The following is a 57,671-nucleotide window of genomic DNA, read 5'->3' as shown; positions in this document are numbered from 1 at the left end:
CCTCTGTATTCCGGCTTGATAAACAGATCGATGCCATATAGCACATCCCCTTTAGGATTGTGTGTGTTGAAGGTATATTTACCAGTAATCTCCTCGTATGTATGCGCATCACCAAAGTGGTCGTAGGTGACGATAAGTGATAGGGCGCATCCGGCAAGTTCATCGTCAACGAATATGGCTATTTGGCCCTTTGGGAATATTCTGAGAAGGGTCTCAATATGCTTTTCACCCCAAAACGCACCTGGCCAATTGGGGTAGGCAGCAATCATGGAGTCTTTCAGACCCTGATAGTCAGATGATTTTAAAGCACGAAGTTCTACTTTTCCTATGTCTTCCATAAATAGACGAGCCTTGATGGCTACTAATGTTAATTATTGTTTTGATGATTACAACACCCGGGCTAGGCGTCTTTGATAGCGCCCAATATTATGTCGCAGGCTTCCCCGATCTCCCTGGTGTCTATGGTAAGTGGTGGAGCAATTCGCATGGCACTGTTGTTGAACAGGAACCAGTCTGAAAGCACACCTCGTTCAAGGCAAAGATCGAGAATTGGTTTAAGTATATCAAAACTTTCAAACTGAACCGCCATCATTAGCCCATTGTTTCTAATTTCCCGAATAAAAGGATGCTTCAGGAGCTTTTTAAAAAGCATTGCTTTGTTCTCAGCCTGAGCAAATAGTTTTTGTTCCTGAATTACTTCAAGGGTGGCCAGCGAAGCCGCTGCAGAAACGGGATGCCCCCCAAAGGTGGTGATGTGCCCAAGCACAGGGTTGTCGGTAAGCACATGCATGACTTTTTTCGAAGACATAAAGGCGCCTATGGGCATGCCGCCGCCCATACCCTTAGCCGCTACCACAATGTCCGGCACAATGTCATACTGCTCAAATGCCCAGAAGCTGCCAGTCCTGCCAAAGCCGCATTGAATTTCGTCTAATATGAGTAAGGCACCCGCTTCGGTGCATCGCTGCCTTAAGGCTTTGAAATACTCCCGGCCAGCGGATTTTACGCCAGCTTCACCTTGCACCGTTTCGATGATGACCGCAGCAGTGTACTCATCGATCACATTCAGGTCGGGGATGTGACCAAAAGTGATATGCCTGACGCCTGGCAATAGTGGCCTGAACTTTTGTTTGAAGCCTTCGTCGCCGGTTACCGATAATGCGCCGTGGCTACTGCCGTGGTAAGATGAGAAGCAGGAAACCAGATTGGGCTTGCCTGTGAAGCGCTTGGCGAGTTTGAGAGCGCCTTCCACTGCCTCGCTACCTGAGTTGACCAGAAAGACATTATTGAGAGGGGCTGGAAGGGTGTCTGATAAAGCTTTGGCCAGCTTCACCTGCGGGCTTTCGACAAACTCTCCGTAAACCATCACATGCAGATATTTGTCTACCTGCGCTTTGATGGCGGCCACCACTTTGGGGTGGCGGTGCCCGATATTGCTGACGCCAATGCCCGAGATCAGGTCGATGATTCTTTTACCCTCCGGGGTGTAGAGGTAAATGCCTTCGGCTTTTTCTACTTCGGTCATTAAAGGAAACTCGGAAGTTTGGGCGAGATGCTGCTGAAAGAGTTGTCTATTGGAAAGCATGGGGCAAAGGTAGGGAGAAATGAGGCAATTCAACAGGCCTCCTCTCCGGCCAGGCGTCGGTACGGTCAGAAGGCTATTGCATTGGAGCCGTCGGTTGCCGGGTTGCTGGTGCTAAATCCATTAGGTAGGAGCATTCGCAGAAAGGTAATCCAACTGTGCCTGACCGCTGGAACGGTACCGACACTGCTGATGATCGGGCCGCTGCTATGGCCAGGCGTCGGTACGGCCAGAGGGATAAAGCGCTGGAGCCGTCAGCCGCCGGGTTGTTGGCACCAAGCCTTTGGTAAGAGCGTTTTCAGAAGGGTAATCCAACTGCGCCTGACCGCTAAGGGCGGTACGGACACTGCTGATGATCGGGCCGCTGCTATGGCCAGGCGTCGGTACGGCCAGAGGGATAAAGCGCTGGAGCCGTCAGCCGCCGGGTTGCTGGCACCAAGCCATTGCTATGAACGTTTTCAGGGTGGTAATCCAACTGTGCCTGACCGCTGGGGGCGGCGTCGACACTGCTACACTGTATACAAAAAAAGAACCCCGACACTGCCGGGGTCCTTTCTAGTAAACTACTCTCTTTCCATCACTGGATCTTTAATACTTTAATTTCTACTCGTCGGTTAAGCTGTCTCGATTCTTCGGTGGCGTTGCTTGCCACTGGCTGGCTGCCTCCGTAACCTTTTGCCTGCAATCTTTTGGCGTCAATGCCTCTCATAGCCAGGTAGTTTTTCACCACTTCTACACGCTCCTGAGACAGTTTGAAATTTTTACTAACGTCGCCCCAGCTGTCGGTGTGTCCTGCCAGCTCAACTACCATATTAGGATTCTCTCTTAGAAGTGTTTCCAGCATGGCCAGGTCTGTGCCAGACTCAGGTAGTAGTTCAGGGGTTGATTTATTGAAAAGGATGTTGTTGAATGTGATCAGGTCGCCAAGCGCTATCGGGTCCAGGTAGATGTCCTTGTAAAGCTCAGTGTAAGTATCGAATGCCTGCACGTCGATAGCAATGTCGAGTGGCATGTAACCTTCTGCGTAAGCCAGGATTCTGTATTTGTTACCACGGCTTAGAATAGCCTTGTATTCCATTGTCTTGCTGTTGGGGCTTGCCATTCCCTCTTTTACACCTTCAAAGTAGGTTTCGAAGACGATGTCGGCCATGATAGGCTCGTTGGTTTCGCTGTTGAATACTTTGCCTCTTACCAGCATGACAGGTTCTGGCTTCAACTCGTTTTCTAAAGAAATAGAGTAGATGTCTCTTGCTCCAATGCTATTCTCGTCGCTCGAAGTAAAGAATGCCTTGCTGCCATCGGCTGAAATTGAGTAGTAAGCATCCCATTCGGCTGTGTTGATGTTCGAGCCCATGTTTACTGGTGTGCTCCAGTTAGTCCAGGTGTCGTCAAGTCTCTTTGTGTAGAATATGTCGCTGCCACCCATACCACCGTGACCGTTGCTGGCGAAGTATAAAGTCTTGTTGTCAGGGGCAAGAAAAGGACTGAACTCAGCTTTGTTAGTGTTAAGTATTTTACCAAGATTTCTTGGCTTCGCATAAGTGTTGTTGCCTTGCTTTATGCTCACATAAAGATCCTGATCACCGTACCCTCCGTTTTTCGACTGGTAGGCCATGATCAAAGCCTCCTCGCTGGCGCTCATAAAGAAGTCGAGGTATTTCCCTTTTGGTTCAAAGTTGTTGATGGCTACTGGTGATGGAGCCTCCCATCCGTAAGGTGTTTTTCTTGAGATAGACACACCCCGCTCGGTAGCACCCGCCGTGCTGTAGGAATTCATCAGCAGGAGGGTATTACCATCTGGGCTAACACTGCACACACCATTCGCAAACCTGTCGTTCAAAGGTTCACCAATATTTTCTGCTTCAGTCCATGCTCCGTTTTCGAAGTAAGACACGTAGATGTCCTGGTCGTCCGACTGACCACCAACATTTCCTTCACTATTTTGTCTGGCAAAGTAAAGTGTCTTTCCATCAGCAGAGATGATCGGTTTGGCTTCGGGGAAAAGTGAGTTGACAGTCTCGCCGAGGTTTTCTTTGGCTGTAGTGAAAAAGATTTCGTCTTTGAAATTAAGCCTTCCGTATTTTTCCTGAAGTGATTTTTTTATGTCTGATGCCGAAGCCGTGTTTGATATTCCTACGGCATCTATTTGCGCCCATCCTTCGATAGTTTCTGTGTCTACTACTATTTCAACACGCTTTACTGCATAATGGGTAACTGGGATGCTGATAAGCAGCGTGCGAAATTTCTCGTCAATATCAGCGGCCTCTTTATTGTAGATAGGATATTTGTTACCAACCTCGTCTAGAAGAGCAATTTTGGTAACCCTGCCTGGCATGTAGCTCTCCACGATGGCAAGCTGCTGAACAGTCTGTGGCTTCTCAAACTCAAGCATTAATGAGCCGAAAGCTTTTTCATCTTTTAGTCTGAATGCCCGTGGATTTAAAAATCCAAGAGGGAAAGCATCTGGTTCGCCTGTGGCCGTGTTGCCTGAGTAATCGGCATCGGCAAATTGGTTGTACTGATAGTCGACTGTTGAAGCCCACTGTATTTGCTGAGAGATCGTTGTGCCGGCCGTTAGAAGAAGTAGAGCAAGTGATGTAAGTATGCGATTCATATCGTTGAGAGTTTTGATATCTCAAAGGTATGGCGCTTGATACCCCCAAAAGTTGACTTTAGGGTACCCTACTTACCTGTGTCGGATGACCTTGTTCTTTGTCCGGACATTGCTCAGTTCTTACGTAAGAAATTAAGCTGAATTGGAAGAAAAAGTTTAATGTGGAAGCAAAAGTTCCCTTTCAGTTTGTTTCAGGTGGAGACGGCTGATGTAAGATTAAGCCTGTCGTGAAACGAAAAAGGCTCCGGTTGGAGCCCTTTTTTGTTTTAAATTGTGAACGTAAATTTCAAAAAAGTTGATTTTTCAATCTATTTCTTACGCTTTCTGTCAATTGCCTTCAGCGCTGCTTCCACAATATGAGCGGCATTTAACCCATATTTTTCCATCAATTGTTCAGGTACACCACTTTCTCCAAAGCTATCTTTCACAGCAACATATTCCTGTGGAAGCGGATTGTGTGTTGCAAGGGTTTGGGCGATGCTGTCACCAAGGCCGCCGTTCATCTGATGCTCTTCAGCAGACACTGCGCAGCCTGTTTTAGCTACCGAATCAAGAATGGCCTTCTCGTCCAGTGGCTTGATGGTATGGATGTTAATGATCTCGGCGCTAATACCCTTCTCTCTTAGTATTTCTTCTGCAAGAACAGCTTCCCAAACAAGGTGACCAGTGGCAAAAATACTGACGTCGCTTCCTTCAACCAGCTTCAGCGCCTTCCCAATCACGAAAGGCATGTCCTCTTTTATAAAGATTGGGACTTTGGGTCTTCCAAAGCGGAGGTATACAGGCCCTTCATACTTGGCAATAGCCACGGTAGCCTGCCTGGTTTGGTTGTAGTCACAAGGATTGATAACTGTCATGCCTGGCAGCATCTTCATCATACCAATGTCTTCGAGGATCTGGTGCGTAGCGCCGTCTTCTCCGAGGGTTACGCCAGCATGCGAGGCGCATATCTTCACGTTTTTTCCTGAATAGGCAATTGACTGACGAATCTGATCATAGACCCTTCCTGTAGAAAAGTTGGCGAAAGTACCGGTGAAAGGAATCTTGCCTCCAATAGTAAGGCCAGCAGCAATGCCCATCATATTGGCTTCGGCAATACCTACCTGAAAAAATCGTTCTGGAAACTCCTTAATAAAGGCATCCATTTTTAATGAACCAATAAGGTCGGCGCAAAGGGCAACCACATTGGGATTTTGCTGGCCAGCCTCTAGCAGGCCTACTCCAAAGCCGGAGCGGGTGTCGTTTTTTCCGAGTATTTCAAATTTCGTCATCTACCGTATAGTTTGATGGTTTCTGTGGAACCAGTTCTTATGCTGAATTTCTTTATTTCTGTAAACTTACTGCCGTTGGCGCTTTGTGCACGAAACACAAATTTATACTCTCCGGGCTGAATAGCGCTAACAAATGAAGTGATATTTCCGGGAAAGTTACAAACCCACTCCTGCGACCCATCGGGGTTGATTTTATAGAGGCTCCCAATGCCCCGCACGCCCATAGTCAGGTTGAGAACTCCCGGCCCGGGAAGGGTAATGGAATTGTCCTGAGATGGCTTTATAGTGTAGCCCCTTATAAAAGTGCGGGGGAAGGTTTGCACTTCGATGTCGTAGGTGCCAGCCAGGTAAAGAAAGGGCTCAGTCAGCTTTTGGATGTTGAGACTTTGTGTTTGACCCGGCAGGCGTACCGATGCCTGCACCGGATTACTGTACTCTGAGGCGCCTGGCATTTGAAAAGCTAAATTGCCCTGCGGAGTACGGATGTCGATGATATTGTGGATGCCCCCTATAAGCGCCACGTTTCTTTTCACCACAGGGGGCACTGTATTGGCCACCACGTCATAAGTGAGCACTGCATCAAGGATTACAGAGTCGGGGCGTCCCAGTTTATCCCTGTAGTGCACAAAGTCGTAAACGGACTGCCGTGTGACTGTATTGATAAAACTGACGTTCACGTCCGTGACAATTGGGGCATTGTTTTCATTGAGTAGCTCCACACTGGCCGTGGTCTCCATCAGGGTTTGCCTTAGCACTTCGTTGAGCGACTTTTTGAACCTGGGTACGTCGGTAGCGTCGAAGTACTTACCCAGGCATTCGAAGTTTTTCTCATATTCCAACCCCAGGCCCAGGCCAATTACAAAGGGCTTCAGAAAGATGTTCTTCGACTGCAATGCTTTGGAAACAGCGCATGGGTCGCCATCACAGCTTTCTATGCCATCAGTGATAATGATGACCACATTTCTATAGCCGTCCACTTTCGGAAAGTCGTTGGCAGTTTGTTCCAGCGAATACGCAATGGGCGTGTTGCCCTGCGGTGTGAGTTGATATAGCTTAGCCCGTATGTCCCGGTGGTTTTTTGCTGAAAAGCCCACTTCAAGTTTGGTATCTGTGCAGTTGTTGTAAGCCCTGGCATACTGGTGACCATACACTCTCAGCGCCAGCTCCACATTGGGGTTGACACTCAACGAGTCGACAAGGTCTGACAGGAGTTTTGTAGCCACATCAATTCGCCGCACACTTCCCAGCTTGGCCAGCATGCTGCCGGATGCGTCAAGCAAAAACAGGATACGTGTTTTTTCCGGCGGCTTTTGCTTGTACACCTGAGCAAACACAGGAAAGCTGAAAAGACTGAGCAGTCCCGCAATAACGGTAGCTTTCCTGAGTAAGTTTTTCAAAATGATTTGGGTTTAGTAATCCCCTAAGGTCTCTTCGAGCTGCCCTAAAGCTTCTGCCAGTTGTTCGTCGTTGGGGGCAACACCATGCCATTTGTGGCTGCCCATCATGAAGTCAACACCAGCACCCATTTCGGTTTTCATCAGGTTCATGATGGGCTTTCCTTTGCCAGCCAGGCTTTTTGCTTTCTGAAGAGCAGCTAAAATGCCTGCCATGTCGTTGCCGTTCGACTCTATTACTTCCCATCCAAACGCCTCATATTTAGCACGAAGGTCACGGAGGTCGTTGATTTTGGCAGTGGGGCCGTCGATCTGCTGGCCATTCCAGTCGATAGTAGCGATCAGGTGATCCAGCTTGTGGTTGGGGGCATACATGGCTGCTTCCCATACCTGGCCTTCCTGTTGCTCGCCATCACCCATTAGCACATATACATAGCTGTCGTCCTTATTGAGCCTCTTTGCCTCAGCCGCACCAATTGCTACAGAAAGTCCCTGACCCAGTGAGCCGGAAGCAATTCTGATACCTGGCAGGTGCTCGTGTGTGGCAGGGTGCCCTTGAAGACGAGAGTTGATCTTACGGAAAGTAGCCAGTTCCTTCACAGGAAAATAACCGCTGTGGGCAAGTACGCTGTAGAAAACAGGAGAAATATGACCATTTGAAAGGAAAAACAAGTCTTCGCCTTTCGCATCCATGTTGAATTTCGGATCGTGGTTCATCTCATGGAAGTAGAGTGCTACAAAGAAATCGGTGCAGCCAAGAGAACCACCAGGGTGGCCTGACTGACATGAGTGTACCATACGAACAATGTCACGACGCACCTGCGACGCTATAGCTTTCAACTCTGCAACTGATTTCTTCTCTGCCATGGATGTTTGGTCTTAAAAATGATTACGGATTCAAAGGTAATGAATGTCGGAAAATATGGAGGGATAAAGTGGGGGAAAGTTGCGAGGGACTTCAGCTTTGCCTTAATAATTATTAGCATATCCTCATACAAATACTTAGGGTGACTTTGCGACAAAGAATCAACATTAAACAGGATTAGCAATGCGAAACTCATTGAAGGAATTGTTTGTGAAAGTTTTTTGAGTACTAGTAGCTAACAATGGTGCTACAACAATACCGAAATTATTGAATGCAAAAATGCTAAGAAGTGAGAATGGTTTTTCGGGATTGCAGTTGTCTTTCATTTCCTGAAAAACTTGTTGTAGCGCCGCATTTAGGTGAGGTTCAGATTGATCTATCATAAAGTATACACTAAAGGCATCATTTATTCTAACAACGATTCTATCAACTATGCTTTGCCTTCGATACTTCAAGTTATCTCGATTCAAGTTACAAATTGATATCGTTTTTGATCCTCTTTCGGTTAGATCAATACCTTTTATTTTCCCCTTATTGTCAAATGAAAAGCAATTTTCTGGAGTATCTATATCAGGGTGCAGTAAATATGGCCGTTCGCCAAGAAGGTATTGTGAGTCGGCTCTGCACGACGCTTTTTCAAGAGAGCCCCTGTCGAAGATTGGCAAATTAACCCGGTGCCCCATAACAGGAAATTTATTTCCTTTGCCGCCTTCAGTGTTACAGTATCTGCATGATGGCATCAAATTAGTCCATTCGTAACACAACCAGTAATAGCCAGGGTGGGTATTTACGCCAGTGACGCTTTTCTTCGGTCGGTAATGTTCAATTTCGGGTTTAAATTCAATGGACTCACAATACACACATTTGTTGTGGTAGATTTGCTTTAGCAAATCCCTTACTACGTAAGTCTTTTTTCCATTTACTATTTGCGTAGCATTATAAATACTAGCGGAAATTTTTTCTGAATTGCCAGTTCTAGCAATTTCTTCCCACTCATTATTGGCGTTTGTTAGTGGAAGAGGAGGTTGGTATAAAAACCTTCTTCGATTACCTATCATTTATTCTTTTCAGATAACGATTTAAGTAAATCTTCCTCCAGAGAAGAGCCTTTGAATTTTTTGAGTCTTTTTTGAAGCTCTTTGTTAACAACAATTTCATTGAAGGAGTCTTCCGTTCGTATTCTTGATTTTCCAGTATGGGAGGTTGGAAATATATCCTGGAGACCAAAAATTGGGGATGTCAGGATAGCGTTGGGCAAAAAGTCTTTCATCTGGCTTTCAAACTCTTCTAGTCTTTCAAGCGTAATTCCGTCGGTGGTGTTTCTATTAACTTTCAAGAAAACACTTCCAACTGGCGCCCCCAAGAGCGGAATCGGACTGTGTGTGGATGATATAAATTGTATGCCTGGAAATATCTTAGTTAAAAGGCCAGGAAGTTTTTTTTGCCATTTAGGGTGGAAATGAAGGTCAAGCTCATCGATTATCACGATTCCCTTAAGCTCTGATGGTGTGTGTATTTCAGGCTGCCGTTTGAATAGCTTTAATACCATATCTCCAACCATGGAAATAATACTCCGGTAGCCAGAGGCCAATTCCTGTAGGGCCATTTTCTCGTAAGGATTTCCTTCACTGTCCTGTTCAATATATAAGACCTTGTCAGTTTTGAAATCAACCTCAATGTCTTTCAGCCCCAACAGATCAATAAGTAGTTTTTTGACAGAAGTATATTTTGCCTTGAATTCAGAATCTTCTTGTTTGGAATACCACCTAGTGAATTGGTATTCAATATTTTCTAAAAGTGACTGTGAAGAATAAAGGCTAATTGTGGGTGATGATTTTACGTGAGAGCTTTCGATATATGTGTCAAGCCGTGAAGATCCATAACATGCTAGATATCTGAAATCGGCAGACGACCACCTTTCTTTAGAAAGAAATAACTTTCCAGATATATTTTCGTTCGCAATCCCCCACTTCTCCGAGGATCCAAAAAGCTCGGATTCAATAGAGAACTCAATTTGATTGATCTTAAAAGAGGAAATATGCTCTTCCCATCCCGCAAGTGAAGAAGCAATTGCTTGTAAAATGGAAGTTTTCCCAAAACCGTTTTCTCCAGTAAGGAAAATCCAAGGTGCACCTTCCGGAAGGCCCTCAAGACTAATTTCCTTAATTCCCTTGAAGTTTTGGAAGTGGATTTTCTTAAGTGAATATTTCCTTTGCGTTTCTATCATACCTATTGCTAAGATAACACAAGATTTGTTAACTGTGATGATGTTGATTACAGAGAACAGCCTTTATTGCTCAATTATATTCTTTTTAAAACCATTTTCTATTTTATCAAATACCAACTATACCCATTCGCCGGGACATCCACTTCCAACCTGATGCCATACTCCCTGTCGAGATCATAAGTCTTGGCCACTCCATCCCTGTCGCTGACAACTGCCCTTTGTGACAAGCCTGTATAATACAAAGGCACATAAATCTCTTTCTTAATGGGCACATCCAATGGATTGTAAACCGACAGTAGCCCTTTTTCCTCTCCACCCGGGTTCACATTTAGCCAGTAGTCGATGTCCCGCCCATCGGGCCGCCGCAGGTGAATAATGTCTCCTTCCAGTACACTGCGATGCGATTTGTACCAATTTACCCAACCTTTCACCATGGCTTTGGTTTCCTCCGTGTCATAGAGCCTGGGCCCACGGTAGCAGGCTTGTACGCCACCGCCAAGGTTGCTGGTGATCATGCCCTCGTAGTGATCGAGGTGCTCATTCAGCGGCTCGATGGTGGCAGCGGCACCACCGCCATGGTATTCCGTCAGCGGCACAAACATCCAGCCCATCGACGACCGCTTGACCCACGAGCCGTCGTAAATGTTTTGCCGGGTGTGGACGAGCTGCTGAGCACGGGGGAGGCTCCAGTTGACCTCCCGGTAGCCCATGCCTGATTTGTTAGACCCGGCGAGGTAATAATAGTCGGGCACATTGAGGTAAATACCCTGGCTGCGGCACCATTGATAGAAGTCGGAAATTACCTGGTACTGGTTCCATTGCGAGTCTTCATAGCCACGATGGCCTGGGTGATCATGAGAAGTGCAAACATCGCCAGGGTAGGAGCCGTCGTGTTCCAGTAATGTGAATCCGGTTTGCTGGTAGAAGTTGTAGAGTTTTTGGAAGTAGGCTTCTCCCCATTCGCTGCCAATACAAGGGGAGTTGCCAAAGGTGGGTGTCATGCCTTCAGGCATTACCACATCCTGCCCGTTGCCGATTTTTCTGGAAGCAAGCAGAGAATAGCCGCCAATTTCGACTCCTTTACTTTTGGCATAGTCGGCATACTTTTTCATTTCGGCCAGGTATTCCGGGCTGTTGTTTTCAATGTCAAAGCCGCTGCCAAAGGTCAGGATCACCATTTCAAATCCTACCTCGGCCGCCTGATCAATCGCTACTTTCACCCGGTCCCAGTCAGCAAAGCGGGCGTGCATCATCAGTGGGTTTTCTGTTGTCCACGGTGCCAGTGTCCGGTACATCTTTCGTTGGGCGAGGCCGTTGCGTTCTCTGTCGTAGCCATCGAACGGCATAACGAAGGTGCGGAAAGAAGTGAAGCTCTTGCCCGGTGCGATCAACTGACCTGGCCCGACTTCCGGACTCACTTTCAACAGGCAAGGCGTCAGCTTGAGATAGTTCACCTGTGTGTTGTACTCCGGATCTGGTCCCCAATGCACCACATGATGGTTGGCATCGTCGGCATCGAAGCTGGCGAATGCCATGTCTGTTTCTACGTGAATATTAGGAGTGTGTGGAAGGTATTTCCTGGCCTCAACAGCAGAGCCATCCTCTACGGCAGCAATGATTTCGCTGGTGAACCGATCCAGCGTGACTGCGGATTTGGATTGATTGTCAATGGTGATCCATTTCGCCATCACGGGAATGCCGTCGTACAATTCGTAGTGCACCGATACTTTGACAGCCCGGTTGGCGTCTTTTGCGGCAGCGTTAGTGGCCGCCTGGTTGTAGTCGCCATAGGCAGCAAAATGGGTGACATGCAGTCTCACCAGCTCTCCTAAGTCATCTTTATTGTCTGTTGCCTGCCCTTTGGCATCCATCTTTCCAATTCGGACGCTTGTTGGTTTTCCCTTTTGCGGTGCCAGCTTTTCTACCAGGCGCCAGGTTTCGTTGGGAATTTTGGCTTCACAATAGATGCCGGTATCATCCCATCGGATGCGCAAGCTGACCGCCCCGTTAAACTCAGGGTTCACTCTTTCGCCAGCTATCTTAGTTTCTTTCTCTCCATCCCAAACAGAGAATAGTGACCTTCCCTGGTCGTTGACATGGCCGCCAGGTGTCAGGGAAAATTTGATGGTGCGGTCAGGGTAAACCAGGGCCAGACCTGGTGCCCAGTCGCCGCTTCGATCCGTACCGGGGTCGATTGTTGCTTCCACCAGATGCACATCTCCTGTTAGGCTACGTTCTGCAAAGATGCTGGTGTTCTGTGGTGTGTAAATCTCACCGACTTTTCCTTCGTTGATAAAAGAGCTTCTGGGGTGAGCCTTCGAAACAGTTGTCTTCCATGCTGCATCCAGGGCTTTGAAATCAGTTGCCATCAATTGCTTTCTGCCATAGTCGCTGGGCAACGACTTTCCCGATTGAACCAGCTCATCAGGTAAGGGCATGCGGTAGTCCATTCGGAGATGCACACCTTTTGGAGGCCAGTCGAGGTTTGCCGTATGATGCCTGACCTGCTTCCACTCAAAAGGAGCTTTGGGCTGGCTTACTTCGTAGCCGGTAAACTGCAGCGAGGCTTGATCGTTGGTCAACTGGTCGATCCATTCCCTGCGCAGGTAAGCATAGTTAGGCTGCCCTTTGAGGCCACCTACTGCGTAGGTGATACCGTCGATGGTGATTTCAGCCTCGGGTTTTACACCTCGCAGAAGACTTTCTCCTGTTATCAGGTTATCGAGGCCTACCGTGGCTGCGTTGGGCGCTAAACGGAAGGTGCGCCGGATGAGACCGTTCGAAATAGCAATTTCTTTCGGCGACTGCCCCTGATATACATCTGCTTTAAAAGCTGAATTGTCCAGCAGCCAGTCGGTGAGTGGCTTGGGTGGTCTGGCAGGTTCGGCTCCCATCGCCGTTTGAGCTTCTGCCAAAAAGAAGTGTAGCGCTAATATGAAAGTTAGTACAATGCCTTTATAGAAATAGGTGCTTTTAAACATGCCAAGTGTAGTTTTTCCGTCGGGAATCTACACTTTTTTCTTTTTACAAAAGATCTTCCAGGTTGGGTATGAAAACGATTCGCTCTTGTCCACCCATTCCCCCACCCAATTGTATCCTTCGTTGCAGATGTCAGAAAAAGTCAGTCTATAGAAGCCGGGATTCCCCTGGGGCGATGGCTGCTCCCTATACAAAATGATTTTATCTCCTTTTCTATTACCGTACCAGGCACGCAATGAGGGAGTGGCGACGGTGGAGTAGTAATGAACGTTCCATCTGGCACTGTCGGTGCTATACTGCCTGATGCTACCGGAATGAAGTCCGTCTGCTTTAGTAGTTTCGTCCTGCACAGCCATCCCATTCATGATATATTTAAACACCCAGGTCATCTGAACCGTGGCGGCCCAGGTATTTGGATCGATCCGGCTGACAGATTTGCAATCGCAGGAGCCAATCAATTCCTGGTAGTCCCGGATTTCCTTTGGAGCGTTGGGGTTCGGTAACCCTTAAGGATTTGCGGCTGTTGGCAGATAGTCAAATTGCTGCGCCTGCAATTGAAAGCCGCCAACCGATAAAGCAATGAGTAAGAGTTTTTTCATGCCCCAAACAAGGCAGAATTGTGGTAACCACGATGTTTAATGCAGTTAAGGGCTGGGATTTTGCAGTAAGCCAAGCCAGTCTCCCTTCGTCATCGACTGAAGGAAACCATTGCCTTCCTTCACCAGATCACCTGCCAGATTTGCCTTGTTTTGCTGCAACTGTTGAATTTTCTCCTCTACCGTGTTCCGGCAGATGAGGCGAATGGCAATCACCTTTTTGTCCTGACCGATCCGGTAGCTGCGGTCGATGGCCTGGTCTTCGACGGCTGGATTCCACCATGGGTCGACGAGAAACACATAGTCGGCTTCGGTGAGGTTGAGACCTGTGCCTCCCGCTTTCAGGCTGATCAGGAATACCCTCGTGTGGACGTCCTTTTGAAACTGGCTGACTACTTCTTCCCGGTTGGTGGTGCTGCCGGTGAGCATAGTGTAGCCAATGTGCTCATTGGTAAGCTCTTTCTCGATCAGGTTCAGCATCGAAACGAACTGCGAGAACACCAGCACCTTATGATCGCCTGTGATATTGCGAAGCTGTTCCATCAGTGTGTCAATTTTCGCTGAGCTGTCTCCATACTCTTTTTCCTCCCCAAGCAGCAGGGGCGAGTTGCAAATCTGACGAAGCTGGGTGATGCCCTTGAGGGCATACATGGGTTTCTTTAGCAGTTGTTCGTTGTTGGTTGATTCAATCAGATCCCGAAGTTCTTTCTCACGGGCATCGTAGGTTTTTCGTTGCTCGGCTTCCATGTCGCAGTAGAGTACCATTTCTGTTTTTTCAGGTAGCTCTGTTGCCACTTCTTTCTTAGTCCGGCGGAGTATGAAAGGACTGATGCGCTGCTGCAAGTCCAGCATGCTATGCTTGTGCTGGAACTTGTCGATGGCCATGGCATAGGTGTTGCGAAAGTAGGTGCGGGAGCCAAGCAGGCCGGGGCAGGCAAACGATAATTGGGCGTACAAATCGAAGCTGTGATTTTCCAGTGGGGTGCCTGTAAGAATGACCCTGTTTTTAGACTTCAGCATGCGGGCGGCCTTATTGCGCTGCGAAGCCAGGTTCTTAATGTTGTGCGACTCGTCGAGAAAGGCGTAGTGAAACTGGTACTTTCTCAGGTAGGTAATGTCATTGACGAGCGTATGGTAAGTGGTGATGACGAGGTCATGCTCTTTGAATTTGGGAATTATCCGAAGCCTGTGAGGGCCATGGAACGAGACGGCTTTCAGGGTGGGGGCAAAGCGCTCGATTTCATTGTGCCAGTTGTGGATCACCGAAGTGGGCGCCACCAAAATGTGGGTGGAGGAGCCATGCTTTTCTTTCAAAGCCAGGATAAAGGCAATGATCTGGATGGTTTTTCCCAGCCCCATGTCGTCGGCCAGGCAACCGCCGAAGTTGAATTCATCGAGGACATTGAGCCACGTCAAACCTTGAAGCTGATAGGGTCTTAATGTGGCTTTGAGAGCAGTTGAAGGCTTTGCCGGCGTAACCTTGCCAATGCTTGAGAGCTTCTGCCGGTAGCCGCTTACTTCCTGCTGGGTTTCTTCGTCCAGCATAAACCTTTCAAAAAGCTGATTAACAGATTCGAAGTTGATTTTTGGCACCTGCACCACGTCGTCGACAATGGTGCCTGCCGCAAAGTAGCTTTCGAACTTTTGCAACCACTCTTCAGGCAGCACCCCCAGCGTCCCGTCGTCCAGCGTTACGTATCGGTTCTGGTTCTTTACAGCCTTGTGGATTTGTTTGAGCGAAGCTTTCTTTCTGCCAAACTTTGCCTCTATCCGGGTATTGAACCAATTGAGTCCGCTGCTGACCTGAATTGAAATGTTAACTGGTTCGGGGTTTACGTCGATCCCTTTTAGCTGGCTGAAACCAAGCACTTCCAGCCCTTCCGCCTTCCATTCTTCGTAGGCCTTCAGAAACCAGCCGTCTTGTACAAACCTGGTTTTGTGCAGGTAAAAGTAAAGCAGTGGATTGTCGACCTGCTCCTTGAAAAGCGGATGCTGCCGGATGAGGCGGGAAACAAAGGCTTCCTCCATGGCGGTGTCCCTCTCCAGTATCACGGGGTTTCCCTCCACGTCCTCCACGTAGATTTGCTTAGTGGTCAGCACAGGGATCTCGGTTTTTCCGTACCTCACTACCGGATCAATCACGATATAGTCGCCGAAGTCGGACAGGTAAATAAGGCGGCTTGCCTGACTTTTTTCATCTACCACCGCCCTGGCCGTTTCCATGTACTCATGTATTACTTCTACATGGTTTTCCATTTGCGACAGCACGTCTTTTTGAAACCGAACAAACGCTGCATGAGGCAGGCGCAGACCGTCTTCGTATTTCCTGAAGTACGACAGCACTTTTAAGGCATCGGCATTTTCCGCCATCAACCATTGCTGATCAGTTGTGACGAACCTGTCGAACCTGACGGCTAGCCTGCTTGTGGGAGTGAAAGCTCCTTCGACAAACACCTCGGGTCTTACATGATAGACATCATTTTCCATCGAAATCCTGACCAGCACCCGGACATCGGCTTCTCTCAGAGTGATTTTGGAGACCGACCTGGCACTTACCTTTTCAGAAACAGAAGCATCGTGCTGATAAAAGGAGTAGTGCAGCGGATTGTTGACGATGGCCCTGATGGCCTCCAGGTCCGTGAGGGTGGGCTCATAAAATGCCTGAAAGCGGGCAATGGCTGCATAAAACCTGAGCACCTCCGGATTTTGCGATTGCCACATGCTGTCAAGTGGATTGAGCACAGTGAGCGGATTTTTCAGCTCTCTGCTTTGAGTAAGGCCGCCACGTACCAGCTGTGCACTGAACAGGTTGTAGTACCTGTGAGAGCCCAGCACAACGATAGTTTTAGAGCCGCCAGTTTCCCAGGTGCCCGACTGCTCCGCCGACAGGTACTTGTCGAGAGCAACCCCGCCGGGCCTGCTTTCCCCCTTGAAGTCTTCAAAGGGTTTGCTGCTTGTTGCAATCTTATTTTCGTCAGGCTTTTTTTCCATGTGCTCTTGGGCACACAATATGCCACATCAAGTTGAAAGATGATTAACCCTTTAGTAAAAGTTTTACCTGACCTCATTCACCTCCAGCACCACGCTTGTTCGGTTCAGGTTCACCAGGGGATTGAAGCCCAAAGTATTCCTTTTCTGGACGATAACGTCATCGTCCTCGTTTGCAACGTGGACGCAAAAGACCTGCGATTTCTTTGCAGACCAATAATGCCCTACCTCACCTCATTCACCTCCAGTACCACGCTTGTTCGGTTCAGATTCACCAGCGGATTGAAGCCCACTTTCATCAAAAAGTCTCCCGAATACACCTTTTCCGGGTTGAGCCAGGATCTGGCGCCCGGATACAGGTTGATCTCTTTCACCTGATACTTTTTGCTTGGATCCAGGCCGTTGAGCTTAATTGGCTCCACACTGGTTTGGAGCCGCTGGCGGTAGTTGACCAAATAGTTGAAAATGATCGCCCTGGTTTTGTCAGGCTTCACATACATGATGGAGGCCATGTCATTGTCATGTGGGTTCATCAGGCGATACTGGTCGCCGTGCCACACCATGTCTTTGAAACCGTGGTAGTTGGCCACAGCCTCCTTGGCAAACTGCATGTCTTTTTCGTTTAGCTCACCTGCCACGATGTCGAAGCCTAGTTTGCCCATACTGGCTACGTCGGTTCTAAACTTGAGCGGCTGCTTGCCCCAGTCTGTCACGTGGTTGTCGACGGCGATAGCAGGGAAAAAGTAGGAGTAGTCCCACTGCATAAAGATTCTTTCCAACGGATCAGTGTCGTCGCTAGGCCAGAATTCAGTGAAGTATTTAAGCAGTTCGTAGTCGCCCCGACCGCCACCGCCCGAGCAAAGCATCATAGGCACTTTGGGATATTTAGCCCTGATGCGCTCCAGTACCTTGTAGAGGCCATGTACATACTCCACATAAAGATGCGACTGAGGCAGCCCTTTTTTGTCGAGATAGGCTGAGTAAGCGTTGTAGATCACAGCATTGCAATCCCATTTGATAAAGGCCAGGTCAGGGTTTTTCGTAAAGAGCCCATCTACTACACCATACACAAAGTCTTGCACTTCTGGGTTCGACAGGTCCAGCACCAACTGATTCCGATAGGATACCTCAGGTCTGTCTGGCTGACGGATCACCCAGTCGAGGTGGTTTTCGTATAGCTCACTTTTCGGACTTACCATTTCTGGCTCTATCCAGATACCGAATTTGATTCCTTCTTTGGCGGCTTCCTGCACTAAATGGCCGATGCCGTGAGGCAGCTTCTTCACGTTCTCCTGCCAGTCACCCAGGCCAGTTTTGTCATCATTCCGGGGGTATTTGTTGGCAAACCAACCGTCGTCGAGTAGGAACAGGTCAACGCCCAGGTTCCTGGCGTCTTTGAAGAGAGAAGTGATCTTGTCTTCATCGAAATCAAAGTAAGTAGCCTCCCAGTTGTTCAGCAGGGTCAAGCGCTCTCCTTCGCCGTCTAGCACCCGGTATTTTCTTGCCCAGCTGTGCAGGTTGCGGCTAGCTTCACCAGTGCCGTTGTTGGAAACGGCATAGATGAGAGAGGCTGTTTTGAATGTCTGATTGGGAACCAGCGAATACTCAGATGCATAGGGATTGATGCCGGAAATGAACCGCAGGTTTTCGTAAGGATCTACTTCAAACTCCATCTTGAAGTTGCCACTCCAGGCCAGCTGACCCAGCATCACGAGCCCGTCATTCTCCGAAGCTGGTTGTCCAAACGATAAAATGAAATTGGGTGACTGCAAGAGCATTGCCCTTGCGCCCAGTTTAGTCTCTATCGACCGCATGCCTCGTTCCAATTTGGTTTCGGTGGGTTGCATTTCTTTGGCCCATTGACCCTGATAAGTGGTGAGGTAGAAGTCCTTGTTAGAGAAATAGAGATCGGCAGAGGCATACTTTTCATGTAGCACCGGTTTTTTCTCCGTGTGTTTGATCTCTGTCCATTGCTCAATCACATTTTCCTTTTTCCAGACTTTGTAGAACAGCGTTACGTTGAACGGGTACTTCGGATCTCTTAGTTGAATGCTTGTGAGGGAAGTGTTGTCGTCAATCCGCTCCCTTTTGTGGGTTACATATTTCAACTCCAGCGAGGCATTTCCATCACTATGTTTCACCTGAATGGCAGGCTCCACCAGGTTCCAGGTGCCTGCGGGGGTGTAAGCTGCATTGTGGATGCCAATATTGTCGTCATCCAGCCGGGTCAGGCTGGAGATAGCCGAATAGTCGCTTTCGTTGGTCAGAGGTTCGCCGAAGTAAACGGTTCTTAACCTGCTCTCGCTATCCGTTTGTAGCACGATAACGTTGCTGCCGGTTTCTATGGGAATGGTGACAGTTTGTGCCGAAAGGCTGACGACCGCCAGCATCGAACCAATGGTCAGGAATGTCTTGTGAATGGCAGGTAGGTGATGTGTTTTTCTCATTTCTTCAACTTTCTGGAATAAAGGATAAGATTAGAAAATAGTTGGAGGTAAGTCAAAGCAAAGTGTGATTTAGTGGACATGGAGGTTATGCAATGCAGCACTCACGGGCTTGGATATCAAGTGATATTCGATTATATTTACATGTTACTACTTAGTAACATAATATTCAACTACTTTTGGAAGCTCAAGCAACTGATAAAGAAACCGAAATCTGGAAAGCCCTGGCCGACCCGGCTCGCAGGCGCCTGATGGATTTGGTAAGGGAGTCGCCAAAGACGACGGGCGAACTCGTGGAAGAGTTTGAATCCATTGGAAGGTGTGCTGTCATGAAACACCTTTCGGTTTTGCAAGACGCCAAACTTATCTTACCGAAGAAGCAGGGGAAGTTTCGCTGGAACTATATCAACGCAATTCCGCTACATGAAGTATATGAACGTTGGGTGAAAAAGTACGAAGCGCAGTGGGCTACTAATTTGCTTCAGCTGCGTGAGCTGGCTGAGTACAAAGAGGATATTGATGATTTAACTAACGACTTGCTTATGAACGAGCCAACCAAACCTGTCAATATCAGACTAGAGGTGCCGATTGATGCCAGCATTAACAGCGTGTGGGAATGCCTGATCAAAGACATTGGACTCTGGTGGAGAAAGGACTTCTACACCAGTCCGAAAACAAAGGCGTTTATCCTTGAACCCAAAGTGGGAGGGAGGATGTACGAAGACTATGGTAATGATGAAGGGCTACTTTGGTACACGGTGATTGTGCTCAATGCCCCCCATCACCTCGAATTGCAGGGGCACCTCACTCCGGATTATGGGGGGCCAGCCATCACGTTTCTCAAGATCACGCTGAAAGAGGACGGCAGCAAGACCATGCTGACCTTGTCGGATACACTAATGGGAGACGTATCAGCGAAAGCAAAGGGACAAATTACCGAGGGCTGGAAGCTGCTTTTCGAGGAGGGATTCAAAAACTATGTAGACAACAAATCATGAAAAGCATTCTATTAAGCATAGCCTTATTTGCATGCGTGTCGGCCACAAATGCACAAAATGAAGAACTTTTGAGGGTTTTCAAAGACCAGGTGGCGGCCTTCAACGAGGGTGACGTTGATCGGCTGACCGCAAATGTCACTGACGATTTTAAGTGGTTTTCACTCACAGCTGATACGCTTTTGCTCGAAGTGGAGGGAAAAGAGAATTTCAGGCAAAGTATGAAGTATTACTTTTCTGCAGGGCAAAAATCAGTCTCGACCATTGAACAATATGCGGTCGACGGCGAGCGGATCAGCTTCAGAGAAGTGGTCAGCCATCAAAACAAAGCGGGCGAAACAGTCTCCTCTTCTGCCATGGGCATCTACCAGATTCAAAACGGCAAGATTAGCCGGGCGTGGTATTTTATTGACTAGTCAATCCCCAGGTTTTGTTAGGCTTGTTGGATAATGTTAACCTAAGCTCTCCACCGCTTGCGAAGAGTTCATGTGGAAAGTTGAACTTTGTCCAGTCTTTGTCGTTCAGGGAAGCTCTTTGAATGTAGATGTTGTCCGGCGAGTTGTTTTCTGTACTGATCGTGAAAGTTTTGCCGGCATAGTATTTCGGATATGATATTGTTCCGTGACCTTCTCGTTTAAAGAAGGCTAACCTCGAGTAAACACAAGCACCTCATGCCTCACACACGTTTTGCATGATGCGCTTGTGTTGTTGTGTTTTTTTACTTAGTTTTGGAAGGATATAAAAAAAGAAAGCCGCTACCAGTCGTGAGAAACTTTTGTAGCGGCCTTCAAGCCTTAAAAGGACTATTGGAACTCTGAATTTTCGGAGTTTCCAGCCCCTTTTATTGTTTAAAAATAAGGATTGTATGCGATAAATACAATATTATGGATGAAAATGAGATTAAGAACCTAATATCTGCTTTAGAAGCAGAGGAAGCAGATTTGGAAAGCCAACTTGCAGAAGTTGCTAGTATTCTGAAGAGGCAGCGTGAGAAACTAATACTTATTAAGGAGAGAAATAGGACTAGTGCCGTTTCTCCTGATGAATTACAGCGAAAGACTTTTACCAACCTTTTAACAAAAGTTACACATCCGAACTTTCCATCCCAAGAGCATTTACACGATCAAATAGAGTTCGTTATGCGGGAATTAGGGAGATCGGTAAGGAAGAATGATGTGGTTAAAAAATATGAAGAGCTTTCACCTGAAGCTAACAGTATTGAATGGACTCTTCGTAAAATGAGAAAAGATGAGAAAATAATTGCAGTGAAATTCAATGGTAATCAAATATTCTATCTACTGCCTGAATGGGTAACGATGGTTGACGGAAAAAAGGCTATCAAAGAGCAGTACAGACCTTCTAAAAAAGATCTTCCTACGGGATACAACACATTAGAATGGATATAAGAAAAAAGGAGCCATTTCAAGGCTCCTATGAGATGTCAAGCAAGGGGTCAATTCAGGTTTCATTTGCCTGTTTGCGATGGAGTGTAGTAAACTCTAACCCTTGTTTTTCCCTCTTAGCTGCTGCCAGTTAATACAGTAGCTAGGCTGAAAGTCCCGCTGCAACGGGCTAAACAGGGTTGGTCAACTTCATTGTTAGCCAGCCTTGTTTTATTTACAAAGCTAAAAAGATTAATTATATCTTTTGCCAAGAACCCATCCTTTATTAAAGTAACTAACTGAATATCTGTCAGATGTGTAAAAACTGCCCTTGTTTTTATCCGTGACAAAATAGCTAAAAGCGGAGTTAACACTTATTCCTTCCCCCAGCCTTTATTAGGCTCTTTTGATAGCGTGAGCCTAAGTTCGCCTCCTTGCGAAAACACTTCATGCGGGAAGCTGAATTTTGTCCAGTCTTTGTCGTTCAGGGTAGCTTTTTGAATGTAGAAGTTGTCATCTGAGTTGTTTTCTGTACTGATCGTGAAAGTTTTGCCGGCATAGTATTTCGGATCAAGCTGAATTTCAACTTTATCGAATATTGGTGTGGTGATGTCGTAAGAAGAATTGACCGATGCACCGCCATCCATTTGGAACAACCCGATGGCCATGAGTACACCCAGGGCACCCATTTGTCCCTGGTCTTCGTCACCGTTGTAGCCGCCATAAGGGCTGATATCTGAGAAGGTAATTTCCTTTACTTCACGCACCCACTTTTGAGAAAGCCAGGGCGCTCCCGCATGATTGAACAGGTGGGCCATTTGGCAGGAAGGCTGATTTTCGTAGTCTACCCAGCTTTCGGCGTGCTTGCCATGGTCGGTGATAAACTTGTTGGGCTTCGCTTTAATGAAACAACTGTCTACATATTGAGCATACTTGTCTGCGCCGCCAAATAACGCCGCCAGCCCTTTCAGGTCGTGGGGCACGTAGTTGGTGTAGATAGCCGAGTTGCTTTCCACAAAACCTAAGGTGTTGAATCCTTCGCCGATGGGCGTAAAGTTGTCAATCCAGGTTCCGTCTATGTTTTTAGGGTGAATAAAATGCGTCTCGGGGTTCCAAAGGTTTTTGTAATTCTGAGAACGCTTGTCAAAGAACTCGTAGTCTTTTGTTTTCCCCAAAGCGGTGGCCAGCAGGGCCAGGCACCAGTCCTGATAGGCATATTCCAGTGTCATGGCAGCGCCGTCTTTATGGCCACCCGGCCCAGGTATGCCTTCAGGCACATAGCCTCGCTGTACGTAATAATTCATACCGCCGCCCTGCGGATTGTCACGATGCTCGTAGCCTGCCCGGTCTCTGATGCCTCCCGGGAAAGCGTTTTTGCGTAGGCCTTCGTAGGCTTTCGCCACGTCATAGTTTCGGATGCCTTTATTGTAGGCAGTAGCAAAAAAAGAAACGGCCGGGTCGCCAATCATTACATAAGTATAGTTGCCGCCGGAAGGCCCCCGTGGGATGAGCCCACCGTAACGGTACATCTCCACCATGCTGGCGCAGAACTCATTCATGATTTCAGGGTAGGCCATCGACCAGAGCACATTCAGTGTCCAGTGGCTGCCCCACCAGGCGTCGAAATTGTACTGGTTGTGTTTCGGCTTTTTGTTTTCATCCAGCGCCACCTGCCGAACGACCGGCTTTGGCCCGGTCATGTCGCAGTATCTGCCGTCTACGTCGCTCACAATGCGGCGGCCGAGCAGTGAGTGCCACAGGTCGGTGTAGAATTTGATTTTCTGCTTTTCGGTGCCACCATCTATTTTGATTTTGCTCAGGTAGCCATTCCATTCACTTCTGGATGCTGACACCACTTGTTCAAAATTCCAGTGAGGTAGCTCGGTATCCATATTGAGCCGGGCCTGCGCTGTGCTGGTGTAGGAAATGGCCACTTTCATTTGTACCGTTTTCGATTGCTTCCTTTCAAACCTAACGTACGCCCCCACTTCCTTTCCATGTATTTGGTCTACTTTTCCGGTCCTGAGTTTTCCTTTTTCCCATGCCCCAAATGAGGAGATCGGCTGCTCAAAACGAGCAATAAAGTAGACGTAGGTAGGCTTTGGGCGTCGGTTGGTAGGCGCCATGATGCTGTAACCTTCAATTTCATAGTCGCTTATTTTCACCACTTTGGCCGAGTCCATGGCACCGTGACCCAGGAATGCACCCACATCGAAAATAATGTCCTTGTTGACATGGGCCGGATAGGTGTATTTGTGAAAGCCCACCCGGGTAGTGGAGGTGAGCTCTGCTTTGATGCCGTAGTCCTTCAAAAAGACGCTGTGATAGCCGGGTATAGCTTTTTCATCATCATGGCTAAAGGCCGACTTGTAAGCTTCCATACCCAAATGCCCTTTGAACTCACCAACCGTTGGCATTACCGGTATGCCCGACATTTGCCAGGCGTGGATGTGGGAGAAGCACCGGACATACAGACTATCATATAGGTAGCCAGAATTCCAGCTTCCTTTTACCCAGGTGTCGGGGCTCAGGTTCACCATGCCAAAGGGCCGGGAGGCAGAAGAGAAGAAGAACCAGCGGGACTTGTGGGTGTCCACGAATGGGTTAACGTAGTCGACCGGCTCTTTTGTGGACTGAGAAAAGGCTGGTGCAGCACAGGTGAAGAGCAGAGCGATCAGGGAGATTCTGAAGACGAGTTTAAGCACGCTGGGTAGGTTTTGAATTTTAAAAAATCCCAATATCGGAAGTTCTGATGAATCGGAGCAATCAATATTCTATGTTGATCACCGTATTAGGCTACAAAAGTTTAGGAAACAGTAGAAAGCTGGTAGGCCTTTCGAACGTCCGTAAAAGGTCATAGACTCGCTATGCGGCGCAACTTTTGTAGTCTTTGCTCTGCCGTCTCAATTCTGATCCGCCCGATTCCACCACCAATGACTCGCTACGTAGCCCAACACCGCTACCAGGCCAACCAAACCAAAGCTGACGGCGGTCAGCGAGGCCCTCATCTCAGCGCTTATGCCGCTGTATAATCCGGGAACAGACCAGGGAAAATACTGCCCCAGGCCCACGGCGCCGACAATCTGTGAAACGATGAGCATCAGCACCACCAACCCGATAGGAGCGAGGTAGCCTTTTCCCCAGATGCCCATGAAGGAGACTGGCGTGCCAAGCAACATCACCAATAGGGTCGTGGCAAAATAGGTGTTCAGGCCGGAGGTGATCACACGGATATCGAAGTTGTCAAGGCCTAGCAAGGCGCCAACCACCAGCCCCACCAAAAGGTTAGCGACCACAAGTGCCAGGCACCACATGGCATACACGACGATTTTAGCATTGATAATGCTGCTGCGGGAAGCAGGCAACGCCAGCAGGTCTTTGGCTGTTTTGTCGGAATACTCCCTGCCAAATAGCCAGCTGGCAACGAAGCCAAACACAACCACGCCGCCTACGCCCACCACCTGGGTAAGCAGCCCGACATACGAGGGCCAATCGGCAGAAAAGTTCATCAGCTTTGCTTTTTCACTCAACGGAGAAGTTCCCATATCGCCTGCATGACCAAGGAGGAAAAGTGAAAGTCCACCCATGACCGGGCCGAGGGCAAAGGCTGCAAAGGTTACCCACACGATGGTGGAATGCCTGAGTTTTAAAAATTCGGGAGCAATAGCTCTCAATGAAGTTGTCATTTTGGTTACTGTTGAATCGTTCTTAAAAAATAGCTTTCCAGGTCTTCTTCGAAAGTAAAAAGCTTTGTAAGCCCTGCATGTCCTGCTACCACCATTTCGGCAATGCGCTCAGGCTCGCTCATCCACTGGCGATCCATGATCTCTATCTCGCTGGCAGCGTTTGTCCTGAACGGAATTCCATTTTTATGGAGCAGGTCAGCTACCCGGACATTATCGTGTGAATTCAAAATCAGCTTTCTGTCTATTTCCTCATGCAGCTGATTGGCTTCCAGCTCCTTAATCAGCGCACCGTGATGGATAATGCCGATGGTGTCGGCCACCTTGGCAATTTCGCTTAGCAGGTGACTCGAGATCAGCACGGTGGTGCCCAGTGCGCTCAGCTCCCGAAGCAGGTGGCGGATTTCGACAATACCGGCCGGGTCGAGCCCATTTACAGGCTCGTCGAGGATGAGCAGTTCGGGACTGTGCATAAGTGCCCTGGCCAGGCCGAGGCGTTGCAGGTTACCCAGGGAAAGGTGACTGGCCTGAATGTCTCTGTACCGGTCGAGCTTCAGTCGGGCAATGACTTTGTCGATTACTTCTTTGTCCTTCAGGCCATGGTACCTGTAAAAAATGTTGAGATTCTCCGCCACCGACAAGTCCGGGTAGGCACAGGTCGACTCAATCATGTAGCCCACTTTGTCCCACACCGATGCGTTGCCAGGCACTTTCTGGCCAAAGAGAGCAACACTGCCCTCCGTTGGATTGATCATGCCAAGCAGCATGCGCATGGTGGTGGTTTTTCCGGCCCCATTAAGGCCAAGGAATCCGTAGATTTTCCCCTGCGGAATCTGTAGTGACACCTGGTCGACCACAGTGGCACGTCCGTACCGCTTGGTCAGGTTGTTTGTTTCAACGATCATCATTTGTTCTTAAAACCGTTTTTTTGGATCTCCACAAACTGCCGTGCAATAGCGACCAGCTCCTCTTCGGGCAGGTTGTAGAGCTGTTTGTTGTTTTGAATGTTTTGACGGAAGTCCTGCTGATAGTGCAACTCCATGAACTCAAAAATCGAAAGCTGCGTCTGAAGCACGTGCCAGGCCAGTATTTTGCGATCAATGTCGTTTCGCAGCTGCCCGTTTTCCACATACTGATCCACCAGCTGATACATAATATCCAGGGCTTTCTGCTTCCTGATAGCCTGAATATTGCCCAGCTCCTCGGTGTTTTTCTCCCGCAGCACATTGTACAGGAAAGCGCTGACCACTCCCTGCGTTTTGTCGAAGTGCACCTTCGCCCGGAAGTGCAGAATGATCAAGTCGAAAAAGTCTTCGGGCGGTTGTTTAATAAACCCCTTGTCGTTTACCAACCGTTGCTGAACGGCGTAGTCAAGCAGGTAGAAATATAGAGACTGCTTGCTTTCAAAGTAGCGATAGAAGCTGCCTTTGGCCAGGTTCAGTTTTTTGATGATGGTGGAAAGGGAGGCCGACTGGTAATCGTTGAAGGCAAATTCTTCGAGGCAAACCCCGATGATTTCCTGCTGCCTTTCCTGTGGTAAGTTATTGAATGTTTTTAAAGCGACCATATAGTAGCGACTATATGGTCACTAACGTACCGGAACTGTTTTGGTTGCGGAAGTAAAGAAGAAAATGGCAAGACGTTAGGAGAGGTAATTCAATGTCGTTTAGTTAAGAGCACTTTACCCCTAAGGCCTAAAGGGGCCTATTAATGGTCATTGTATCGCCCTTTAGGGGCAGGGGTAAAAATGGAGTTGTGCGACGGAACCTCTTAACTAAACGACATTGGGGAGGGGTTTAGAAAATGCTCACGGCAATTTGCAGCACCAATCCAATAAAAAGCAGAATTGCCCAGGCGAGCAACTCGCCTTTCAGAATCATGAGATAGCCTCTGAAGAATCGTTTGATCATAACTAAAGATAGCTAAAACGGAGCAAAGTTCAAAAGATCAGGCTTGCGAAGGAGGTGTTTGTTAATGACTACACGGACATTTGCAGACGTTTGCGCCTGTGAGGGACTCTGATAGCATTGGCTATATGCTTTTTCATTTAACGGCTTGGATGTTGAGTTAGAAATACTTAACATTGTTAGAAATAAATAACATTATTATGAAAGCAAAAAACTTGGCCATAACAAAGTTTTCGGTGGCAGCCATTATTCTGAGTTTAATGGGCTTTTGGATATTTAAAACAACAAAACCACTTAATGAATTCGGCTATGGCATTATTGGAGTCATGCTACTAATAGTCGGATTTGTTATCTATTCGGGTATTCAGGCACTCAAGGATGCAAAATTAGGGCTGACCCCTGAGGACGAGCTTTCAAAAACGATTACTCAAAAAGCCGCTGCTACTGCTTTTCGAATTTCAATTTTTATGTGGCTTTTTGTTCTGTTTGCGTTGGATTTGTTCCCCGTTGATTCTGTAAACAAAGCCAAATTTGTCATTGCTATCGGCATGGTCGGCATGACTCTCATTTTCCTTTTTAGTCGCTTGTATCTTTCAAAAGTTGGGGTAGATGACAACCAAGATTAAAGAACTTCGTGCCAGAGATAATCTTACTCAGGTTGATCTTGCTCAAAAGGTTGGCGTGCGGAGGGAGACCATCGTCTTTCTTGAAAAGGGAAAATACAATCCGTCTCTTAAGTTGGCGTACGATATTTCGAAGGTATTTAATCTGAAAATTGAACAGGTTTTTATTATGGAATAATTGGTAAACAATCTGGGGCTTCAATTGGATAGACCGCTCGGTTAAATGAATGCGGGAGTTTTATGCATCTCGGCTCTCGCTAGCACTTAGCCACACCGGTTTAAAATTTATACATTGTGGCGAACAATCCAAGCTGAAGCTGCTACATTTGACTGGACATTAAGCTTACCCTTTAGTCTTTATTGTCCCGTTTCTATAAAGATCCAATGCGCTGTTCAGCAACTCTTCGATAGTTTCCATAGGCAGGTCTTCGTTGGGATTCACTTTGAAAATCTTCATACGGGAGCGCTCTCCGGCTTCTAATTCTGGATGGTCGAGGTGCTTTCCCTCAACAAAGAGGATATAGGGCTCTTCCGTTTTTTTATCTGTCCACAGGTAGCAAAACATCTTTTTCCTGAAACAGAAGCAGGGCATGCCCCACTTCTGCGTTTCAGTTACGTTGGTGTCCCGAGCAAGGATGATGCTGCGCAGTGCCAGCAGACAGCTCTTGTTGGGCTCTTCCTTGTTCAGGTAGTAGTTGTCAATTTCTCGCATGTTACGTCGGGTTACTTCACAGCCACTAAAAAGCCAACTTCTGCACTCGCCGGGTTTTGTGCTTTTTCGCCGAACACCTCAAGGCCTGCTAAAAATGCTCTTGTCATAGCTGATTAGCTGCCTGTAATAGGGCTCATTGTTGTGAGAAGATGGACAAAAAGAAAATAAGATGCCCGGCTAAGAAGAGCCGGGCATCGCAAAAATACATTGTATGGTTAAATTTGTTTTGCCGGGTATCAGGAAGCTATTTTCACGTCCTTTTCTAGCAATTCCACATCTATAATTTCCTTGCTGATCATAAATGTCAACATGCCTCTTACCGTTTCTTCAAGTGTAGGGTCGAGTACTCCGTGAGGCGATCTGACTTTGGCTTCACAATAAGACTCGTTGCTATAACGCTTGAACTCCATGGAAGAGATATTATTGACAGACCTCACCAGGAAGTCGAGCAGCGGAAACAGCAGGTCTTCCTTTCCGCATTTGCCCACAATTTCAGGTACAAACTTTGGCAGCTCAAACCCTTTGAACTCCCTGCCTGTCAGCTTGGTGATGATGTCGGTAATGTCTTTCATGCGTGCGTACTCATCACGTGTCACATGGAAGGTTTTGTTGACCGAATCGGGGAGGCCGGAGATGGCTACGACGTTGTTGGCCACGATGTCCACCGGGGTAAAGCTAACCTGGTTGAACGAGTTGACCGTGATGCCGTGGTTGATCATGAAGGCAATTAGCCGGATGGAAATGTCGAAGTTGTTTCCACCGCCATACACCGAAGGGGTGATGAGCGCAGGCCTGAACACCCTTGCCTGTAGCCCCTGCTTCATGGCGTCGAACACGATTTGCTCCGACACCCATTTCGTCTGGCTGTAGCCAAAGTCAAGCAGGTCCAGCGAATTGCAGGTATCAGTTTCAAAAAGCGTGTCTTTCACAGCCCAGCCAAAAATGAAGGTGGTGGACACGTGATTGAGGATCTTGGGGTTGCCATCCAGCGCCAGCTTGATTATTTCGTTGGTGCCATACACGTTGGTGTCCCACATTTTGTCATAGTTGAACAGGTAGTTCACGAGGGCACCATTGTTGTAAATGGTATGCGTGTTGGTCGCCAGATAGTCCCAGGTTTTCTTATCCAGCCCCAGCTGAGGTTTGCCCAGGTCGCCGCATACGGCCACCACCCTTTTCTCGAACTCCGCCAGGTATTCGCATTCCGGAACATTGGAAAGATCGAAGGCCTCTTTCAGTCTGGCTAGTCCTTTCTTTTCGTCATCGGCTCGTACAAGCACGTATATGGTGTCGGTGGTTTGCTGTAGCAAGCTTTTCAGAATAAAGGGCCCCAGGAAGCCTGTTCCACCTGTTAGCAGAATCTTACCACTTTTCAGGTGGGCAGGATCGTACTGAGGGGTTTTTGGCTTAAACGACAGCTTGGTGTCCTGCAGCATTCGCTTTTGTTCAAAGGCATTGTGCTCTTTCTGAAGCTTGAGAATGGTCTTCTTGAGGCGGTTGATAGCAAGAATGGATGACGTGCTGAATTGTTCCATCAAATCGAAAAATTCAGACACGCTTATCTCCTGCAGCAGGCGGGCATCGATTTCTGAGGCCAGCTGAGCCGCTCCACTGTCTTTAATAAGCTCCTTCACGTCGTGAATGAGCACCACCAGATCGAGAGAGTCGAGCACATGCACCAAAGAGTAGGTTTCGGTGCCGGTGAACCCATACTTTTTCAAAATCTCGTCAAATTGTGTGTTCGTCAACCGGGCTCTTGGAGCATCTGTGTTTTGCTCTACCAGGCTATGGTTTTCAATTACCTCCAGCTCACCATTGGCCCAAAGCTGCTTGGTCTTCTGGCGCATGATTTTGCCTGAGGTGGTCTTCGGAATGCTTTTGGTATTGGTAAAGGTAATTTGCGAAGGGATAATGTTTAACCTTTCACGGATCTGGTCGGCAATTTTCTTGTGGTCGGGAATTTCGTTTTTGCGCTTAAGCCCAGCCACAATCACGAGCTTTTCCTCACCGTTTTCTTCGTTGGCAAATGCCGCCACATAACCCTCTCTAATATTGCTGCTCGATTCTTCAACGATTTGCTCAATGTCCTGCGGGTAGTAATTGGCTCCTCGGATAATGATCATGTCCTTGGCTCTGCCACAGATGTATAGCTCCTGCTCATGCAAAAAGCCCAGGTCGCCGGTTCGCAAAAAAGTGTGCGTAGCGCTGCCGCTCTCACCTGCAATTTTTGCCTCAAAGCATTCTTTGTTCAGTTCAGGTTTTCCCCAGTATCCAAGCCCCTTGCTGGGGCCTGCCAGCCACACTTCGCCCACCTTGTTTTCGCCAAGGTCAATATGTGAATTTGGATCTACTATCCTCACAATCTGATCTCTGAGGGGCTTGCCGCAACTCATGATTTGCGTGACCTCACCTGCCTGTCCGTTCTCGAATTTCAGCTCATGATTAATGAGTGAGTTGGTGAGTACCGACACTGACTTGCCACCCCACTGCGAAACTGCCAGTGTGTTTTCGGCCAGGCCATAGGCTGCGCCAAGTGCCGTTTCCTTAAGCCCACATGCGCTGAATTTTTCAAGAAACTTATAGAAAGTGCCTGCTCTGACTGGTTCTGCTGCCGTCATCAGGTTTGTCAGTGAGCTTAGGTCCAGCGAGGCGAATACTTCATCCGACACTCTGCCCGGCTGAAGCAGGTAGTCGTAGGCAAAGTTGGGTGCAGATGAGTGTGTAGCCTTGTATTTTGAAATGGTTTCGAGCCAGAGCACCGGCTTTCTGATGAAATCAAGCGTTGAGAACCCTATAGAGGTGCCCCCTTTCATGATGATGAACAGGTGATAGCCAATCAGCCCCATGTCGTGGTATTGTGGCAGCCAGGTAACAGTTACCGGGGGCTCCGACAATACGTTCTCGGCGTTGTTCTCAAGGTTTTCGTGCGAAATCATCACACCTTTTGGATCGGTGGTGGAGCCGGAGGTGTACTGAAGAAAGAGAAACGACGACTCCCGTTCGTAGTTGGTCGCACTGGTTTCGTGTGTAAATTCAGAGGTGTTGATCCAGGGCAGCTTGGTCAGCATGGTTTTCTCCACAATGTTGTTTCGATCCATGTTCAACTTGAGCGACCAATAGTATTCTCCATTGGTGAGGACTGCCACGGCGCCACAATCTTTGGCGATGTGCTCCATTTTGTAGTAGGCAGACTGGAAACCCGATGAAGTAGGAGGGTAGGTAGGTACGGGAACCAATCCCAGGCGAACGCACGCAACAAACGAGACAATCATTTCAATGCCAGCAGGATAGGTAATCAATATCCTGTCGTCTTTTTTGAATTTGTAATTCTCGGCAAGATTGGATGCCACAATTCTTACGGCTTTTTCAAACTCTTCGTAGGTGTATTTTTCAACTGATTTTCCATTGATATCCAGAAACTCAAAAAGCAGTTTATCGGGCGTTTTCTGGACCCAATGGTTCAACTTATCGGAAAGGGTAGGCATAGATCAAGCGGTTTTTGGGATGATTATATGTTAGATAGAAATAGGTTGTTGGGTATGAATATAAAAAATTGGCTTAATAATGAGCTTCCGGTCGAAAAAAAGATGGATGATGTCTCGCCTCAAACTTTGCTATTTTGTAGACAAGCTAAGGTTTTGCAGGTGCCCATAGTGCTCCCTGATGGCATCAAATATCGTTTTATTCTGTTTGTAAAATACACCGTGTTTTTCTGCTATCGGTTGAATCAGCTTTGTAAGCTCACGGTAGTGCGTGTGGCATACACGGGGAGCCAAATGATGAGCCACGTGCATGTGCAGTCCGCCATAAAACCAATTGCCAACCGTGCTGTTCAGCGAATGGTCGGAGGTGGTGGCAAACACATGATAGATGAAATGGTCGTACTCATCTCTGTCCAGGGGAAATTCGTTCAACCGCAATGGGTGTTCTACCTGAATGATGGTGGCACCAATCAAACCAATCACCAATTGCCAGGCCACAAAAGAGACAATGATCAGCCCTGCCGGCACACCTATGAAATAGATTGGCAGCAGTAGCACATAGCCGATATAGGCCAGCTTAAAAACAAAGAGCTTGACATATTCGATGCGGGGATGCTTCTTTCCTTTCAGGCCATTGAGGAAAGGGAAGAAAAAGCATTCGAAATCTTTAATGAAAATGTAATCAAGGGAGAAGAAACTGTAGACCACAAACAGGTAAAAATGCTGAAACCTGTGGATGAGTTTATGCTCATGATGTGGCGTGTACCGCAGTAGCCCACGAGCGACAAGCCCGTCATCTTCGCCTTTAATATTGATGAAATTGTGGTGCTGTTGGTTGTGAAGTTGCCGCCACATGTATGAGTTTATGCCACAGAGGTCGAAGGTGTAGCGAAGAAGTTTTCTTACCCGTTCGTTTTCAAAAATAGACAAATGATTGGCATCGTGGGCAATATTCAGTAAGATGAACAAGTGCGAGAACAGATGAAAACCATAGAGCAGCACAAACATGGAAGGCGAGGTGCTAAACGAATAAAGCAGCACTAAGCTTCCCACCCACCAAACGCAGGCGATCGCCAGCTTGGCTTTCATTTGACCATTGGCATACCTTGAAATGCCATTTTTCTCAAAATACTGGTCAATGGCTTCGTACAATTCCTTTTTAAAGGCGGTTGAAATCATGGTAGCATAAAAAGTGAAACACCGGGCGTTAAAAAATTGCCTGGCACAATATAGGCTAACAGTTAGAGTTTTTCAACTGCGGATTTAAATGGCTTGTGCACAATAATTTCCATAGGTAAAAGGTATGCCCGATATTTCAGTGACGAGAATCTTTTCAGAGGAGATGCCCTGCTGTAAGCCCAAAGCGATTTTGCATACTATTCCGTATTGTATTGACATACTATGGAGCTGGCAAACCCAATTAGTATGAACAAAGAAGCCCCGCCTTCCAGCCAGGGCTTCTTTTTTTAGCATGAGAAGAAACTAGGCAGCGACAGCCACTTTAGTTTCAGCCATTTTGCCGAGATAGATTCTCGATACCACTAGAAGAGCTAAAAATATCACCGGGCCAGCCACTACTGAACCCGGGTCACCACTTGCAGTGTGGGCAATAGCCGCTGAAATGAAGGTAATCCCAAAACCGGCGTAGGCCCATTCTTTCATCCTCTGAGGAAATTGTGGAACCAGCAGCACGGTGGCACCCACTAGTTTAGCCACGCCTAACTCCATGCGGAAGTAGCCTGGAAAGCCCAGATGAGTAAAACCTTCCGCCACTTCCGGGTTCATGAAATACATCAGGCCACTCATGACCATCATCACACCTACAATGCCAGTGGCAATCCAGTATATCACTTTGTCTTTTTTCATTTTGATTGTTTTAAATGTGTACTATTTGTTTTATGATACAAACTTAGATACATTTGCTATACAATTTATAGTACTATACTATTGTATAGCACTAACCTTTTGTATAGTTATGAACAAAGCCATGAAGACAGTAGACTTGATAAGTAAACCTAAGGAAGAGATTAGTCATGCGAAATGCATGGGTTTGCTGTTACCAGTGCGAGATGCGCTTGAAGTGCTTAGCGGAAAGTGGAAGCTGCAGATCATTGTGGCGCTTACGTTTGATACGAAGCGGTTCAGGGAAATAGCCAGGGAAGTGTCTGGCATTACTGACAAAATGCTGTCAAAGGAGTTAAAAGACCTGGAAGAGAACCAGTTGGTAAAGCGCACTGTAAAAGATTCTTTCCCACCCTCTGTGGAATACAATTTGACGGAGCATGGTAAGACTTTGCAAAAAGTAATTGGTGAACTGCGGGAGTGGGGAGTGATGCACAGGGAAAAGATCATGGGGGAATAGAAATAACCCTATCCCTACAAGTGGTGAAACTTGCAACTTCCATATTTCGGCAGGTGCCATCGATAACTCCTATTGCCCTACCTTGTATACCTCCGAATACTTTACAAAATGATTTTTTGAAGTAGCTTCAATCTTTTGTCAAACTGTGGTTGAGTGAGCTCTACTCCGAGTTTTAAAATGTGAGGGTCGGCTGTTTTGGGATGTCCTGAGTCGAAAGGCGGCTCCGGGGTGTATTCCAATAAAAGCTGGATGGTTTTGGCCATTTCTTCACCTCCAACAATTGCCGTGAGCACTAACCCGAAATCAATGCCGGCTGTGATGCCCCCTCCGGTTATCCTGTTTCTGTCCGTCACTACCCGTTCCTCAACCACCTCAACGCCCAGTAGTTTTAGCAGCTCAAGAGAGCGCCAGTGGGTGGTTGCTTTGTAGCCGACCAAAAGGCCGCAGGCGGCCAGTAATAGGGATCCGGTGCACACGGCTGTGATGTATTGGGCGGTTTTGGCTTGCTCCACAAGAAAGCGCTTGTAGGTTTCGTTTGTCAAAAGCGCAGTAACCCCCCTGCCACCTGGCACAAACACAATATCCACCGGCGGACAATTGTCAAATGAGTAATCGGGTTGAAGGAGCAGGCCGCCCTCACCTTTGATCGGCACCTCGTGCTCGCTCACTACGAAGACTTCGAAGCAGGCTGCCCTTACAAATACATCGTAAGGCCCGATGAAGTCGAGAAGAGTGAGATCGGGAAACAGCAGCATTCCAATTTTTAACTTTTTCATGTCGGTGTTCATAAGGACTTCGATTATTGAGGTTAGTCACGGATATTATTTCTTTTTGTTTGGAGTTCCCGCCAGGTCGTTAAGATGAACCCCTGCTGTTGCACGTAGCGCTTCAATTCAGGATCCGTCATGGAAAGTAAATCGCCTCTTCGTGTGTTTCCTGAATCGGTAATATCTGAAAATCCTTTGTCGGCGTCGGCGCAGTGAATGAGAATGACAGTTATTCCTGGCGCCACTGAGTCCAGCAGTTCTTTGTATTTTTGCGTCTTGAACTTTCGTAGGTTTTCGTCAGTGGCCTCTATGTCAGCCGGGAATTCCCAGTCGTAACTGAGCAGGTACAAATCATCGACCACCGCCAGCCCGGCGTCCCAAATCTCTTCCCCTTTTTGGCGGATGGCATTGAGTACTTCAGCAGCATCATAGCTACCTGATCTTTTGTTAGCAAGCATATTGAGTCCGGCAAGTGGCCCCTGTGCCAGGGCTTGCTGCATAAGTGTGTTATTTCCTGCGGAAAAAAGGATGGGGATGTGCTCTTCAATGCCCACCTTGATATACCTGTCGAGATAGTCTGGTGTAGCCCACAACGTACCCATGTGCGTGTCAAGATGGGTGGGTGAGAAACCCATCGTTCTTGCTTTTGCCAACTGAGCCCTTATTTCAGTTTCTATTTCATCAGCTGATGCGTGAGCAACCACGTCGGCTACATTGCTCCACAAGGCGCCTTCCCTGTCCGACAACCCCGGTGAGGCTTTTATGCCCGAGACTGAACCCCACCTGTATCCTGTCCATTCGGCTGTATGCGTTAAATGAAGGCCTGCATCTACGTTTTTATTTTGCGCCAGGTATTGCCCCATTTCCGGCACCCACGGGCATGGCATCATTACGCTCACAGATGTTGCTATTCCGTTTGTCACGGCCTGAATAGCTCCTTCATTTGATGCATGTGACATACCGGCATCATCTACATGGAACATGATCACTTTGTCGCCTTTTTTCCACCCAAGTTTTTCTGCGTAGGTTTGGGCAAAGGCATGATTGATGGCAGGATTTACAAGCATACTTAGTAAGAGTATATGGTGGTGGACTTTTAGAAAAGTGCTTTTTGACTCTGTGGACATCGCTATTTATTTTACTTTGCATCAAAGTAATGTCCGTTCTTTTTACCACACAATAAGTCAAATTTTTATGACTACTAAAGAAAACGAGGTTGGTCTCTACTGTCCCAAGGAGTTTTTACTGAAGATGCTCACCGGCAAATGGAAGCCATGCATATTTCGCTATGCCACCCAGGGCCCGGTGCGGTTTAGTCAAATAATCAAACTGTTGCCAGAAGCTACCCGGCAATCTTTGACCAATGCTTTGCGTGAGTTGGAAGAATGCAATATTCTGGAAAGAAGGGTAATAAAATTGAAGCCGTTGCATGTTGAGTACACACTTAGCGAGCTGGGGGAAGAATTCATTCCCATTTTTAAGGCTGTCGATGAGCTTAATCTTTTGCCAGTAATGCAGAGGAAGTAATCGCTGACCCATTTTTCATTTGCTAATTTTTTCTAGTTCTTCCAATGTCCAGGGAGTGTCCTTTGTTTTGGTGGATTCCCTGACCCGCTTCACTTCTTCGGGAGTGACGGCGGGGGAAGGGCTGGTCTTGACCGTAAAGCCTGCCACACTGTCTCTGGCAGATGCCGCCATGCCAGGAATATCATCAGGGTTGCGTGGAGGCCTGCCTCCAAACTCATAACGGATATAGCTGACCACAGAAGCAACCCACTCATCGCTGTTGGCTCCCATTGGAGGCATCACACTGCTGTATTCTTTCCCCTCTATCGGCCCGGTGAGGCCGTGGAGTAAAATTCTTATGATCTCTTCTTTTTTAACAAAGGCGAGCTGTTTTGAGCCTTTGAGGGGCGGTGCCGGCATGCTTCCTCCGCCTATCGCCAAACCTGCCCCGTCTTCACCGTGGCAACTGGCACACAGCGATTTGAATATACTGGCACCTTCCAGGATCAGGCTGCGGTCAGCTGCTATCATATTGCCTAATTTACTTCCAAATGCCTTCACATCTTCATTCCTGTCTAATGCCCCCTTTGTAGCGACCAGCATTTCCTTGTCAGGGTACAGATCAAGCATGTCGTCAATAGCCTGTTTTGCTTGCTCGTCTTTGCTTTGATAGAGCGATAGCAGCACCTGAACTTTTACATCATCATTTTTATCTTCTTTCATCCTGGCCACGCTGCCGATCATCGTTTTGTCATTCGCTTTTATATAAGATTCACTGATCCATATTGCCGTTCTCCTTACCTGGGGATCATCGTCCTGAAGGGCCGACTGTAAAACCTCTTTATTGAGGGCACCCAAGCCTTCCAGAGTCCACAGTGCATGAATCCTGCCCAGAGGTGAGTCAACTTTCTGTCGCCCGGTCGCCATCTTCACCAGGGCTGGGGCTACCGACCTGTCTCCACGGACGATGATCTCCTTTTGTGCGTTGTCTCGCCACCACCCGTTAGAATGATCCAGGTAGCCAAGCAGTTCCTGGGTCGTTTCGTTCAGCATTTTTGGTTGGGGGCCAGGTTCAAAATCATCATTCACTACCCGATAAATACGCCCGTGACCAACGTTTTTATCGAGACCCAGGCTATCAATTTTGTTTCTCAGGAAGGAGTTCGGCTTGGTCCAGTTTCCTTGCTGAATGATGCCTCGGTGCATGTCTACAATATACAGATTGCCATCGGGGCCAGTGGCGGTATTCACCGGACGAAAGTTCATATCAGTAGAGGAAATGAACTCCTGATGGTCATAGATATTTTTAAGCCTCGTTTTGCCCTCGTCATTTACGAGCTTAGCACGACGGATGGTTCTCGCCACGGGCTCACAAACTACATAGTCTCCCACAAAGTCTTCAGGCAATCGATCACCCCGAAAAATACTTTGTCCGCAGGGTGCCGTAAAATGGTTCAGCGTATTGTTGGGACGTAACCGCTTGCTTCCTCCCTGCACGTCAGGCGTGGCAATAATAGGCCACACTTCAGAAAAAGCGGCATTGAATTGATCAGGAAAATCGAGACTGCCGTAACTGGGGTTGATTTGAAAACCCAAAGCAGGGATTTCTCCACCGGCACGACTATAAAAAATGCGGCCGTAGTTATCGTGAGTTACTCCCCACTGGCCATTGGAGCCACTCGCCATGGTGTCTACCTGCATGAGCCCGTTGGTGTAGCGAAAGCGAACCGGATCATAGGTCACATACATCCAGTTATCCAGGTTCCAGTCCAGCCCGCTTCTTTGATGCTCCATATTGGCATCATTTACTTTATAAGCATCGTTTTTGTAAACCTGTTTTTTCACATCAGCAATCCCGTCTCCATCTGTATCCTTATAGCTGTAAATATTGATGGTATTGGTTTCGTTCACCAGCAGTTCATCGCCAACACATTGTATCATACGAGGAAGTAGCAGGCTGTCAATAAAGGTGGTTCGCTTGTCCATCTTCCCATCATTATTAGTGTCTTCTAACAATGATATTCTGCTGGCGGGCTGCTGCTCACCACTGGCGTCGGCGTCCTGCATGTATGTCATCATTTCTGCTACATACATCCTTGCGTTGCCATCCCATGCAATGGCCACCGGCTCTTTGATCATCGGCTCACTTGCTACCAATTCTATGTGATAACCATCTGGTAAATAGATAGTTTTAAGGCTTTCTTGCGGCGACAAATACTCGGGCGAAGGAGCAGGATTAAAAGCTGAAACACTGTGAAATGGATGGCTGTCCTGTTCTGCCACCTTCTCTGGTGTGCAGGCTAGCTCGACAACAGACATGGAAATGAGCAACAAAAAATAAGCGATGTCTTTTGGGTGAACTTGCATGCTTTGCGTTGGGTGTTTGTTAATTTTTGATGGGAATGAAATAAAGGGAATTGCTTTTGTCCTTGCCTTTTCGTACCAATGTTAAGCTTATAGCCCTTCAAGGCTCGGAACAAAGGAATAATTTAGACATTATTAGGAATATCTCAAGAAGAAGTGACCTCATGACTGCGCAATTTACTGCTTAGGGGAGGGGTTTAGAGGATGGCATGTCTTCCGCCGCTTCGTCATGTGAGAGGCTCTGGACAGTGCAAATGCTCAGGGCCGATGGTTGGCGTGAAGAAGGAAAACCAGCGCTCTTTTGGTCTTCCTTCCCCAACTTCCTCATCCCTTATCGTTGCAATTAAACATCCAGTTGATACCATACCTGTCGGTGCAGCTACCATAGTATGCGCCCCAAAACATGTCCTGCAGTTCCATGGTTACTTCTCCACCGGCCGACAAAGCGTCGTACAGCCGTTTGGTTTCCGCTCTGGTGTTCGGCTCCAGATTAATATGCATGTTGTTACCTGGCTTCACCTTCATGCCCATCGACTCCGGTGCATCGGTGGCCATCAGGATATGGCCGCCCAGTATCTCCAGTTCGATATGTAAAATCAGCTTTTTGTCGGCCTCAGTCATTGGGGGAGTGCCTTCCATCGGAGGTATCTCGCCGAAACGTTGGATACCCCCTTTGAATTCGGTGCCGAATACAGATCTGTAAAAAAGGAATGCCTCTTCGGTATTTCCTGCAAAATTGAGATAAGTACTTACTCTTGACATATTTGTGTTTTTTAGTTGAGTCATCAAATTGATCCTAGTTTCGAGGTATGCCGCCATCCGATCCATGTTTTGTCGTGCCCCCTCGAACGCCCCGTGTTTATCAATCACGTAATCCAGGTCAGCTTTGGACTGGAATATGCTGCGCATGGTCAGGAGTGTTTTGCCTTCCTTTTCCTCGAAAGTCACGGTGACGTGAAAGTTGCCGGGTGCATCATCGCTCCCGTTGCCGTGTACATACACCAGCTTTTCAGGAACGACTACCTCTTTGAAAACAATAAGATTGGGGTAGTCCGTCCCGTCTGGGCCGTGCATGGTGAGCCGAAACTTGCCACCGGGTTTGACTTCCATTTCATGAACAGTGTTGGTGAAGCCCGTAGGCCCCCACCATTGGGTGATGTGCTCGGGTTCTGTCCAAACCTTGAAAACCAGCTCACGGGGAGCGTCTATCAGCCTGCTGGCGATTATTTCCCGATCCGTTCTTTCTACATGTGTGCTGTTCATGTGATATTGTTTAGATGTGAAGATGTCGTTTGATGGGTTGCCTGGGATGCACGTGTCAATCAGCCTCGTTATTAAATTCCCGCTCTTCGGAGTCGCCGCTATTGTTTATCCACTATATAATTCAGTTCTGTGACCCCGGAAGTAAATTGCCTGGTAGTCAGTAATTTTAACGTTGTTTTATCTTTGATCCCCTCAAACAGGGGAATGCCCTGGCCTAGAATAATGGGGTTCACAAAGAGCCAGTAGCCGTCAATTAAGTTCAGTTGCATAAGGGAATGTGTGGCTGTCGGGCTACCAAAAAGCAGGATATCTTCGCCAACACCCTGGCGGGATTGCTTTATTTCATTTATACTCTCCGAAAGGTCGTCGCTGATAATTGTTGTGTTGGTCAAATCCGCACCTTTCATTGTTTTTGACAGAACAACTTTGTGAACCTGGCTATACCACTTAGCATGTTCAATATCGTGTTTGGTTGCCGTTGGCTTGTCTGCTGCGGTGGGCCAGTAGCTTTCCATCATCTCATAAGTTGCCCTACCGTACAATGCAGCGTCACCTTTGCTTATCCGTTTACCGACGTGGTCAAAAATTTCCTGATCAATTTTAATCCAGTTCATTTCCCCGTTCGGCCCAGCTACAAAACCGTCAAGCGATACGTGCATAAATGAAATTATTTTTCTCATATGGTTTTACTTTTAATTATTCTTACTTACTGGTAGTAAAGTGCAACTATACTTTTGAGTTGAAATGGCTGGACAGCAAGGCCTCCAGCCGATCAAAATTTTCCTCGTTGGAAGGTTCAATTACTTCCCGGGATCTTTCACATTCTTCTGCAGATTTGAAAACCATTCGGAAAGTGATCAGGGTGCCTTCGCTCTGACTATCAAAAGTGGTAATCACCTGGAAGGCGTGCACAGGCTCCACATGGTCAAACACAAGCCGTTTGTTGGGCACGATTTCCACAAAGACACACATATTGTCAAAATTTGCCCCCTGTGGGCTGTGCATAGTGAATCGCCACGTGCCGCCAGGGATTAAGTCGAAGGCGTGGAAGGTGTTCGTAAACCCTTTTGGCCCCCACCATTGTGCCAGCAGGTCAGGATTACTCCATGCCTGGTACACCTCAGCCTGAGAGTAGTTCACCGTTCTGGAGGAAGTAATTTCACGATCTTTGCTCATCGCCTTTGTCTTTTGCCTATAATTCTTTGATATATTTTTCCATCGCATCCAGCCTTTCTTCCCATTCCTTTTTGTAGCGGCTCACCCAATCCGATACTTCATGCAGCGGTTTTAGCTGCGCTTTGCAATAGCGCTCCCGTCCTTGCTGCTCCATCATCACCAGACCACATTCTTCCAGTATTTTCATGTGCTTCGAAATAGCCGGTCTGCTCATTGCAAAGTTCTCAGCCACGGCATTCACGTTCATCCGCTTATGGGCAATCAGGTTAATGATCTCCCTGCGGGTGGGATCGGCAATGGCCTGGAATACGTCTCGTCTCATCATGCTCCTCTTTTAGTAACCGTTCAGTTACAAATATAAATAGTAACCGATCAGTTACGCAATAAGATCTACGAATTTTTTTATGTGCTTCGCTGGTTTTGAAATAGGCAAGCTCCGGGATGCTTACAGCACCACAGAAACGTGTTTTTATCGCTATGCTGTTGGGGTTGATATTTCAAGTGAACCGGATTTATGACAAAATCCTATTGGATTTTGGGTTACCTTTTATAAGTTTGCCGTATTGATTTAGTACAAAATTTTATTCAATTAATTATAAATTAATCTCGCCAGCTATGAGAGCATTAAAAAGTAGAACCATTTTCTTATTCAGTCTTTTATCGATTTTTATGATCACATCACTGGGGGCATGTACAGCCAGTCGCCCCAGTAGTGCCTGGCAGGACGTAGGCCATGCCCGTGACCTCGGTAAAAAGAAAGGTACCCATTCAAAACGAATGCAGAGAAGGCCGGCAAATCACCGGTAAGAAAACGGAGGAGTGTTGTTATCCGAAATCGAGGATATAACACTTCTCTTCTCAGATTTGCCTGTTATTTGTTTTGCTCAAAGCTTTCTTTCAGCACCTCTTTCAATAGATTAATCGCCATGGCGATGGACTGTAATGAGGCAGTTTCTTCAGACGTATGGTAGCCTGTGGTGGGAATCTGAATTGTGGCCCCGCTGATGAGTCCGTCGGTGCCTTCAATGATGCGGCCCAGCTCGGTTCGTCCAAGCGACAGCGGCTTTTTACCATCAACCAACCTCTGCTCATTGTGGTGCTCAATGAAAATGTCTTTATACACTGTTTTTATGCCCAGCTTTTCGCTGGCTGCTGCTATTTCAGCGACCATTTTTTCGTCGAAGTCCGCAGTGGCGTCCTTGTGCCGGAGGATGATTTCGCTGTCAGAGGCTTCTTTTTCGTCTTCTCCGAAGGGGCTGGTGTCGAGCACAATGAGCTTTTTAGTGGCTTGTTCCACTCTGTAAAACCAATCGGCCAGGTAACGCCAGCTGCGGCCTGCTTCTTCCTGGGCTGTGAAAAAGGCCGTGCCCTGGTAGCCTTGTGAAAATAGGTATACGACCACAGCCACCATCAGTACATTGTCGAGTTGTGCAGAGACTCTGCCTTCGTGGATGGAGATGCGATCGGAGTAGGCTATTGGTACGCCGGGGGTTACATGCTCCAACCCGTTGATTTCGATGATCAGGTTTTTTCGCTTCTCACTAATATAGGAGTGGCGGGTAGTGCCCTGCCCGAGGTAGGTGCCCGACCATGGCTCGTAGGCATGCACTTGTTGACCTTCAAAACGGTCGGCAATTTTTTCCAGCGTTTGCTCCGACACAGAGTTGCCATTGAGCTCACTTCGGTTCTGGGTGACAAAGGCTGCATACTGAAACTCATTGGGGCCGGTGCAGATCAGGCCATGTCGGTCGACATGCGCAGAGAGGTAGTTGCTTGTCGGCTTGCTGCCCTCTGCCACCAGCAAACCCTGATAAAGGCTGATTTTAATCCCCATTTCTTCCAGTTCCCTGCGGATCAAGCGAAAGAAGGGTTCTTCATAGCCTACTACCGAGGGTTGGCGAACCAACAACTTAAGGTAGTCGAGAAAAGTGGTGAGAGAGGCGGTTGATGGCTCCACGGTATTATGGTCGAGAATAAGTGAGAACTGGCAACGAAACTAAGGAAAAGCCAGGGAAACTGGAAGGGCATCATATTCGTCAAAGTCGTTACTGGTTGGTAAGTGAGGCATTTGGTGCGTCGATTCCCTTTTTCGGGTTCTCTGAAGTTGTAGAACGGGCCTTTTTTTGAGTCTTGTTACCTCGAAGTTAAAGGCCATCTCATCTTGCTAAAAGCACTGTCAGTTGGGATCGTCAGCGAATCTATTTACGCCGACGGCATCATAGACTTTTATTCATAAAAGTTATTATGAGCTGTTTATTTAGTGTATTAGTTCGGCTATTGAGAAGAATAGTTTATAAAACACAGATAATCAATGATATATGTGCATTTTATTAATGTAACCAATGTAGTAATATACCCTTGTGTTGAACTGTTCACAACGCAGCAGACCCTAAATTCAGATGTAACTTTTCAGGCTAATTTCAATTAAAAATGAAGTTTTTCAATTATTCGGAGCCGATCTTTACTCTCAATTTCAGCAACTCCCCTTCTTCTTTTCAGGCTTTGATAATTTCATCTTCGATGAGTAATAATGTGGCTCAGATAACTTTCAGGGCGATTATTGCTGCATTTCGTTCAGCATTAAGATCTCTTTATCAGGGAGGGATTATCCGGTATTTTGTTGCATATAGTGGATAAAATAGTGTTTGTATGTCATGTGTAATGACTTACGCAAAATCGACCTTTTGTAAGGCGTTACAATCTGTAGTTTTATTTGACAGTAAAATTATAACCAAGAGCACAATAACTTAAAATTTATCACCATGAGAGCATATAAGAGCAGATCCAAGAGCAGAGTAGTTTTTTTACTCAGTATTTTAGCGATTTTTGTTATTAGTTCACTTTCTTCCTGTATGGCTCACAGGGGGAGTGGTTCATGGGATGACATAGGGCATGCCCGGTCGTTTAGCCACAAAAAGGCTCATCATAGCCATCACAGCTCAAGCAAGCCGGACACTAAAAATAATAAGAGTTAATATAAGACATTTAGTATGCCGCCCATGTGCACAACATGGGCTTTTTTTTGCTCCATTTGCCAGGTGTCTGCCCACATATCGGTCATCCACCGACTATCTGCAGCCATTCTTTAATGATCCGTACCAGTTCAGCCTTCTTTGACGAAGCTTCTTCAGCATTTTTGATGTATACAATTCTCCGATCTTTCCAGTCACCTTCGAGGATGTCGGACGTGATGGTGACAATGGCCGGATGATGAAAAATAAGCCTGATAGTTTTTTTGTCGTGCAGGTTAAAAGTGACGAAATCTTCTTTGTGGTAGTAGCTGGGCGCATTCCACTTAATTCGCTCGGAAAGAGGGCCAGCATTCTTGATAATTGTGCGAAGGGTTTCCACTTCAGCTTTCAATGGATGGTCCAGCGCCTCCATGTAGGCAGCTACCTGTTCAGCTTCAGAAAGTTTGGCCACGGTTTATTGAGGGTTTGTTTCAAAGCCAATCATCCACTGAATACCAAACTTGTCTGTCACCATTCCGAAATAACTTCCCCAGAAGGTGGTGGCCATTGGCATGGATACTTTGCCTCCGGCTGACAGCGCAGCAAATAGTTTATTGGCCTCAGTGTTGCTTTCTGTGTCGAGATAGATGTGGAAATTATTGCTGGACATTTCACCGAAATTCTCCGGTATGTCGCACCCCATCAGACGGCTGGTTTTGCTTATCGGCAGTGCAACATGCATCAGCCTTTTGCTTTGTTCGGCTCCTTTTGGGGCTTCTGACGGCATGTCGCTGTATTTCATTTGGCTGGTAAAGTCGCCCCCAAAAACGCTTCTGTAAAATTCGAAGGCATCAGCACAGTTGCCGTTAAAGTTGAGGTAGGTGTCTGCTGATTTCATAAAGTGGTAGTTTTAGTACAGAGGGTGTTGTAATGATTGGTTGACAGATTTCTTATGCCTTTTGAAGGCTGGGGTTCACCTCAACTGGTTGTAACTCATCGTTCAAAATCTCAGCGAAGCAGCCCTGACTTATTATCAGATGAATAACGGCGCAGGTGTTTAGCTTACTGGTGTGACTCACCACTCTGAGAATGCGGTCGCAGTCGTCAAGGTCAAAATTTGCACTATAGTCAGGGAACGCACGGTGGATCGCTTCCAGCAGCCTGAAGGCCTGAACGTGATTATCGACAGTGGTTTTGAACACTTCTACCATCTACATTTCTTCAAGAATAGACAAAATATTACCGGCCGGATCCTTGAACCAGGCGATGGCAGGGCCACGATCATTTCTGCAAATACCTTTTTTTGTCAGTCTTGATAGGGGCATCATACTGCTCAAAGGCAATTCCTTTGCCTGTCAGCCAGTCAACTGTAGCCTCTACGTCCTTCACCGGAAAGTTGAGCACGGTGAAGGTGGCAGGTTCATGGTTGGGTTTTGGGTAAATAATTACTTTGCTGCCACCATTAAATTCAAGCTGGAGCAAACCCATTGATAGCTCTTCTACTTGCAGCCCAAGCTTTTCTGAGTAAAAGTCCTTTGCCTTCGAAAGGTCGCTTACCGAAAAACCAGTGAATGCTTTTGTATCTTTTAACATATCATAGTGGGTTAGAAATACGCCAAATGACTTTTCTATTAATAAGTTAGCAAACTCTCGCCCGGATTACAGCTGTGGCTGCTTTTTATATTAGCCAGGTAAGTCGTCTTTCATTCTCAGCATGCACACTAATTCATCGTCGTCTTTGTACCATTCTACAGCCCAATGCTCGGGGTCAAGCCCTTCTACTTTCATTAACTCACTAAAAAGGCCAGGCAGAGAACTCAGCTTCGAATGCCAGTCGGTGACTGTTATAGCAGCGTAGTTGCCTTTCCGAACGATATGCTCCTGATAACCGAGCTGCCTTCCCTCACCAGGTAGCTTCTCAAACGCCGTGGCCAGATAGATCACGCTATTTCCCTCCATCTTGAAAAGTCCGTAAAAAGGCCGGCTAAATCCACCCTCCACTCTGTCCACAATGGCATCGAATGCATCGCCAACGCCGTTGGGAAAGGCGTGCACCTGATGTCCAAAAACCTTTATATCATGGGGGATGCGAATAATCTCCATGGCGTTTTTTGCTTTACTTCACGACAAATGTAGCAAAGGTGCCATACAGGCTCAGGGTGTAAAAGCGGCATTGTGAAGGGTGAAATGCGTCAGACGAAAGGGCAATTTAGCCTACGTATTGCGCTTATTAGCTAACTGCTTTCATCATCTCTTTCTGCACGATCTTCACATCTTCTTCGGTCGTGCGCCAGTTCACCAGAGCAGCCCTGATTCCTTTTCGGCCATTGAAAAAAGTAGGCGTCATGAACACCTTGCCGCTGTCATTGAGCCTGTCAAGGAAAGTTTGCACAGCAATTGAGTCACTGTTTTTTAGAGTGAAACAAACTGTGTTGAGCCTCACTGGCGCCAGGAGCTCAAAATAATCACTTTGACTAATGAATTCTCCTAGCTGCATGGCCTGGGAGATGTTGCGTTCCACTATTTCACGATAGCCTTCTTTGCCGTAGGCCTTTAGCGTAAACCATGCTGGCAGTGCTTTGAATCGCCTGGAATTTTCTGGCAGAAAGTTGAGGAAGTTGAAGTTTTCCAACGGGTCGCCAAGGTAGGGTGCATTGGAGTTTTGGTAAGTTTCTACCTGAAGCAGCTTGTGTTTTTCTTTCACAAAAAAGAAAGCACTTTCGTAAGGCACGTTTAACCATTTGTGGCCATCAACAGTGATGCTGTTGGCTTTTTCCCAACCTGCAAGCAGATGAGCGTAAGCAGGTGAAATGGCCGCAAAGCCGCCAAAAGCGGCATCGACATGCCACCAGAAGTTATACTTTTCTTTAAGCCCGGCGATGGCCTGAGCGTCATCGTAGTCGACCGTATTGACTGTGCCGCCGCTGGAGATCAGGATAAATGGTTCGCCGTTGAGCGATTTGATTTTCTCTTCCAGTGCTGCTATGTCAATTGCTTCCCTCGTAGGATCAATCGTCTTCACGATTTGGATATTGCTGCTTCCAAGGCCAAGCATCGACAGCGCTTTGATGGAGGAAGAGTGGGGTACTGCTGACAAAATGGGGAAGATAGAAGGAACGCCTTTTTTGGCAATATCTACTCCTTTTTGCTTGCCGACCCACTGGCGTGCCACGCCCAGGCAGGTGAAATTCGACATGGTGGCGCCGGTAACAAATCCCCCAAGGAAATCGTTAGGAAGGCTGAAGAGCTCTTTCAGCATGTCGATGGTTTCGAATTCGATGATGCCGGAGAGGTCGCCATGGCCTTTGACGGTTTGGGTATTTTGATCGAAAATGGTAGCCAGCATGTCGCCCATAATCGCAGCAGGTGTGGTGCCACCTGTTACAAAGCCCCAGTAACGTGGGCCAGCAGAGGCCACCATCAGGTTTTTGAAGCGTTTCCTGAACTCGCTTAGAGCGTCACTTCCGCCAGCTCCGTCGGTTGGCAGGGGAGCAAAGTCGGTAGTTACTTTGGCTGCTGATGTGGGAGCGGCGTTGATGTTTTTAAGGTATGAGAGTCCTTCTTCCAGGGCCTGTGTGAGCAATTGTCTGGTATTGTTCAGGTCGTACTGTAGCTGTTTGTTCATGGATCTGTGTCGGTTTAAAAAATGGACTTAACCGGGATTAAAAATGTAGTGAAACGACAATCTTTCCCATCAGGTTGCTGCCTGAGAAGGATTTTTCGTCATCAAACAGAAAAAAGCAAGCGGTTTCAGGCCGAAGCACGGACGACAGTATGTTGCTCATGACCGGGTAATACCCTTTTGAACTGTTGGCCCAACCAAAAAAATCTACGACTATCTGTCGTAAGACAGCACCTGAGTGGTTTTCTGAATCGTCTTAATGATGATATACCACGCCACGCTGGCAGCGAAGCCATACATCCAGTATACATTTCCCATTGAAAGCGCCTTGTTGGCCACCGATGCTCCGATCACTTCGAAGGCGAAGACAACGAGGAACATATTTAAAATGCCGGCCTTTTCCTGCCGGATTATTTTCCTCCAGCTAAAGGTGTATTTGGGTTTGATCCACTTGCTAAAGGCAGGGATGAAGGCAGGTGTTTTTGCAGCCCAGTCGACGTATTCTTTCCCGTATTTATCGATCAAAAACATCTCCTCTGCGTACATGATTCTTTCATAATACACCCAGTACATAAAGACGAAGGCGACAATGAACCAGGGCTCCTGCGTGAAGCCTGCAATGCCCAGCCACATGAAAAAATTACCTACATACAATGGGTGGCGTACTGTGGCGTACAGTCCGGTGGAATTCACGGAGTCTGCTACTTGCCCCACAGTGGTATTGCGACCAGAAGTATTGTCGGCAGAGTAGCCAATAGCCACCATGCGAATCACCAAACCCAATACGCACACCAGAAAACAGCCTAGCTTGAACAGGTCATCTTGTTGTGAATCGGTAATGGCGCCATTCAATACATTTTGCACATACACATAAATGCCGACCACGATGATGACCAGCGGCAGGTAACTTCTGTGTTTGAACAGGAAGTCACCCTGGGTTCTAAGCTCTTCTTTTAATGCCATTGTGTTGTTTTCGCCATTTGGAGCCACGAAGGTACGGAAATGTAATTATTATGTGACCTTCTTTTTGCCCTATAGTGAGGATCGTTTATTTAGCTTCCTTCTTCATTTCCGCTGGAACAATCCAAAACCCGGCATTGGCTGTACTGCTGTTTGGAACGCCGCCTCCGTACAACATCGCATTGAACAGTGTGCGGTAAGTGCCCATGGGTTGTCCACGCCATTGGGGTTGGAAGCCGAACAGGATGACATGGCCTTGCCCATGCTGAACGTCGAGTGCCGCTGCGTAGCCATTCAGATATTTGGTGCCAAGCAGAAAACCCGAGCGAAGGGGAGAGCCTTTGTCCTGGTATTTGGCAAGTGCCTCTCCTTTGAAACCCTCCAAAGTGGTAAAAACTGGGCTTCGATTCACAAATACACTGGCATGATCAGGCATGCCAGCCATCACAGGGTGAGAAGTATTTGTCGTCACTTCCATGATGGAGCCTCCGGTAAAGAAATCTTTCCGGTTCACTCCCTTTACCACATTTTTCACAGGCAGGTAAAGCGATTCAATAGCGAAATCGCTGCTTTGATTCATGCAGACGAGCGTGCCACCTGCCTTGACAAAGTCATCGAGGTTGCGGATACCTGTTTCACCCAGCCCACCCTCGTAGCGGGGAGGCACTTGTCCTTTTTTGTAACCATTTTCGATGGTGCCATTTCTTTCAGAAGCCATCACAATCACATCGAACCTATCTTTTAAGTTACTGGCCGCAAAGTCTGAATTTCGGATGACAGTATAGGGCAGTCCGAAATTATCAAGCAGCCAACGGGTCCATCCCATGTCCATGCTGGCCGTCCAGGGCTCGTAAATGGCGATGCGGGGCTGAATTCTTATGCCTGACGAATTGCCGGTTCTGGTGATGTTCACGGCAAAGTCATCCACCCATCTTTTGGCGAGTGTTTCCGAGGCTCCTTTTATGGCATATTTTTGATTGGCGTACTCCACAGTGAGTCCCTGTTTCCAGGCTTCTCCGAGTACCCGAAAGGTGTTGTTTTCCTTTGGGTCAAGCAACAGCGTGGTGCCGCTTCCTTTCACTGAGCCGGGGAGAGGACGAATGCCAGCAGCCACCTCGTTGGTATTGAAACCGGCGCCGGGAGCGAAATCGATTTTGCTATTGTCGTCGCTGGAGTTTGTTTTCCAGTCGACTTTTGTGCCTTTTACTTCAACGAGGCTTGCCCTGACCTCTTCAGAAAGAGGGCTGGCAGCCGCAGTTATATTTAACTCAAACTGGAGGGGCAGCGACCAGCCAGCGGCGTCATAGGGCTGCTCCAGCGGGCCATCGGGGAATTCCCGCAGGTCGGGGTACGCCTGCACATCGAGAACCTGGCGGGCCAGTTCAGCAAACTCCTGATCCATAGGGATGACCCAGGTGCCTTTGGGATAAGCTTGCCCGTCAAAAGTAATGGCCTTGTCCAGCTGCGAGATTTTGATGCCGTTGAAGGCCAGCCGCTTCAGTAGCTCTACCGGACGGGCGGGGTCACGCTGCTGCTGAGGAATGAAATAAGCGTAGGGAGGCTCGTTGCGGTACTTTTCAATCGTGTTTTGCGCCGACTGATACTTATTGAAAAGAACTGTTTCGCCGTATTTGGAAGCGTAATCCAATACCGCTATCGAGGCTGTCTGCATGTATTGAATGGCATCGCTTATGCGCCACCAGCCACCCGGCCACGGACTGGAGTAAAGCGATTCGATGCGAAGATCACTTCTGTCTTTGGGGAAGTCGTTGATGGTATAGAAATAGGGAGTGGCGTATCGGTAAAGGGCTGTTTCCGTCCAGAAGGAAGGAATGTTTTGCAGCACCGGCATGTAGTCGATATAGCCGGGGTACCAGGCATCAAAGCCCTGGCCCATGTGCACAGCTCCTTTCAGACCTTCAGTTTCCAGCTCTTGTGCCATGGCCATGCCAATCATATTGACTTCACGGGCAACCAGAGGCGGCGTATGCGAAGCAATAGGCTCTGCAAATGGGGGCAGCCAGATGCGGGTAGGGAAGGGCGACGACTGGTGATGTACATGGATGATGTTGGGCTCCCATTCTCGCCATGTGCGGCCCACGACTCTCGACTCAATCATATTGACCATGTAGGCATCCCTGTTATTGTCGTGCCCCACATACTTTTGGTAAAGCCAGGGTACGGGGGCGACTTCGTAAGGCGTGCCCACGTTCTCTTCGTACCAATTGGCAATAATATCCTGACCGTCGGGGTTGAGCGAAGGCCAGAGCAAAATGATGACATCGTCGAGAATTCTGGCAATTCTCTCGTCTGACTCCGCCGTGCTAATGAGCTGGTGGGCGAGTGAAATAGTGTGCTGTGCGCCGGCTACCTCCGAAGCATGCAAGCCACCGTCGATATGGACGATAGGTTTACCTTCTTTGGCCAGTTGTTTGGCTTCCTCCCTCGTTATGCCATCAGGGTGGGCCAGGCGCTGGGCTATGGCTTTGTACTTGTCGATGTTTTTGATGTTTTCGGGCGATGAAATCAAAGCAAAGTACCATGGGCGTCCTTCGGAGGTTTCACCCACATGCACCATTTGGATCCTATCACTGGAGGCATCCAGCTTGTTGAAATAGGCCAATGATTGTTCGTACGTAGCCAGATGGAAGTCAGCACCCACTTTAAAACCCAGTGTTTCTTCCGGAGCCGGGATTTGCGCCAGCAGCAATGATGAGAAAGATATTTGGAAAGCAACAGCCAGAAGAGCCGCCTTCTTCGCTATCTGATGGAGTACAGTATTGGTCATGGTTGGTAGTATTAGCCTGAAACGACCGAATATAAGGAAATGAATGAATCTAGATGAGGAGTTTTATACAGGTGAATGCTTTGCCTTGCGAGGCAATGCTGATGAAGGGTCGGATTCACTTGAATCTATGCCAGCCCACCGTAATTCTTTCAAACTTTTTGCAGAACTTGGTGCATGGGCCTTAGTGTTTTCGAATGGCTTCAAAAGCCTTTGTATCAGTTGTTGTTTTTTGTACCACTCACCCTTATCGTTCTGGTACTTGTGAGGCCGCTAAAAGCAGACAATGCGTGGATGATCGCCGGTATTGTGTATGGATGCTTCATTGTAGTCAACACCGTATTGGTTGGCTTTGCGGATAAGCCATGGTACTACTTTTTGATATCCTTAGGCTTCAGTGTTGTTTATCTTATAGCGATGGGTGTATTAATACCCGGACTTATCAATTTCATGAAAATGGAAGGATCAGGAGAAAGTGCTATGATCTTCCTCCTGATCATTTACCATCCACTGGCGCTTATGATAGTGATGTTTCTGAAGTGGGCTTATTTTAAGGTCTTTTGAAAAGCAAGGTAATCTGCCTAGGGCTTTTGATATAGCCTCTTTTCGTAATTACTCAAAAAACGGCATTCCCGGCGTCGCATACTTCTTCATTCCTTCTTCATTGATCTCTACGCCAATACCCGGTTTGTTCGAAACTGTGATAAAACCTTTCTCCACCATTTCTCCATCAAAGGTGACAATTTCTTTATACATCGGGTCTTTGTGGAAATAGATCTGCCACTCAAGGATCATGAAATTAGGCACTGACGCACATACATGAGCAGATGCCATGGCACCCAGATAAGAAGCCACCATGTGCGGAGCAAAAGGCACATAGTAAAGATTGGCCAGGTTGGCAATGCGCTGCGCTTCTCCCAGCCCGCCAGCTTTTTGCAGGTCGGGCATAATGATGTCAACGGCGCCTATTTCAAGCATGCGCCGGAACCCGTAGGCCAGGTAAACGTTTTCACCTGCGCAGATGGGCGTGCTGGTGGAGTCCGTAATGGCCTTGTAGGCTTCCACATTTTCGGCGGCAATGGGTTCTTCCAGCCACATCATGTGAATAGGCTCCAGCATTTTAGCTACTTGCTGGCCAGTCACAGCATCGTAGCGCCCGTGCATATCGGCACAGATGTCGATGTTAGGCCCGACGGCTTCTCTGGTTGCCGCCATTTGGTCGTACATTCTCTGCAGTTCTGCGGGGCTGGCTGTCCAGTTATAGCGATCGTATTTGTTGGGGTCGTTGGCCTGGTCGAGGTCAAATTTGACGGCAGTGAAGCCCATATCTACGGCCTCTTTGGCACTGGCAGCAAAATCTTCCGGTGTTGGGAGCCTCGACTGGTACAAAGCGGTGTCCATATACACCCGCACGCTGTCACGGAACTTGCCGCCCAGCAGCTGGTAAACTGGCACACCAAGGGCCTTGCCAGCCAGGTCCCACAGCGCCGTTTCCACCGCTGAAAGCACGGCCACAAACATGCCGGACTGCGCTCCTTCAAAGAATCCTGATTTACGGATGTCCTCAAATAGCCTATGGACATTCAACGGACTCTTGCCTTTGATGCGTTGTCCCATCATTTTTACCAGGTGGTAAGTGCCAGGCACAGCGTCAACGCCTTCGCCACAGCCCCAGATGTCCTGGTTGGTGTATATTTTTACAAATAAGCTGTGGCCATTTCGGATATAACCACATTTGATCTCTGTGATCTTCAGGTCGGAGGGCATGCCGTGTTTCGGTGCTTTGTGGATGGCCTCTTCGTAGCCCTGACCATAAGTGGATATGGCTGTTAGGCCCAGGGCACTGGTGCCGAGGGCGGATTTTGTAAGGAAGGATCGGCGTGAATGGGTGTTTGACATAGTTGGTGTGGTTTTTTGTAGTGTTTGCCCTCAAGCCGGGCGGGCTCTTAGTTTTCCTATAGATGAAAAGTAAGCAAAAATCATAGAAAAACTAACGCTCTGGGCCTTGACGCTCATCCGCTCGCCAATTTTTCGCCCAACTCTCCCTTATTGACAAGTCTCGCATCGATAATTCTGTTGCCGTCTAACCTTGCAGACTTTCAAGGGAGGTTAATCTACCAGGTTCTGGTTTTCAATAATTCCTGAATTTGCTCTCTTGGAACAGGCAGTTCGTCTATATGCTCGTTGAGCCATTGGGAGAAGTCCTTTTCAATTTCATCGGACCAGCGGTTGTCGATTTGACCGGCTGTGTACTTTTGCTCCCGCAGCCGCTGGTGACCGAACATGTCCCTCAGCCTTACTATTTCACTCACCTTCACTACTCTTTCCGCCAGATGAGGAGGGATAAATAACACGCCGCCATCACGGCCAAGCACCACGTCACCCGGCATCACAGTGGCCATGCCAATGCGGGTGGGTTGGTTGATGCCAACCAAAGTAGTGTTAAGTGCCCCGTCCGGGTTGTTTAAATGGTGAGAGGGGTGATAGGTACGGAAAAAGGAGGTGAACCCGCCAATTTCCTTCAGACCATTGATGTCCCGGATGGCCCCGTCGTACACGATGCCGTTGCCTGACTTGGTGAAGATAGAATTGCCGAGGTTGTCGCCAATTGTAGGGCCGTCCACATGCGCACCAAACTGATCGACCACATACACATCGCCTTTGACCAGCATATCGACAGGCCAGGAGTTTTGCGACTTGATCCGGCCATCCTTTTCATGTCCTTTTTTGTCGAGTACTCTGTGGATGTCAGGGCGGCCGGGCATAAACGTGGCGGTTAAGGCCCTGCCCACCAGCACGCTGTCGGGATTGATAGTCACCCAGCCGTCGGCATACTGGTATTTGTAGTTTTCATTTCGCAGCACTGCCCAGGCTTCTTCCAGTGTGACCAGTTTCATCCGTTTCAGAAGTGCATCAGGTACTTTGGGGCGCCCGTCGTCAAAGCGCTCACCTTTCCATTCGGGCGTAAGAAAGATCAGGTCTGCCTTGGATATCTGCTGAGCAGAGGCCGTTATCGTTGCAAGAAGGCACAAGCATAGCCATAGCTGTCGTTTGAAAGTTGTGTTCATTTTTAAGTAGGTAGAGTGTCCATTAATGATAATAAAAAATTTGAACACAACCTACGAGGAATTGATAGCTGGTCAGCAGGTGATAGATGAAATGAAAGAAGCTCTTAGCAAGCTGGTCAATAATCCTTCCATGCTTCCGCCTACAATTACTTTAGTGCCCTGCCTTAAGACTTCCGACTTTCTGTTGAGGATGGCGAAGACTCCTACTACGTTTGTTGTGAAAGCTCCATATGAATAATCGGATAGGGCTTTCCGGTGCCATCAAGTCTTGAGCGTCCGACAGCTTTGAAACCAAAGTACTCGTAGAAACTTTGGGCTTTGGGATTCTGTTCGTTCACATCCACCTTGGTCGCATCCAATTTGTCAATCGAATACCTGATTAGCCTTCGTCCAATGCCACGGTTCATGTAATGTGGGTGGACAAACATCATTTCTATTTTTCCTTTGGCGACCCCCAGAAAGCCTACGATTTTATTGTCTTCGTTGCGGGCGCAAAAAAGTTTGACCTGGTCAAGGTAGCTATTTAGTATCAGGGGTTTGAAAAACTGGATATCTTCCTCGGTTAAAAATGTGTGGCTAACCCTTACGGAAGCCTCCCACAGCGCAACGATGTTGGCGTATTCACTTTTATGGACGATGTCGATGTAGTATGGCATATCCTTGTGTTAAGGCTGTTTTATAAAATTTACTTGTACCCATTCCCCTTCGTATGAATCATTTTTCTGAGTTTCCCCGGCCGTGCTCCTGCCATTTTCAATGTACTTTGCAAGCAAAGCCTTTAACTCAGCCACCTTTCCTGGCTGCTCTGCTTCAAGGTTATGCTTTTCTCCCGGGTCATTGGCTAAGTTATAGAGTTGTATGGCCGGAAGTCCGGCCACAGTCACCGAATCTTGCGGCTTTGGATCACTCCATCCACCAGAGTCCGGGCATAAAATAAGTTTCCATGGGCCCCGACGAATAGCAAAGCTGCCATTCACAGAGTGATGAACAGTGGCTTCCCTCAATGGTTCTGATGAAATGGTCTGTTTGAAAATTGGCAGCAGGCTGTAGCTGTCTTCTCCTTCATTTGGCGCCAGCTTGTGTCCTACAATGTCGGCGCAGGTAGCCATCAGGTCTGTCAGACAGATGGTTTGGCTGGAAACGCTGCCCGGCTGAATAACACCCGGCCATTTAGCGATAAATGGAATGCGATGGCCGCCTTCAAATATGTCGGCTTTGTAGCCACGAAATGGCCCGCTTGGGTAATGCCCTTTCGATTCGAGCAGCTCGGCGTTGGCGTAGGGGGCAAAACCATTGTCGCTGGTGAAGATCACCAGCGTATTTTCCTCAATACCCGCTGTTTTTATGGTTTCCAGCAACTTACCGACATAGTCGTCGATCATCATCACAAAGTCGCCGTACGGGTTCAAACCACTTTTTTCCTGCCATTCCTTTGTGGGCAAAATGGGCGTGTGTGGTGATGGTAAAGCCAGGTATAAGAAAAACGGTTGGTCGGAAAGCGCACGGTCTGCAATCAATTCCATGGCTTTTTTGAAATAGTTGGGGGTGACGTCTTCATGAATGAAGTCGGAGCCGGTAGGGCCTTCCCTCCACCATGAGTACTCTCCCGTATTTACCGTTGTGGTGTCCGGAACTGCTGTTACCATGCCGTTTTCTACATACACGTAGGGAGACATGTCGAGCGAAGCGGGGTGCCCATAAGAAAAATCAAAGCCACGTTCTTTTGGAGAATTCTTTACCGGCTTTGTGTAATCGATATTCGCAAAATCAACCGACCAGTCATTTGTATCAGTTTGATTGTTTTTAAGGCCCCAACTCCACCCCAAATGCCACTTGCCAATAAAGGCGGTATAGTAGCCATTCTTTTGCAGCATAGCGCCTACGGTGCTTCGGCCTTCGGGTATCAAAGGTTTTGAGTTGCCAGCCAGCACACCCTGCTTCATTCTCGTTCGCCAGCTATATCTCCCGGTTAGAATGCCATAGCGGGTAGGCGTGCAAACAGCAGAACCCGAGTGGGCGTCGGTGAACTTCATGCCCTCACTAGCCAGCTTGTCAATATAAGGTGTGCGAATTTTGCTTTGCTCATTAAATGCCATCACGTCCCCATACCCCATGTCATCTGCCAGTATATAGATGATATTAGGCTTTTTTGACTCCTTGACCGGCTCTTCACAACCAGCCAGGGTCAGGAGCAATGCCAGTGTGAAGAGACTTATGCTGAGGGGCTTGTTCATTAGGCTTGGTAAATAGTTTGGTGCATTAATATAGTCGAATTCAATCAAATTCTAGTCATCAGTGTTTCCCAGGCATGGGTTTTGACCTCAGTCTTCTGTTTGAGAACCATTTTACCCTGCCTATTTGATGCATTGATCCTTCGAATCGCTAATCCTTTTTCGTAGCATTAGGTAAAATATTTAGCCCCTACAGTTATGAAACTACAAGCAAGACAACTCCTTTCTGCCGCTTTTCTGTTCACCTTATCATTTACTTCATTTTCCCAGACCCGGGAGCAGGGGCCATGGTGGCCACATCCGATCTGGGGCGCTGGTGACCAGGCGGGTGGCTCCAACTGGATTACCCCTGAAAAGGTGTTACAAGCGATGACGATGGTGAAGACAGGAAAGGTGTATGAACTGGGACAGCCCTATGAAAACGAGATGAGCATTCCTGACAATCGCAGCTACAACTTACTGATTCCTTCATTTCCGACTTATGGGCCCGAGGGGAGAAACGGGCAGGTGTTCAACGACGAGTATATTGCCGGATCTCTCGGTCAGGTAGGCACGCAGTTTGATGGCCCCGGCCATGTAGGCCAGCAGGTGAAAATGGCCGACGGCACTACCACAGAGGTTTTCTACAACGGCTATAGTACGGCAGAGATGAAGAACCCATTTGGGTTGCAGAAGCTGGGCGTTGAAAATGTAAAGCCAATTGTAACCCGTGGTGTACTTGTTGATATCGCCGGATTGAAAGGCGTGCCCACGCTGGCTGAAGGCTATGAGGTGTCGCTTGCCGACGTAAGAGCGGCTTTGAAAAAGCAGGGAATTCCTGAGGCATCGGTTGCTCCGGGAGATGCTCTTTTCTTCAATTTCGGATGGTCAAA

General features: G+C 47.7%; 51 protein-coding genes (2 of these 51 only partly in view). 10 read left to right on the top strand and 41 right to left on the bottom strand.

All coding sequences use genetic code 11. The annotated features are described in order from the left end of the window. The 12 genes from AAC052_RS14925 to AAC052_RS14870 form a co-directional block, all read right to left on the bottom strand. Positions 1-338, bottom strand: the 5' end (the start) of a protein-coding gene (locus AAC052_RS14925) for a bifunctional GNAT family N-acetyltransferase/carbon-nitrogen hydrolase family protein (protein ID WP_339814208.1). It extends 1,183 nt beyond the left edge of the window; 338 of the gene's 1,521 nt are visible here — the first part of the coding sequence; its start codon is at positions 336-338; the stop codon falls past the left edge of the window. Positions 339-400: 62 nt separating this feature from the next. Beyond that, positions 401-1,585: an aspartate aminotransferase family protein gene (locus AAC052_RS14920; RefSeq protein ID WP_339814206.1), complete on the bottom strand. Its 1,185-nt coding sequence runs from the start codon at positions 1,583-1,585 to the stop codon at positions 401-403. A gap of 574 nt (positions 1,586-2,159) precedes the next feature. Then, a complete protein-coding gene (locus AAC052_RS14915) occupies positions 2,160-4,196 on the bottom strand; it encodes an OmpA family protein (protein WP_339814204.1) in 2,037 nt (678 codons plus the stop codon). A gap of 308 nt (positions 4,197-4,504) precedes the next feature. Continuing rightward, the gene (locus AAC052_RS14910; RefSeq protein ID WP_317487291.1) at positions 4,505-5,467 is read right to left on the bottom strand and encodes a transketolase C-terminal domain-containing protein; all 963 of its coding nucleotides are present in this window, start codon (positions 5,465-5,467) and stop codon (positions 4,505-4,507) included. Beyond that, entirely contained in the window at positions 5,464-6,864 is a 1,401-nt protein-coding gene (locus AAC052_RS14905; RefSeq protein ID WP_339814202.1) for a VWA domain-containing protein, read from the bottom strand. The genes AAC052_RS14910 and AAC052_RS14905 overlap by 4 nt, the downstream gene beginning before the upstream one ends. A 12-nt stretch (positions 6,865-6,876) precedes the next feature. After that, entirely contained in the window at positions 6,877-7,728 is an 852-nt protein-coding gene (locus tag AAC052_RS14900) for a transketolase (RefSeq protein WP_317487289.1), read from the bottom strand. A 165-nt stretch (positions 7,729-7,893) separates the two neighbouring features. Continuing rightward, complete coding sequence (locus AAC052_RS14895) at positions 7,894-8,784, bottom strand: hypothetical protein (protein ID WP_339814201.1); 891 nt, start codon at positions 8,782-8,784, stop codon at positions 7,894-7,896. Continuing rightward, positions 8,781-9,953 carry an AAA family ATPase gene (locus AAC052_RS14890; RefSeq protein ID WP_339814200.1) on the bottom strand — a complete coding sequence of 391 codons (1,173 nt, stop codon included), beginning with the start codon at positions 9,951-9,953 and terminating at the stop codon, positions 8,781-8,783. The genes AAC052_RS14895 and AAC052_RS14890 overlap by 4 nt, the downstream gene beginning before the upstream one ends. A gap of 98 nt (positions 9,954-10,051) precedes the next feature. Continuing rightward, complete coding sequence (locus tag AAC052_RS14885) at positions 10,052-12,934, bottom strand: hypothetical protein (RefSeq protein ID WP_339814198.1); 2,883 nt, start codon at positions 12,932-12,934, stop codon at positions 10,052-10,054. Positions 12,935-12,961: 27 nt separating this feature from the next. Further along, a complete protein-coding gene (locus AAC052_RS14880) occupies positions 12,962-13,321 on the bottom strand; it encodes a hypothetical protein (protein ID WP_339814196.1) in 360 nt (119 codons plus the stop codon). 255 nt (positions 13,322-13,576) lie between these two features. Next, a complete protein-coding gene (locus AAC052_RS14875) occupies positions 13,577-16,519 on the bottom strand; it encodes a DEAD/DEAH box helicase (RefSeq protein WP_339814194.1) in 2,943 nt (980 codons plus the stop codon). 221 nt (positions 16,520-16,740) lie between these two features. Beyond that, complete coding sequence (locus AAC052_RS14870; protein WP_339814192.1) at positions 16,741-18,963, bottom strand: alpha-galactosidase; 2,223 nt, start codon at positions 18,961-18,963, stop codon at positions 16,741-16,743. A gap of 176 nt (positions 18,964-19,139) precedes the next feature. Here AAC052_RS14870 and AAC052_RS14865 point away from each other — a divergent pair, with 176 nt between their 5' ends. From AAC052_RS14865 to AAC052_RS14855, 3 genes are all read left to right on the top strand, one after another. Further along, positions 19,140-19,958 carry a helix-turn-helix domain-containing protein gene (locus AAC052_RS14865; RefSeq protein WP_339814190.1) on the top strand — a complete coding sequence of 273 codons (819 nt, stop codon included), beginning with the start codon at positions 19,140-19,142 and terminating at the stop codon, positions 19,956-19,958. Further along, complete coding sequence (locus AAC052_RS14860) at positions 19,955-20,371, top strand: nuclear transport factor 2 family protein (protein WP_339814188.1); 417 nt, start codon at positions 19,955-19,957, stop codon at positions 20,369-20,371. Before AAC052_RS14865 ends, AAC052_RS14860 begins: the two co-directional genes overlap by 4 nt. 468 nt (positions 20,372-20,839) lie before the next feature. Further along, the gene (locus tag AAC052_RS14855) at positions 20,840-21,361 is read left to right on the top strand and encodes a hypothetical protein (protein ID WP_339814186.1); all 522 of its coding nucleotides are present in this window, start codon (positions 20,840-20,842) and stop codon (positions 21,359-21,361) included. Between the two features lie 350 nt (positions 21,362-21,711). Here the strand turns inward: AAC052_RS14855 and AAC052_RS14850 are convergent, their stop codons facing one another. The 4 genes from AAC052_RS14850 to AAC052_RS14835 all read right to left on the bottom strand — a co-directional run bounded on the left by AAC052_RS14850 (position 21,712) and on the right by AAC052_RS14835 (position 26,587). Beyond that, a complete protein-coding gene (locus AAC052_RS14850) occupies positions 21,712-24,042 on the bottom strand; it encodes a GH92 family glycosyl hydrolase (protein ID WP_339814185.1) in 2,331 nt (776 codons plus the stop codon). A gap of 198 nt (positions 24,043-24,240) precedes the next feature. Continuing rightward, positions 24,241-25,023, bottom strand: a complete 783-nt coding sequence (locus AAC052_RS14845) for an ABC transporter permease (protein ID WP_339814183.1) — start codon at positions 25,021-25,023, stop codon at positions 24,241-24,243. Positions 25,024-25,028: 5 nt separating this feature from the next. Continuing rightward, a complete protein-coding gene (locus tag AAC052_RS14840) occupies positions 25,029-25,928 on the bottom strand; it encodes an ATP-binding cassette domain-containing protein (protein ID WP_339814180.1) in 900 nt (299 codons plus the stop codon). Next, entirely contained in the window at positions 25,925-26,587 is a 663-nt protein-coding gene (locus AAC052_RS14835; RefSeq protein ID WP_339814178.1) for a TetR/AcrR family transcriptional regulator, read from the bottom strand. Before AAC052_RS14835 ends, AAC052_RS14840 begins: the two co-directional genes overlap by 4 nt. 540 nt (positions 26,588-27,127) lie before the next feature. Between AAC052_RS14835 and AAC052_RS14830 the strand changes: the two genes are divergently transcribed. Both AAC052_RS14830 and AAC052_RS14825 read left to right on the top strand, forming a co-directional pair. Further along, on the top strand, positions 27,128-27,553 hold the full coding sequence (locus AAC052_RS14830; RefSeq protein ID WP_317487277.1) for a hypothetical protein: 426 nt from the start codon (positions 27,128-27,130) through the stop codon (positions 27,551-27,553). After that, on the top strand, positions 27,537-27,728 hold the full coding sequence (locus tag AAC052_RS14825) for a helix-turn-helix transcriptional regulator (protein WP_317487276.1): 192 nt from the start codon (positions 27,537-27,539) through the stop codon (positions 27,726-27,728). The genes AAC052_RS14830 and AAC052_RS14825 overlap by 17 nt, the downstream gene beginning before the upstream one ends. A 165-nt stretch (positions 27,729-27,893) precedes the next feature. Here the strand turns inward: AAC052_RS14825 and AAC052_RS14820 are convergent, their stop codons facing one another. The 4 genes from AAC052_RS14820 to AAC052_RS14805 form a co-directional block, all read right to left on the bottom strand. After that, positions 27,894-28,262: a DUF1801 domain-containing protein gene (locus AAC052_RS14820; RefSeq protein WP_339814176.1), complete on the bottom strand. Its 369-nt coding sequence runs from the start codon at positions 28,260-28,262 to the stop codon at positions 27,894-27,896. A 236-nt stretch (positions 28,263-28,498) separates the two neighbouring features. Beyond that, a complete protein-coding gene (locus AAC052_RS14815) occupies positions 28,499-31,747 on the bottom strand; it encodes a thioester reductase domain-containing protein (RefSeq protein ID WP_317487274.1) in 3,249 nt (1,082 codons plus the stop codon). A 129-nt stretch (positions 31,748-31,876) separates the two neighbouring features. Further along, the gene (locus AAC052_RS14810; protein ID WP_339814174.1) at positions 31,877-32,923 is read right to left on the bottom strand and encodes a fatty acid desaturase; all 1,047 of its coding nucleotides are present in this window, start codon (positions 32,921-32,923) and stop codon (positions 31,877-31,879) included. A gap of 303 nt (positions 32,924-33,226) precedes the next feature. Further along, positions 33,227-33,610, bottom strand: a complete 384-nt coding sequence (locus tag AAC052_RS14805; protein WP_317487272.1) for a DoxX family protein — start codon at positions 33,608-33,610, stop codon at positions 33,227-33,229. Between the two features lie 121 nt (positions 33,611-33,731). Between AAC052_RS14805 and AAC052_RS14800 the strand changes: the two genes are divergently transcribed. Then, positions 33,732-34,106, top strand: coding sequence for a helix-turn-helix domain-containing protein (locus AAC052_RS14800; protein WP_317487271.1), 375 nt, complete (start codon positions 33,732-33,734; stop codon positions 34,104-34,106). A 101-nt stretch (positions 34,107-34,207) separates the two neighbouring features. On the opposite strand, the gene AAC052_RS14795 is transcribed toward AAC052_RS14800, so the two are convergent. After that, positions 34,208-34,882, bottom strand: coding sequence for a DJ-1/PfpI family protein (locus tag AAC052_RS14795; protein WP_317487270.1), 675 nt, complete (start codon positions 34,880-34,882; stop codon positions 34,208-34,210). A 32-nt stretch (positions 34,883-34,914) separates the two neighbouring features. Further along, a complete protein-coding gene (locus AAC052_RS14790; RefSeq protein ID WP_317487269.1) occupies positions 34,915-35,940 on the bottom strand; it encodes a polysaccharide deacetylase family protein in 1,026 nt (341 codons plus the stop codon). 127 nt (positions 35,941-36,067) lie between these two features. Here AAC052_RS14790 and AAC052_RS14785 point away from each other — a divergent pair, with 127 nt between their 5' ends. Continuing rightward, a complete protein-coding gene (locus AAC052_RS14785; protein WP_317487268.1) occupies positions 36,068-36,400 on the top strand; it encodes a helix-turn-helix domain-containing protein in 333 nt (110 codons plus the stop codon). Between the two features lie 15 nt (positions 36,401-36,415). Here the strand turns inward: AAC052_RS14785 and AAC052_RS14780 are convergent, their stop codons facing one another. The 15 genes from AAC052_RS14780 to AAC052_RS14710 all read right to left on the bottom strand — a co-directional run bounded on the left by AAC052_RS14780 (position 36,416) and on the right by AAC052_RS14710 (position 51,503). Next, positions 36,416-38,746 (bottom strand): c-type cytochrome, encoded by a 2,331-nt coding sequence (locus AAC052_RS14780; RefSeq protein WP_339814171.1) that lies wholly within the window; start codon positions 38,744-38,746, stop codon positions 36,416-36,418. Between the two features lie 321 nt (positions 38,747-39,067). Next, on the bottom strand, positions 39,068-40,006 hold the full coding sequence (locus AAC052_RS14775; protein ID WP_317487266.1) for an SRPBCC domain-containing protein: 939 nt from the start codon (positions 40,004-40,006) through the stop codon (positions 39,068-39,070). Between the two features lie 98 nt (positions 40,007-40,104). Further along, the gene (locus AAC052_RS14770; protein WP_339814167.1) at positions 40,105-40,686 is read right to left on the bottom strand and encodes a dihydrofolate reductase family protein; all 582 of its coding nucleotides are present in this window, start codon (positions 40,684-40,686) and stop codon (positions 40,105-40,107) included. Between the two features lie 46 nt (positions 40,687-40,732). Further along, positions 40,733-41,182 carry an SRPBCC family protein gene (locus tag AAC052_RS14765; RefSeq protein ID WP_317487264.1) on the bottom strand — a complete coding sequence of 150 codons (450 nt, stop codon included), beginning with the start codon at positions 41,180-41,182 and terminating at the stop codon, positions 40,733-40,735. A 16-nt stretch (positions 41,183-41,198) separates the two neighbouring features. Beyond that, on the bottom strand, positions 41,199-41,507 hold the full coding sequence (locus AAC052_RS14760) for a metalloregulator ArsR/SmtB family transcription factor (RefSeq protein ID WP_317487263.1): 309 nt from the start codon (positions 41,505-41,507) through the stop codon (positions 41,199-41,201). Between the two features lie 546 nt (positions 41,508-42,053). Continuing rightward, positions 42,054-43,139: a hypothetical protein gene (locus AAC052_RS14755; protein WP_339814166.1), complete on the bottom strand. Its 1,086-nt coding sequence runs from the start codon at positions 43,137-43,139 to the stop codon at positions 42,054-42,056. Between the two features lie 1,100 nt (positions 43,140-44,239). Then, positions 44,240-44,605: a DUF1801 domain-containing protein gene (locus AAC052_RS14750; protein WP_317487261.1), complete on the bottom strand. Its 366-nt coding sequence runs from the start codon at positions 44,603-44,605 to the stop codon at positions 44,240-44,242. Positions 44,606-44,608: 3 nt separating this feature from the next. Continuing rightward, on the bottom strand, positions 44,609-45,031 hold the full coding sequence (locus AAC052_RS14745; RefSeq protein WP_339814164.1) for a VOC family protein: 423 nt from the start codon (positions 45,029-45,031) through the stop codon (positions 44,609-44,611). A 52-nt stretch (positions 45,032-45,083) separates the two neighbouring features. Further along, on the bottom strand, positions 45,084-45,344 hold the full coding sequence (locus AAC052_RS14740; protein WP_339814162.1) for a hypothetical protein: 261 nt from the start codon (positions 45,342-45,344) through the stop codon (positions 45,084-45,086). Between the two features lie 70 nt (positions 45,345-45,414). Then, positions 45,415-45,726: a VOC family protein gene (locus tag AAC052_RS14735; RefSeq protein WP_339814161.1), complete on the bottom strand. Its 312-nt coding sequence runs from the start codon at positions 45,724-45,726 to the stop codon at positions 45,415-45,417. 90 nt (positions 45,727-45,816) lie between these two features. Further along, positions 45,817-46,236: a hypothetical protein gene (locus tag AAC052_RS14730; protein WP_317487257.1), complete on the bottom strand. Its 420-nt coding sequence runs from the start codon at positions 46,234-46,236 to the stop codon at positions 45,817-45,819. Positions 46,237-46,363: 127 nt separating this feature from the next. Then, positions 46,364-47,758 carry a pyridoxal-dependent decarboxylase gene (locus tag AAC052_RS14725; RefSeq protein ID WP_339814159.1) on the bottom strand — a complete coding sequence of 465 codons (1,395 nt, stop codon included), beginning with the start codon at positions 47,756-47,758 and terminating at the stop codon, positions 46,364-46,366. A 37-nt stretch (positions 47,759-47,795) separates the two neighbouring features. Beyond that, a complete protein-coding gene (locus AAC052_RS14720; RefSeq protein WP_339814157.1) occupies positions 47,796-47,918 on the bottom strand; it encodes a hypothetical protein in 123 nt (40 codons plus the stop codon). A gap of 50 nt (positions 47,919-47,968) precedes the next feature. Beyond that, positions 47,969-48,718 carry an isoprenylcysteine carboxylmethyltransferase family protein gene (locus AAC052_RS14715; RefSeq protein WP_339814155.1) on the bottom strand — a complete coding sequence of 250 codons (750 nt, stop codon included), beginning with the start codon at positions 48,716-48,718 and terminating at the stop codon, positions 47,969-47,971. A gap of 85 nt (positions 48,719-48,803) precedes the next feature. Next, positions 48,804-51,503, bottom strand: coding sequence for a M14 metallopeptidase family protein (locus tag AAC052_RS14710; protein ID WP_339814153.1), 2,700 nt, complete (start codon positions 51,501-51,503; stop codon positions 48,804-48,806). Positions 51,504-51,677: 174 nt separating this feature from the next. Between AAC052_RS14710 and AAC052_RS14705 the strand changes: the two genes are divergently transcribed. Continuing rightward, positions 51,678-52,064: a hypothetical protein gene (locus AAC052_RS14705; protein ID WP_339814151.1), complete on the top strand. Its 387-nt coding sequence runs from the start codon at positions 51,678-51,680 to the stop codon at positions 52,062-52,064. Between the two features lie 48 nt (positions 52,065-52,112). Here the strand turns inward: AAC052_RS14705 and AAC052_RS14700 are convergent, their stop codons facing one another. Together AAC052_RS14700 and AAC052_RS14695 are read right to left on the bottom strand one after the other, a co-directional pair. After that, a complete protein-coding gene (locus AAC052_RS14700; protein ID WP_317487251.1) occupies positions 52,113-53,399 on the bottom strand; it encodes a mandelate racemase/muconate lactonizing enzyme family protein in 1,287 nt (428 codons plus the stop codon). A 215-nt stretch (positions 53,400-53,614) separates the two neighbouring features. Beyond that, positions 53,615-54,568, bottom strand: coding sequence for an RraA family protein (locus AAC052_RS14695; protein WP_317487250.1), 954 nt, complete (start codon positions 54,566-54,568; stop codon positions 53,615-53,617). A 40-nt stretch (positions 54,569-54,608) separates the two neighbouring features. Between AAC052_RS14695 and AAC052_RS14690 the strand changes: the two genes are divergently transcribed. Further along, complete coding sequence (locus tag AAC052_RS14690) at positions 54,609-54,806, top strand: hypothetical protein (RefSeq protein WP_317487249.1); 198 nt, start codon at positions 54,609-54,611, stop codon at positions 54,804-54,806. Here AAC052_RS14690 and AAC052_RS14685 read toward each other — a convergent pair. Both AAC052_RS14685 and AAC052_RS14680 read right to left on the bottom strand, forming a co-directional pair. Further along, positions 54,775-55,224, bottom strand: a complete 450-nt coding sequence (locus tag AAC052_RS14685) for a GNAT family N-acetyltransferase (protein WP_317487248.1) — start codon at positions 55,222-55,224, stop codon at positions 54,775-54,777. The genes AAC052_RS14690 and AAC052_RS14685 overlap by 32 nt on opposite strands. A 9-nt stretch (positions 55,225-55,233) precedes the next feature. Next, a complete protein-coding gene (locus tag AAC052_RS14680; RefSeq protein WP_339814147.1) occupies positions 55,234-56,802 on the bottom strand; it encodes an arylsulfatase in 1,569 nt (522 codons plus the stop codon). Between the two features lie 195 nt (positions 56,803-56,997). On the opposite strand from AAC052_RS14680, the gene AAC052_RS14675 reads away from it, so the two are divergent. After that, positions 56,998-57,671: the 5' portion of a cyclase family protein gene (locus AAC052_RS14675; protein WP_317487246.1), read on the top strand. It continues 292 nt past the right edge of the window; 674 of the gene's 966 nt are visible here — the first part of the coding sequence; the start codon lies at positions 56,998-57,000; its stop codon lies beyond the right edge, outside the window.

Origin of the sequence: uncultured Imperialibacter sp., from assembly GCF_963974565.1 — a bacterium.
GTDB lineage: Bacteria > Bacteroidota > Bacteroidia > Cytophagales > Cyclobacteriaceae > Imperialibacter > Imperialibacter roseus.
This window is presented reverse-complemented; position numbering and strand designations above follow the sequence as displayed.

Excerpts from the sequence above, each read along its gene's own strand:
- AAC052_RS14790 (WP_317487269.1), bottom strand. The coding sequence starts at position 35,940 with ATGCTTGTAAATCCTGCCATCAATCATGCCTTTGCCCAAACCTACGCA.
- AAC052_RS14815 (WP_317487274.1), bottom strand. The coding sequence starts at position 31,747 with ATGCCTACCCTTTCCGATAAGTTGAACCATTGGGTCCAGAAAACGCCC.
- AAC052_RS14870 (WP_339814192.1), bottom strand. The coding sequence starts at position 18,963 with ATGAGAAAAACACATCACCTACCTGCCATTCACAAGACATTCCTGACC.
- AAC052_RS14855 (WP_339814186.1), top strand. The coding sequence starts at position 20,840 with ATGGATGAAAATGAGATTAAGAACCTAATATCTGCTTTAGAAGCAGAG.
- AAC052_RS14705 (WP_339814151.1), top strand. The coding sequence starts at position 51,678 with ATGGGCCTTAGTGTTTTCGAATGGCTTCAAAAGCCTTTGTATCAGTTG.
- AAC052_RS14880 (WP_339814196.1), bottom strand. The coding sequence starts at position 13,321 with ATGACCTGGGTGTTTAAATATATCATGAATGGGATGGCTGTGCAGGAC.
- AAC052_RS14840 (WP_339814180.1), bottom strand. The coding sequence starts at position 25,928 with ATGATGATCGTTGAAACAAACAACCTGACCAAGCGGTACGGACGTGCC.
- AAC052_RS14765 (WP_317487264.1), bottom strand. The coding sequence starts at position 41,182 with ATGAGCAAAGATCGTGAAATTACTTCCTCCAGAACGGTGAACTACTCT.
- AAC052_RS14885 (WP_339814198.1), bottom strand. The coding sequence starts at position 12,934 with ATGTTTAAAAGCACCTATTTCTATAAAGGCATTGTACTAACTTTCATA.
- AAC052_RS14825 (WP_317487276.1), top strand. The coding sequence starts at position 27,537 with ATGACAACCAAGATTAAAGAACTTCGTGCCAGAGATAATCTTACTCAG.
- AAC052_RS14700 (WP_317487251.1), bottom strand. The coding sequence starts at position 53,399 with ATGTCAAACACCCATTCACGCCGATCCTTCCTTACAAAATCCGCCCTC.
- AAC052_RS14720 (WP_339814157.1), bottom strand. The coding sequence starts at position 47,918 with ATGAGCAACATACTGTCGTCCGTGCTTCGGCCTGAAACCGCTTGCTTT.
- AAC052_RS14785 (WP_317487268.1), top strand. The coding sequence starts at position 36,068 with ATGACTACTAAAGAAAACGAGGTTGGTCTCTACTGTCCCAAGGAGTTT.
- AAC052_RS14820 (WP_339814176.1), bottom strand. The coding sequence starts at position 28,262 with ATGCGAGAAATTGACAACTACTACCTGAACAAGGAAGAGCCCAACAAG.
- AAC052_RS14680 (WP_339814147.1), bottom strand. The coding sequence starts at position 56,802 with ATGAACAAGCCCCTCAGCATAAGTCTCTTCACACTGGCATTGCTCCTG.
- AAC052_RS14735 (WP_339814161.1), bottom strand. The coding sequence starts at position 45,726 with ATGTTAAAAGATACAAAAGCATTCACTGGTTTTTCGGTAAGCGACCTT.
- AAC052_RS14740 (WP_339814162.1), bottom strand. The coding sequence starts at position 45,344 with ATGGTAGAAGTGTTCAAAACCACTGTCGATAATCACGTTCAGGCCTTC.
- AAC052_RS14725 (WP_339814159.1), bottom strand. The coding sequence starts at position 47,758 with ATGAACAAACAGCTACAGTACGACCTGAACAATACCAGACAATTGCTC.
- AAC052_RS14760 (WP_317487263.1), bottom strand. The coding sequence starts at position 41,507 with ATGATGAGACGAGACGTATTCCAGGCCATTGCCGATCCCACCCGCAGG.
- AAC052_RS14920 (WP_339814206.1), bottom strand. The coding sequence starts at position 1,585 with ATGCTTTCCAATAGACAACTCTTTCAGCAGCATCTCGCCCAAACTTCC.
- AAC052_RS14795 (WP_317487270.1), bottom strand. The coding sequence starts at position 34,882 with ATGAAAAAGTTAAAAATTGGAATGCTGCTGTTTCCCGATCTCACTCTT.
- AAC052_RS14835 (WP_339814178.1), bottom strand. The coding sequence starts at position 26,587 with ATGGTCGCTTTAAAAACATTCAATAACTTACCACAGGAAAGGCAGCAG.
- AAC052_RS14845 (WP_339814183.1), bottom strand. The coding sequence starts at position 25,023 with ATGACAACTTCATTGAGAGCTATTGCTCCCGAATTTTTAAAACTCAGG.
- AAC052_RS14810 (WP_339814174.1), bottom strand. The coding sequence starts at position 32,923 with ATGATTTCAACCGCCTTTAAAAAGGAATTGTACGAAGCCATTGACCAG.
- AAC052_RS14780 (WP_339814171.1), bottom strand. The coding sequence starts at position 38,746 with ATGCAAGTTCACCCAAAAGACATCGCTTATTTTTTGTTGCTCATTTCC.
- AAC052_RS14770 (WP_339814167.1), bottom strand. The coding sequence starts at position 40,686 with ATGAGAAAAATAATTTCATTTATGCACGTATCGCTTGACGGTTTTGTA.
- AAC052_RS14800 (WP_317487271.1), top strand. The coding sequence starts at position 33,732 with ATGAAGACAGTAGACTTGATAAGTAAACCTAAGGAAGAGATTAGTCAT.
- AAC052_RS14860 (WP_339814188.1), top strand. The coding sequence starts at position 19,955 with ATGAAAAGCATTCTATTAAGCATAGCCTTATTTGCATGCGTGTCGGCC.
- AAC052_RS14695 (WP_317487250.1), bottom strand. The coding sequence starts at position 54,568 with ATGAACACAACTTTCAAACGACAGCTATGGCTATGCTTGTGCCTTCTT.
- AAC052_RS14730 (WP_317487257.1), bottom strand. The coding sequence starts at position 46,236 with ATGGAGATTATTCGCATCCCCCATGATATAAAGGTTTTTGGACATCAG.
- AAC052_RS14830 (WP_317487277.1), top strand. The coding sequence starts at position 27,128 with ATGAAAGCAAAAAACTTGGCCATAACAAAGTTTTCGGTGGCAGCCATT.
- AAC052_RS14685 (WP_317487248.1), bottom strand. The coding sequence starts at position 55,224 with ATGCCATACTACATCGACATCGTCCATAAAAGTGAATACGCCAACATC.
- AAC052_RS14745 (WP_339814164.1), bottom strand. The coding sequence starts at position 45,031 with ATGAAATCAGCAGACACCTACCTCAACTTTAACGGCAACTGTGCTGAT.
- AAC052_RS14915 (WP_339814204.1), bottom strand. The coding sequence starts at position 4,196 with ATGAATCGCATACTTACATCACTTGCTCTACTTCTTCTAACGGCCGGC.
- AAC052_RS14775 (WP_317487266.1), bottom strand. The coding sequence starts at position 40,006 with ATGAACAGCACACATGTAGAAAGAACGGATCGGGAAATAATCGCCAGC.
- AAC052_RS14875 (WP_339814194.1), bottom strand. The coding sequence starts at position 16,519 with ATGGAAAAAAAGCCTGACGAAAATAAGATTGCAACAAGCAGCAAACCC.
- AAC052_RS14890 (WP_339814200.1), bottom strand. The coding sequence starts at position 9,953 with ATGATAGAAACGCAAAGGAAATATTCACTTAAGAAAATCCACTTCCAA.
- AAC052_RS14710 (WP_339814153.1), bottom strand. The coding sequence starts at position 51,503 with ATGACCAATACTGTACTCCATCAGATAGCGAAGAAGGCGGCTCTTCTG.
- AAC052_RS14895 (WP_339814201.1), bottom strand. The coding sequence starts at position 8,784 with ATGATAGGTAATCGAAGAAGGTTTTTATACCAACCTCCTCTTCCACTA.
- AAC052_RS14900 (WP_317487289.1), bottom strand. The coding sequence starts at position 7,728 with ATGGCAGAGAAGAAATCAGTTGCAGAGTTGAAAGCTATAGCGTCGCAG.
- AAC052_RS14805 (WP_317487272.1), bottom strand. The coding sequence starts at position 33,610 with ATGAAAAAAGACAAAGTGATATACTGGATTGCCACTGGCATTGTAGGT.
- AAC052_RS14715 (WP_339814155.1), bottom strand. The coding sequence starts at position 48,718 with ATGGCATTAAAAGAAGAGCTTAGAACCCAGGGTGACTTCCTGTTCAAA.
- AAC052_RS14910 (WP_317487291.1), bottom strand. The coding sequence starts at position 5,467 with ATGACGAAATTTGAAATACTCGGAAAAAACGACACCCGCTCCGGCTTT.